The organism is Erythrobacter epiphyticus, assembly GCF_034653295.1.
In the GTDB taxonomy this organism is placed as follows: domain Bacteria; phylum Pseudomonadota; class Alphaproteobacteria; order Sphingomonadales; family Sphingomonadaceae; genus Erythrobacter.
In genome coordinates, this window is the sequence record NZ_JAYEEU010000006.1 from 57,672 (window position 1) to 115,342 (window position 57,671).

The following is a 57,671-nucleotide window of genomic DNA, read 5'->3' on the forward strand; positions in this document are numbered from 1 at the left end:
CTGCCCTCATGGTAGCGATGCCCGCCATGGCGCAGACCACCCAGGCAGAAGAGCCGGTTGACGTCACCACGCAGGCCGCTGAAGAAGCGCCCCAGAGCGGCGCGATCATGGTTACGGGTTCGCGTATCCGCAACCCCAACCTCACTGGGTTTGCGCCGACCACCACGATCGACCGCGAATTCATCGATCAGCGCAACTTCATCAACGTCGCCGACGCCATCAACACGCTGCCGCAGATCCGCGGTTCGGTGACCCCGAACGGCGATCAGGCTGCGTTCGGCCAGGGCGTGAACTTCATCAACAACTTCGGCCTCGGTTCGAACCGCACGCTGACCCTGATCAACGGGCGTCGCGTGGTTTCGTCGAACCCGCCGTCGCTGTTCGGCCCGGCAGCTGCCGGTACGCAGGTTGACGTGAACATCATCCCGGCTGCGCTGGTGAAGGCTGTTGACATCGCCGCAGCGGAAGGTGCGCCGGTTTACGGCTCGGACGCGATCGCGGGCACGGTGAACTTCATCCTTGACGACCGTTACGAAGGCCTTTCGCTCAATGCCACCTCGGGCATCTATGAAGAAGGCGATGGCTTTTCCTACCGCTTTGAAGGTGTCTACGGCACCAAGTTCGCAGGCGGCCGCGGGCACCTCCAGATGTCGGCGTTCTATACTTACACCGATGGCATTCGTCAGAACCAGCGCCAGCTGTTCCTCGATGAACTGACCGTTCAGCCGAACCTTATTGAAGCCGGCCGGCTTGCTCCGGGTGTTGGTTTCGACACCGGCCCGACTGATGGCAACCCCGCGACCGTGGTGTTTCGCGGCCTTGGCCTTTTCCCGCTGTCGAACACCGGCGTGATCTTCGGTGGCCCGCTGGGCGTCACCACCTCGACGGCCCGCCCGACCGGCGCCGTTGGCAACCAGGCGTTCCAGTTCGACGCGGCCGGGAACCTCGTGCCCTATAACGTCGGCACCCGCGTCCGTTCGCTGATTGGCGGCGTTGCGACCCCGAGCGGCAACAACGCGATTGATGGTGACGGCTTCAAGTTCTCTGACTTCGGCCAGCTGACTTCGGATCTGCGCCGTTTCGGGGCGAACCTGTTCGCCAACTATGATCTGACCGACAAGATCAACCTCTTCGTCGAAGCGCAGTATTTCGATTCGCGCGCTGACGAGTTGGTGCAGCAGCCCACCTTCAACACGCCGCTGTTCGGCGGGGCGAGCAGTGCGCTCACCTTCAACGTCAACAACCCGTTCCTGAGCGCGCAGGCGCGCGGGGTTTTGCAGGGCGCGGGCGTGACCAACTTCACCCTGTCGCGCGCGAACGTTGGCTTTGCTGACCTCACCGGCTTTGCGGAAACCGAATTCATGCGCGGTGTCATCGGCGCACGCGGTGATTTCAAGCTGTTCAACAATGACTGGAACTGGGAAACCTCGTTCAACTACGGCAAGTCGAACATCACTGACTTCCGTCAGGACATCAACGTCCAGAACTTCGTGAACGCCACCAACGTTGCCACCAACGCACAAGGCCAGATCGTCTGTGCGGCCAACCTTCCGGGCGGCTTCACCGGGACCCCGGCGCAGGCTGGTTTCAACCCTGTTCCTGACGCAGCGTGTGTGCCGTTCAACTTCTTCGGCAACCAGGCCAGCGCTGCCGCGCTTGACTACGTCACCTCGGATAACGTGACTGAAACCAACCTCGAGCAGGTCGTGTTCAACGCCAACGTCGGCGGCACGCTGTTCAAGTTCAACAACAACGATGTCAGCGTGAACGGCGGTTATGAATACCGCCGCGAGAAGGGCTCGTTCATTCCGTCCGAGTTCGAACAGCTCGGTCGTGGTCGCGGCGCTGCGGTGACCCCGATTGTCGGCGAATACACCCTGAACGAAGTCTTCGGCGAAGTGCTGTTGCCGCTGATCTCGCCGGAAAACGACATGCTGATTGAATCGGCGATCGTCTATGGCCGCGGCCGCTATGTTGACAACACCGTGAACGGCGGGTTCTTCTCGTGGGCAGCTGGCGGCAGCATCGCGCCGATCCAGGACATTGAGTTCCGCGGCAACTTCACGCGTTCGTTCCGCGCCCCGGCGCTGACCGAACTGTTCCTGCCGCAGGCCAATGCGTTCGGGTTCGTGCCTGATCTGTGTATGCCGGGTGCAATCACTGGCGGTGCCAACCCGACCGCCCGTCAGCGCAACTGTCAAGCCTTCCTCGCTGCCTTCCCGAATGTGCAGCGTCCGCAGCAGGCGTCGGTGGCGAGCGTGCCGATCATCGTCGGTGGTAACCCGAGCCTGCTTAACGAACAGGCTGACAGCTACAGCTTCGGCGGGATTTTCCGTCCGCGGTTCCTGCGCAACTTCTCGTTGACGGTAGATTACATCAACATCGCCATCAGCAACCCGATTGCCCAGCTGTCGGTGGCCCAGATCAACTCGGGCTGCTTCGACAACGACAACTTCAACACCGCCGATCCGGCCAACGGCAACTCGTTCTGCTCGTTGATCCGTCGTCAGGCCAATGGTGAAGTCGTCAACGATCCGGGCAACCCGGGCGTGCGCACCGGTTTCCAGAACGGCAATCGTATCGATTACGAAGGCATCCAGAGCGCCATGCTCTATGCCACGTCGCTCGAAGGAATCGGCATCAAGGGCACGCTGCAGGCTCGCGGCGATCTGACCGTGGTGCTGCGTCGCCAGATCGACATCACCGGTGTGGCTCCGGCGCGTTCGGATGCGGTCATCGGCGATCCGACCTGGGCCGGCCAGTTCACGCTGAACTACACCAACAAGCGTTGGGGCATCGGTTCTGTGTGGCGTTACGTTGGCGAACAGCTGTTCTCGCGGTTTGACCGTACGCCGGATGCGCGTCAGTTCGACAAGCTTGATGCCTTCGTCACCACCGACGTGAACGTGTTCTACCGCACGGAAGACAATTTCCGTCTGAACTTTGCGGTGCGCAACCTGTTCGACCGTCGCTGCCAGATCAACGCCGGGTTCTGTATCCCGGCGGGCGTCAACGACTCCTTCGGTCGCCAGTTCACGGTGAACGTCTCGAAGGAATTCTAAGTCCTTCGGAATACCCACAAGAAAAGGCCCCGGGGAACCGGGGCCTTTTTTGTTGGTCTGCGCGGCAGCGATGGCAGCGACGATAGGAGGGCGGCGCTTACGCCACTTGCATCGCCAACTGGCCATCGCCTTCGTCGATCCGCAAGGTGGCACCGTCGGGCAGCTTGCCTTCCAGCAGCATCTCGGCGAGCGGGTCTTGCAGATAGCGCTGCACCGCGCGCTTCAGCGGCCGTGCGCCATAGACCGGGTCATAGCCAACCCGCCCCAGCCAGCGCAGCGCAGCATCGCTAAGATCGAGCGTGATCTTGCGATCCGCGAGGAGCTTTTGCACCCGGCCCACCTGAATGGCGACGATCGGCGCCATGTGCTCCTGCCCCAGCCGGTGGAACAGGATGATCTCATCAAGCCGGTTGAGGAATTCGGGGCGGAAATGCCCGCGCACCACATCCATCACCTGCGGCTCGACACTGGCCACATCCTCGCCATCGGCAAGGCCAGCAAGATACTGGCTGCCGAGGTTTGATGTCAGAATGATCAGCGTGTTCGCGAAATCGACAACCCGGCCCTGCCCATCCGTCAGGCGGCCATCGTCGAGCACTTGCAGCAGCACGTTGAACACGTCGCCATGCGCCTTTTCGACCTCGTCGAACAGCACCACCTGATAGGGGCGGCGGCGCACGGCCTCGGTCAGCACCCCGCCCTCTTCATAGCCGACATAGCCCGGAGGCGCACCTATCAGACGCGCGACTGAATGCTTCTCCATGAATTCGCTCATGTCGATGCGCACCATCGCGCTGTCATCATCAAACAGGAACCCGGCCAAGGCCTTGGTGAGTTCGGTCTTGCCGACCCCCGTCGGGCCAAGGAACAGGAACGAACCAAGCGGCCGCCCCGGATCCTGCAAGCCTGCGCGGGCCCGCCGCACCGCCTTCGACACCGCCTCGATGGCCTGCGACTGGCCGATCACCCGCTTGCCGATGATCTCTTCCATCTGGAGGAGCTTTTCGCGCTCGCCTTCCATCATCTTGTCCATGGGGATGCCGGTCCAGCGGCTGACCACGGCGGCGATATCCTCTTCGGTCACTTCTTCGCGCAGCATGGCATTGGCGGACTGCCCCTGCGCTTCGGCAAGCTGCTTCTCCAGTTCGGGAATGCGCCCGTAGGACAGCTCGCCCGCGCGGGCGAGATCGCCTTCGCGCTGGGCCTGCTCGAGTTCGAGCCGTGCGGCGTCGAGCTGCTCCTTGATCTTGCCCTCGGCCTCGATCTTGTCGCGCTCGTTCTGCCAGCGGGTGGTGAGTTCGGCGGATTGTTGCTCGAGATTGCCGAGTTCCTCGCGCAGGGCCACCAGCCGGTCCTTGGAATTCTGGTCGGTCTCCTTGCTGAGAGCGCTTTCCTCGATCTTGAGCTGGATGATCCGCCGGTCGAGCGCTTCGATCTCCTCGGGCTTGCTCTCCACTTCCATGCGGATGCGGCTCGCCGCCTCGTCCATCAGGTCAATCGCCTTGTCGGGCAGGAAGCGGTTCGCGATATAGCGGTCAGACAGCTTCGCCGCCGCGACAATAGCGCCATCCGTGATCCGCACGCCGTGGTGCAGCTCGTACTTGTCCTTGATCCCGCGCAGAATCGAAATCGTGTCCTCGACCGTCGGCTCGGCGATGAAGACCGGCTGGAACCGCCGCTGGAGCGCAGGGTCCTTCTCGACATATTTCTGGTATTCGTCGAGCGTGGTCGCACCGATGCAATGCAGCTCGCCGCGCGACAGGGCCGGCTTGAGCAGGTTCGAGGCATCCATCGAGCCTTCCGAAGCGCCCGCCCCGATCAGGGTGTGCATCTCGTCGATAAACAGGATGATCTGGCCTTCCGCATGCTTGACCTCGTCGAGCACGGACTTGAGGCGTTCTTCGAACTCGCCGCGATACTTCGCGCCCGCGATCAGCGCGCCCATGTCGAGGCTCATCAGCGTACGGCCCTTGAGGCTGTCGGGCACATCGCCATTGGCGATGCGCAGCGCGAGGCCTTCAGCAATCGCGGTCTTGCCGGTGCCGGGTTCGCCAATCAGCGCCGGGTTGTTCTTGGTGCGGCGAGCGAGGATCTGGATCGTGCGGCGGATTTCCTCGTCGCGGCCGATCACCGGATCAAGCTTGCCGTCACGCGCGGCCTTGGTGAGATCGCGCGCGAATTTCTCCATCGCGTCATAGGTGCTTTCCGCCCCGGCGCTGTCGGCCCGCTTGCCGCCGCGCAAGGCTTCGATGGCGGCGTTGAGCGCTTGCGGCGTGATCCCGGCACCCTTCAGCGCCTCTCCCGCCGCGCCGGGCGCGAGCGCGAGGGCGGTTAGAATGCGCTCGACCGTAACATAGGAATCGCCAGCCTTGTCAGCGAGCTGTTCGGCGGAGTCGAGCACCCGCACCGCATCATTATCGAGCCCCGGCGTGGCCTGCGCGCCGCTTCCGGTGACGGCGGGAATCTTCGCCAGACCGGCATCGACCGCGCTCGCCGCCACAGGAGCCTGCCCGCCGGCGCGCTGGATCAACCCTGCCGCCATGCCTTCGCTGTCTTCGAGCAAGGCCTTGAGGATATGCAGCGGGGTGATCCGCTGGTGGTTCATGCGGATCGCTACAGTCTGGGCGCTTTGCAGGAAGCCCTTGGCGCGGTCGGTAAACTTTTCGAGATTCATGGATGAAACCCCTCCATCAGATTGCCCCGGCTAGATAATGTTGCAAATCAGCAACACAAGGCCTTGACGCAGGCGTGTTCGATCCCGTGCCTGTCGATCATGAAATGGGTCGCGTGCTCGCGCGTGACAAGAGGCTGCGGCGCAACCGCTTCGGCTTGACCTTGCCTGGCGGTCACGCGATGACAAAGCACCGGAATTCGGGGGAGAGACAGACAGATGACGTGGCTTAAAGGCAGCGCGATTGCCTTGGCAGGCGCAGTGGGCCTCGGCGTGGCCGGGCTCGCCGCTTGGGAACCCTTCTTCGCGCATGCGGCCGCCGCACCCGCCGCGCCGCGCACCTATGCGGCCGAGATTATCCGCGATGATTACGGGGTGCCGCATATCTATGGCGACACTGATCCCGATGTCGCCTTCGGCGTCGCAGTCGCCCATGCCGAGGATGATTTCTTCACCTTGCAGGATGTCATTGCGATGAGCCGCGGGCGCTATGGCGCGATTGCGGGCGAGGACGGGGCCAAGGTCGATTTCGTCTATCATCTGATTGATGCGCGCGGCACGGCAGCGCGCGAATTTCCCAAACTGCCGCGCGAAACCCGCGCGCTGCTTGAAGCCTATGCCGCGGGCCTCAACCACTATGCCAGCCAACATCCCGGCGAGATCAAGCTGGCGGATCTCTTCCCGGTGAATGGCGAGGATATCGCGGCGGGCTTTGCGCTGCGTCAGCCGTTCTTCTTCGGGCTTGATAGCGTAATCGGCCCGCTGGTGGCGGGTAAGCCACTGCGCCCCGAACATGGGCCCGATATTCCCGGCTTCCCGCGCGAGAAGATCGGCGATGGTTCAGCGGTTGCCGCAGCGGCCGCCCCGACGCGCGCTGGCCGCCGCTTGGTGCTGCCGCTGGGGGAGGAGGCCGAACATCTCGGCTCCAACGCCTTTGCCGTGCGGCCTGAAAAATCGGGCGGGCCGACGACGCTGATCTCGAATTCGCACCAACCCCTGCGCGGCGGCGTGGCATGGTACGAACTCGTCGTCGAGAGCGGTGAAGGCTGGCACTTTGCCGGTGCCAACTTCCCGGGCTCGCCCTTCCCCTTCCTCGGGCATAACGAGGATCTCGGCTGGACCAACACCGTCAACCGCCCCGACATGATCGATGTCTACCAGTTGGAACTGGATGCGAGCGGCACGCGCTACAAGCTGGATGGCGCATGGCGCGATCTCGAAACGCGCGAGGTGATCCTCCCCGTTAAAGTCGGCCCGCTGGTGCTGCCCGTGCCGCGCACGGTGCATCGCAGCGTGCACGGCCCGGTGATCGTGAACGACAAGGGCGCCTTTGCCATCCGCTATGGCGGGATGGGCAAGCTGGATCAGCTTGATGCCTATTACCGGCTCAACAAGGCGCGCGATCTGTCGGAATGGCAGGGGCAATTGGCGCGCATGGCGATCCCGTCGACCAATTTCATCTATGCCGACAAGGCGGGCAACATCGCCTATGTCTACAACGCCGCCCTGCCTGCGCGCCCCGAACTGGACGCCGTCACAGCCGATTGGCGCAGCGTGCTGCCGGGCAACCGTTCCGATCTGATCTGGCAAGGCGCGGTCGGCTATGATCGCCTGCCGAAGCTGATCAACCCGGCATCAGGCTGGATTTACAATGCCAACAACGAGCCCTGGACCGCCGCGGGCGCACGCGATGATCTGAAGCCAGCCGATTTCTCCCCGGTGCTTGGCATCGAAGAGAAACAGACCAACCGTTCGCGCCGCGCCTACAAGCTGCTTTCCGAAGCGGACAAGCTCGATCGCGCCACGCTCGCCCGGATCAAGTATGACACCGGCTATGAACGCGCGGGCTATGTCGCGACCCTGTGGGATGCGCTTGCCAAGCTCAAGGCCACGGGTCAGCTTGCCGAGGCGCGCGATCTGCTGCTGACCTGGGATTTCGCCGCCGATGGCAAGCACCCGGCTGATAGCCTCGCGCTGCTGGTGATCCGCGATTTCATGTCGGCGGAATATGGCAACAAGCCGATGCCCGATGTGGCGGAGAAATTGCAGGCGGCCAGCGATCACCTGACCGAACATTTTGGTCGGCTCGATCCGCCGATGGGCGAACTGCTGCGGCTGCGGCAAGGCAAGCGCGATCTGCCGCTTGATGGCGGCTCGGACACGCTGCGCGCCTCAACCACGTGGGATGTCGCGGAGGATGGCCGGCTCAGCCTCAAGCATGGCGACAGCTTCATCCAATGGGTCGAATGGCTGCCCGGTCAGCCGGTGCGCTCGCAATCGATCCAGCCCTTCGGTGCAGCCACCACCCGGCCCGCCAGCCCGCATTACACGGATCAGATGAAGCTGTTCGTCGATCATAAGCTGAAGCCTGTCCATTTCTGGCGCACTGATGTGGTTTCGCACGCGCGCGCGCGCTACCGCGTCACCAATCGTTCCTGACTGTTCTTTTTCCATCCACCCAACCGGAGATCTCGATGTCTCATCGCCTTGCTTCTGCCAGCCTTGCCGCGCTTGCGCTGGCGCTTGTTGCCACCCCGCTCAGCCCCGTGCTCGCGCAATCGCGCGCAGCCGCCACACCCGCGAGCAATGGGGCCGCCCCCAGCCTGACCGATCTCGTCGCGCAGGTTTCGATCCCCTATGAGCAGTTCAAGCTTGAAAACGGCCTCACCGTGATTGTCCACGAAGACCGCAAGGCGCCGATCGTCGGCGTCGCAGTGTGGTACAATGTCGGTTCGAAGGACGAGCCCAAGGGCAAGACCGGCTTTGCCCACCTGTTCGAACACCTGATGTTCAACGGTTCGGAAAACGCGCCGCAGGACTATTTCCAATATCTCGCCGAAATGGGCGCGACCGATTACAACGGCACCACCAATTTCGACCGCACCAATTATTTCCAAACCGTGCCGAGCCCGGCGCTCGAACGGGCCTTGTGGCTGGAAAGCGACCGCATGGGCTATCTGCTCGGTGCGGTGACGCAGGAGAAGCTCGATAACCAGCGCGGCGTGGTGCAGAACGAAAAGCGTCAAGGCGATAACCAGCCCGGCGGTCTCGTGTTCTACGAAATCCTCAAGACGCTGTTCCCCGAAGGCCACCCCTATCATCACTCGGTGATCGGCTCGATGGCGGATCTTGACGCCGCCTCGATGGAAGATGTGCGCGCGTGGTTCCGCGATAAGTATGGCCCGAACAATGCCACGCTGGTGCTGGCCGGCGATGTCTCGCCCGCCGAAGCCCGCGTGCTGGTGGAGAAGTATTTCGGCCCGATCGCCCGCGGCCCTGTCAACACCCCGGCGGCAGCGCCCGTCCCGGTGCTGGGCGAGCCGGTGCGCAAGGTGATGAAGGATCAGGTCGCGGCCACCCGCGTGACCCGCTATTGGCCCGCCCCCGGCCTGACCGATGATGAACTGGCCGCGCTCAGCGTCGGCGCCAGCATCCTCGGCGGCCTTGAATCGAGCCGTCTCGATCAGGTGCTGGTGCGTGACGAACAGCTTGCGGTTGCGGTTTCAGCCAGCAATTCGCCGTTCCAGCGGGTCGGCATCCTGTCGGTGACAGCGGTGCTGCGCCCCGGCGTGGAACTGGCCAAGCTCGAAGCGCGGCTCGATCAATTGGTGGCCGAATATGTCGCCACTGGCCCGACCGAGGATGAAGTGCGCCGCGCTGCCACCAGCGAGCTCGCAAGCACGATCCGCGGGCTTGAACAGGTAGGCGGGTTCGGCGGCAAGGCGGTGACGCTGGCGCAGGGCGAAGTGCTCGCGGGTGATCCGGCGTTCTATTCGCGCCAGCTCAACACGCTCGCCAAGCTGACCCCGGCCGATGTGAAGGCGGCGATGCAGCGCTGGTTCACCAAGCCGGCCTTCACGCTGGTGCTCGAACCGGGCGCGCGCGATGCGACCTATGAAGAAGCCGCCTCGGTTGGCGCGACGACCAACGCTTCGGAACGTGATCGGGCTTCGGAAACGCTCACTGTCACGGTCGAGCGGCCCAAGCCCGCGATCGACAAGACGGCCGAGCTCGATTTCCCGACGCTCGAACGCGCCACGCTGAAGAATGGCATGAAGGTGACTTATGCGCGCCGCACCGCTGTGCCGGCAACCTATGTCAGCCTGTCCTTCGACGCTGGCAGCGCGGCTGATCCGGCAGACAAGCGCGGCTTGGCGGATCTGACCACCGGCCTGTTCAATCAGGGCACCGCCAAGCTGACCTCGCAGCAGATCGCCGAGGCGAGCGAGCGGCTCGGCCTCAGCATCACCACCGGCGGCGGCGCGGACCGTTCGACTTTCACGCTGTCGGCGCTGACGGCAAACCTTGCCCCGTCGCTCGATCTGCTGCGGCAGGTGGTGCGCGAGCCGGCCTTCGCCCCTGCTGATCTCGAACGTGTGCGCGCGCAGACGATCACCGGCATCCAGCAGGCGATGAAGTCGCCGCAAGGTGTGGCCACCCGCGCGGTCGGCCCGGAAATCTTCGGTGCCAACAGCCCCTATGGCGGCAACCCGACGGTGGAAAGCGTGCGCGCGATCACCCGCGAGGATCTCGTCGGTTTCAAGGATAGCTGGATCCGGCCCGACAATGGCGAGGTCTTCGTGATCTCGGACAAGCCTCTGGCCGAGATCGTGACCGCACTGGATGCGTCCTTCGGCAATTGGCAGGCCCCCGCGACCAAGAAGGCCACCAAGACCTTCACCGCCGCCCCGGCACAGCCCAAGGGCAACCGGGTGATCCTGATCAACCGGCCCAATTCGCCGCAGAGCTTCATCCTCGGGGCGCAGCTGACCCCGCTTGATGGTGCCTCGCGCGCGCTGGTGGATTTCAACAGCGCCAACAATGCGCTGGGCGGCAACTTCCTCGCCCGTCTCAACATGAACCTGCGTGAGACCAAGGGCTGGAGCTATGGCGTGCGCGGCGCCGCGCAGCCGCGGGAAAAGGCGGTGATCTACAACATCTCGGGCGGGGTGCAAGCTGATCGCACCGGCGATTCGCTCGCCGAGATGATCCGCGAAACCCGCGAATTCCTCACCACCAGTGGGGTGAAGGAAGAAGAGCTCGTCCGCAGCAAGGCATCGGAAATCGGTGAATTGCCGGGCCGCTTCGAAACCTCGCCTGCCGTGCTCGGTGCGATGCAGAGCCTCGCGCTCTATCGCCGCCCCGATAATTACTACGAAACGCTGGTCGGCCAGTATCGCGCCCAGACCCGCGAAAGCCTCGATGCCGCTGCCCGCAGCGCGCTGAACCCCGATGGCTTTGTGTGGATCGTGGTGGGTGATGCCGCAAAGGTGCGCGCGCAGCTCGCCCCGCTGGGCCTGCCGGTGGAGGAACGCGAACTGCCCGCGACCGAGTAAGTCGCACGATTGCCACGCAAATCGGCCATAAGCGGTTGATGCGGGCTGACACTGGTGTAAACAAGCGACCGGATTGCACGGTCGGGAGGGCCCACCGCGCCAGCCTCAGCCCGCCGCCGCCGGATGGCCGGATCGGCAAGTAAGGAGATAGAGAATGTCTGTTGCAGGAACTTGGAACACTGTTGTCAAAAGCCCGATGGGCGATCAGACCGGCACGCTCACCGTGGTGGTCGATGGCGACAGCTTCAGCGGCCAGATGGCTGGCGGCATGGGTTCGATGGATGTGGTTGACGGCAAGGTTGCCGGCAACACGCTGACCTGGAAGATGAACATGGTCGTGCCAATGCCGATGACGCTGGATTGCGAAGCCACTGTCGATGGTGACACCATCACCGGCGCGGTGAACGCCGGTGCGTTCGGCGCCATGCCGCTTTCGGGCACCCGCGCCTGATCTGACGCGTCCTTCACGGGATAAAGAAACCGCCGGAGCGCCGCTGCGCTACCGGCGGTTTTCTTTTGGAGGGCAAGGAGGCGGGACACGCTCCTCGCAAGATCACGGCTATTTCACCGCGAAATCGAAAATGCGCGCGCCGGCAACCCCGCCCGACAGGCCAGGCCCGGAACCGCCGACCAGCGCAAAGAGGAAGCCATATTCGCCGGGCTCCAACGGCCTGTCCGGCGTGATCTTGTAAACATAGGTCGAGACCTGTTCGTAGGAGAAGGGGATCTGATCCTTGTCCATCACGCCGGTCTTGGCGCCGGCAAGGTTGAGGCTGCCGACCCGTGCTTCGCGCCGCCCCTTCTTCTCTTCGAGATCGATCAGCGAAAGTTCGTTCGGGCTCTGGATGGTGTTGCCAAACCCGGTTGAAAACACCGCCGATTGCGAAGGGCCCGGCGGATCAAAGAAGACGTAGAAGACCGGCCGCGCACTGGCAGCCTGCTGCTTTGCGGTGGTGCCCGGGATCACGGCCTTGACGCTGGCCGTGGCGATCCCGCCTGAGAGGGCATATCCAAGGATCCCGCCTGTCTTGGTCTGCGTCGAGGCGACAGGGTCAATCTTGAACATGCGCGGCGCACCGCCCGCCGCACCCATGATGTAGAAGCCGGGGGTGTGCGGAACCGCCGGATCAGGTGAGGCATCATCATATTCGATATTGGCGCTCTTGCTTTTGACCATCGCGGCAATCACCGAGCTGGGCACGCCCTGCGCGCGCAGGGCCAGCAGCGTCTTGGTATCGGTTTCAAAGCTGCCCTTGCTGGTCTCGATCTTGGCGATCACCGCCTGCTCGCCCAGCCCCGCTTCCAGCAAGGCGACGACGTCGGCATTGGTCAGCGTTTCCGCGTGGGCGAGCGACGAAAGGCTCATCGCCGCCGCGGCCACGCACAGGGCCAGTTTCCTCGTGGTATGCATTTCCCCTCCCCTTTCATGCCCATGGCCGATCCGCGCCCATAAGCCCCTTGCTTTTGCTGTATTTTTGGCGCGTCCACAAGCTGCGATTGGCGGGCCACCTGCCCTTGCCTGTTCACAGCTTCCCGCGCAGCGCCTGATAGGCCGCAGCGGCGACAGTGTTGGCGAGGTTCAAGGAGCGGATCACGTCCGAGCGCATCGGCAGCTTGAACAGCCGTTCGGGATGGCGCGCGATAATCGGCTGCGGAATGCCCTTGGTTTCCTGCCCGAAGACGAGGAAGGCATCCTCTGGGTATGCGGGCTCATAGAAGGAGCGCGCACCGAACTCCTCGAACAGGAAGAGTTGATCGGCGCGCGGGGTGCGGGCTTCGAGAAAGGCATCCCAGCTCGCGTATTCCGTCAGGCGGACATGCGGCCAGTAATCAAGGCCCGAACGCTTCACCCGCTTGTCGCTGATCTCGAAGCCCAAGGGGTGGATCAGGATCAACTCCATGTCGAGCGCGACACAAGTGCGCCCCACCGCCCCGGTGTTGCCGGGAATTTCGGGCTGGATAAGGACGATGGCGGTCATCGGGCGAAGCCCATCAGGCCGCGCCGGTCAGCCCAGCTTGCCCTTCAGCAGTTGATTCACCAGCTGCGGGTTCGCCTTGCCCTGCATCGCCTTCATCGTCTGGCCGACAAAGAAGCCGAACAGCGCTTCCTTGCCGGCGCGGTATTGTTCGACCTTGTCGGCGTTGGCGGCGATGATGGCGTCCACGGCGGCTTCGATCGCGCCGGTGTCGGAGACCTGCTTGAGCCCCTCGGCCTCCGCGATTTCAGCAGGATCGCGGCCGGTCTTGAGGACAATTTCGAAGATTTCCTTGGCCTGCCCACCGCTGATTTCGCCCTTGTCGGCCATGGCGAGGATGCTTGCCTGCGCGGCGGCGGTGGCGTTGGCGGGGTCGCCCTCGTCACCCAGCGCCTTGATCACCCCCGGCGCGACCGAGAGCGACCAGTTGGCGACCTGCGTGGCGACGGCGGCATCATCCTTTCGGCAAGCCTTGGCGGTTTCGGCCAGCAGCGTCTCGAAGCGCGCGAAGGTCTCGACCTCGGCGGTCAGCTCGCGGGCGTTGTAGGGGGTGAGCCCGAGCACCTCGACGTAACGCTTGCGCTTGGCATCGGGCAGTTCCGGGAGCGAGGCGCGGCATTCGGCGAGGAAGTCCTCCTCCAGCACCAGCGGCAGGAGATCGGGATCGGGGAAGTAGCGGTAATCGTGCGCGTCTTCCTTGCTGCGCATGGTGCGAGTGGTGCCGGTGCCGGGGTCGAACAGGCGGGTTTCCTGCACCACCGTGCCGCCAGCCTCCAGCACATCGACCTGCCGCATCGCCTCATGCTCGATCGCCTGCATGACGAAGCGCACGGAGTTGACGTTCTTCGTCTCGGTCCGCGTGCCGAAAGGCTCGCCCGGCTTGCGCACGCTGACGTTCACGTCCGCCCGCATCGAGCCTTCTTCCATGTTGCCATCGCACGAGCCGACATAGCGCAGGATCGCGCGCAGCTTGCGCAGGTAAGCCCCGGCCTCGGCGGGCGAACGCATATCGGGCTTGGAGACGATCTCCATCAGCGCCACGCCGGAGCGGTTGAGGTCGACATAGGACATGGTCGGGTGCTGATCGTGCATCAGCTTGCCCGCGTCCTGTTCGATATGGATGCGCTCGATCCCGATGACCTTGTCTTCAGGGATGCCCGCCTTCTCGTCCGCCTCGATCAGCAAGCTCCCTTCGCCCACGATCGGGTGGTAGAGCTGGCTGATCTGGTAGCCCTGCGGGAGATCGGCGTAGAAGTAGTTCTTGCGGTCAAACCGGCTCCACGCATTGATCTGCGCCTCGATCGCCATGCCGGTGCGCACCGCCTGACGGATGCACTCGCGGTTGGGCACGGGCAGCATCCCCGGCATCGCGGCATCGACGAGGGAGACCTGCGCGTTCGGCTCCGCACCAAACGCGGTCGCCGCGCCCGAGAACAGCTTCGACTGCGATGTCACCTGCGCATGGACTTCGAGGCCGATCACGACCTCCCATTCCCCCGTGGCACCCTGAATGCGGTAGTTGCTCATTTCACTTCCTCATCCTCGATCACCTTGCCGTCCGGCCCAAAGCGCATCTCGCCGTGATCGACGTTCTTCCTCACCCAATTCGCCGCCATGAAGGTCGCAGGGATCGCCACCGCAATCGCCACGCCGGCAAGCGTCAGCGACCAATCCGGGCTCACCACCACTTCTCCGGCTTGGCGGTGAAGCCCGCGCGCTGCTGGATCGCGAGGCCTGCGTTGAGCACGCCCTGCTCGTCAAACGGGCGGCCGACCAGCTGGAGGCCGAGCGGCAGGCCATCGGCGTTGATCGTGGCAGGCACGCTCATCGCCGGAAGACCAGCAAGCGAAGCGGGCACGGCGAAGACGTCGTTGAGATACATCGTCAGCGGGTCTTCGTTCATCGAGCCGAGCGGGAAGCTCGCCGTCGGCGTGGTGGGCGCAAGGATCACGTCACACTCCTGGAAGGCGCGCTCGAAATCGCGGGCGACCAGCGCGCGGACCTTCTGCGCCTGGGTGTAATAGGCATCGTAGAAGCCCGCCGAGAGCACATAGGTGCCGATCAGGATGCGGCGTTTGACCTCGTCCCCGAAGCCCGCGGCGCGGGTGGCGGCATACATGTCTTGCAGGCCGACCCCGTCGGGCAGATCGCGCAGGCCATAACGCACGCCGTCATAGCGCGCGAGGTTGGATGACGCTTCGGCCGGCGCGACGATGTAATAGGCGGGCAGCGCATATTTGGTGTGCGGCAGCGAGACGTCGACGATCTCGGCGCCCGCGTCCTTGAGCCACGCCTTGCCCTGCTCCCACGAATCGAGGATCGCCTGATCGGTGCCCTCCATCCGGTATTCGCGCGGGATGCCGACCTTCTTGCCGCGCAGGTCGGCGTTAAGGGCCGCTTCCCAATCGGGCACGTCCATCTGGAGGCTGGTCGAGTCCTTGGGATCGAACCCCGCCATCGCGCCGAGCATGATCGCGCAATCCTCGACCGAGCGCGCCATCGGCCCGGCCTGATCGAGGCTGGAGGCAAAGGCGACAATGCCCCAGCGTGAACACCGCCCATAGGTCGGCTTGATCCCACAGATGCCAGTGAAGGCGGCGGGCTGGCGGATCGAGCCGCCGGTGTCGGTGCCGGTCGCCGCCGGTGCGATGCGCGCGGCCACCGCAGCCGAAGAACCGCCCGAAGAGCCGCCGGGGCTCATCGCGGCATTGGAACCGGCCTTCTTCCAGGGCGAGGTGACATTGCCGAAAAAGGAGGTCTCGTTCGACGAGCCCATCGCGAACTGATCAAGGTTGAGCTTGCCGAGCATCCCCGCGCCCGCATCCCACAGCTTCTGGCTGACGGTGCTTTCATAGCGCGGCGTGAAGCCTTCGAGGATGTGGCTCGCGGCGGTGGTCTGCACGCCGTGGGTGGCGAACAGGTCCTTCATGCCGATCGGCACGCCCGCCATTGTGCCCAACTGCTCGCCTGCCGCGCGCGCGGCGTCGACTGCGTCGGCGGCGGCCAGCGCATGATCGGGGGTGGTGACGATAAAGGCGTTGAGCACCGCAGCCTCGGCCACGGCGGTGTTGAAGGCCTCGGCCACTTCACGCGCAGTGAAGTTGCCCTCGCGCACGCCATCGCGGATTTCTTTGACGCCAAGAGAAGTCAGGTCAGTCATTGTTTCCAACCATTCGCCCTGAGCCTGTCGAAGATCTGTCCTTCTTGTGGCGCAGGATAGAAGAAGAAAAAGTGCAATCCTTCGGCAAGCTCAGGATGATCGATTGAAGCCTTGAGGCTTTACTCGATCACCTTGGGTACGCCGAAAAAGCCATGCTCCGCAGCAGGCGCATTGGCGAGCACATCCTCGCGCTTGCCCCCGCCGGTCAGCGGATCGGCATCAACCACGTCTTCGCGCAGGCGCAGCGTGTTGGGGATCACCGCCGCCATCGGCGCAATGCCCGAAACGTCCACCTCGCCGAGCTGCTCGACCCATTGGAGAATGCCGTTCAGTTCCGGCACCATCCGTTCGAGTTGGGCATCATCCATGCGGATGCGCGCGAGGCTGGCGATCTTGGCAACGGTTGCCTTGTCCACCGACATGCCCGAGGCTCCCTTACTGGCCCTGCGGCGGCGCCGCGCCGTCTGCACCGCCCTGCGGCGGCATCATCTTCTGCATCGCCTGCTGGAGAATGCCGAGATTGCGATCAAAGGCTTCGCGGCTCATGATCTCGACGACTTCGATCTCGAACAAGAGATCGGCATTGGGCGGGATCGGAGCGCCTGCGGGCGGCTCGGCCCCGTAGGCCTGATCCGCAGGAATATAGAGCTTGTACTTGCCGCCCTTCTGCATCTGCTGAAGCCCGTTGAAGAAGCCCGGAATGGTCGCGCCTTCTTCGATCGGGAACGGGCTGCCTTCGGGGAAGATGCCTTCGACCGGCAGCGGGATTTCGCGCGATTCGTCAAACACCGTCCCATCGGCGGCGAGCGAGCCCTTGTACTTCACGAACACGACATCGCCGACCTTGGGCGTTTCGCCCGTGCCAGCCACCAGCGTGTCGAGATCAAGGCCCTTGGGCATCGCCGCCCAGGCAAGGCCGCCGCCAAGCAGAATGGCAACCAGCACGCCAAGCCACAGCTTGGTCAGCGAGCCCTTGGCAATCGGCTGGATCGGAACGCGGGTGACTTCGGTCATGATGATGTCCTGTTGGATGGCGCGCTTGCCGCCATCGGGTGACAGCAAAAGGGCGCGGAAAAATCCGCGCCCTAATGGCTTATCATATCACGGGGTTCAAGCACTTATCGCTGGCGCTTGGGCCCCGGCATGGCAAGAAAACGCGTTTTCGCAGCATTCCTGCGCGTTTGCGCGCAGTTGGGAGCCAAAACCTGCCGCAGCAGGCGACGGCACGCCTTACTTGCTGCCGTCACGCTCCATGCGCTTGCGCTCCATCTTGCGGGCGCGGCGCACGGCAGCGGCCTTTTCACGGGCGCGTTTCTCACTCGGCTTTTCGAAGTGGCGACGCAGCTTCATCTCGCGATAAACGCCTTCGCGCTGCAGCTTCTTCTTGAGCGCGCGCAGGGCCTGATCGACATTGTTATCGCGAACGATGATTTGCATAAACGACGACTACCTCATTTCAAAAAGCACCAGAGCCCGCCGGAAATATCGCGGGGATGGGCGATGAATTGCCACTGAAAACGGCGCGATTCTTTGGCAGAACCACGCGAAAGCTGGGGCCCGATAGTCCAACACGGGCAAAATGGCAAGCCAAAGCGCTTGTCTGCGCGATTCAGCCATGCCGCGATGCGGCGCTAGGCAGATCGGCTGCGCCTCGCTAAAGGCTGGGGCCATGTCTGTAAACACTCTGGCTGCGCCCCCTTCTGCGCTGTTCGCCTCGGCGCTGGTTGCTGCCGGCGGCGCGGCAGGATCGGTGCTGCGCTATCAACTGGGCCGCGCGGTGACACATCTCGCCGGCCCGGCCAACACCTTTCCGTGGGGCACGCTGGCGATCAATATTCTCGGCAGCCTGCTGATGGGAGCATTGCTTGGCTGGCTGGCGCGTGGCCCGTCGGGCGCTGCCAATCCCGAATCCTTGCGGCTGCTGATCGGGGTCGGTCTGCTCGGCGGCTTCACCACCTTCAGCGCGTTCAGTGCCGAGCTGATCACCATGCTCCACCGCGGGCAGACCGGCATGGCCTTGGGCTATGCCGCTGCCTCGCTGGTCGCGGGGATGGCCGCGGTGCTGATCGGCCTCGTCGCCGTACAGAGCGCCGCATGACGCCGCCCTCCGCTTCGGCCCCTGCCGACACCGTCCGCCAGTTCACCATCGCCGAGGATGACGATGGCGTGCGGCTTGATCGCTGGTTCAAGCGCAATCTTCCGCAAGTCGGGTTTGCGACGATCTCGCGCTGGGCGCGCACCGGCCAGATCCGGGTGGATGGCAAGCGCGCCAAGCCCGAAGATCGCCTCGCCGCCGGACAAGTGCTGCGGGTGCCGCCGGGCGGAGAGGATGCGCAGCGCAAGCCTTCGGCCCAGCCGCGCCGCACGCTCTCGCCCGAACAGATCGCCGAAGCCCGCGCCATGGTGATCCGCGAAACCCCCGCCGCAATCGTGCTCAACAAGCCCCCCGGCCTCGCCACACAGGGCGGCAGCAAGACCACCAAGCATGTTGACGGCCTGCTCGATGCCTTTGTGACTGATGAACGCACCCCGCGTCCGCGCCTTGTCCACCGGCTCGACAAGGATACCTCGGGCGTGCTGCTGATCGCGCGCACGCCGGGCGCAGCGGCGAGTTTCTCGAAACGCTTTGCCAGCAGGTCGGCGCGCAAGGTCTATTGGGCGCTGGTTGTCGGCGTGCCGGAACTGGCCGAAGGCATCATCGATGCCCCTCTCGCCAAGCAGCCGGGCACCGGCGGCGAGAAGATGCATATCGACGAGGAAAACGGCGCGGCCGCCAAGACGCGCTATCGTGTGGTTGACCGCGCAGGCCAGCGTGCTGCTTGGGTTGAGCTCGAACCGCTCACCGGGCGCACCCACCAATTGCGCGTCCACATGGCGGCGATCGGCCACCCGATCGTCGGCGATGGCAAGTATGGCGGGCAGGATGCCTTCCTGACCGGGGCGGTCAGCCGCAAGATGCACTTACATGCGCGCCGCCTGATCATCACCGAACCCAAGGCAGGCACCAAAGAAGATGGGGGCAGCGGCGGCAAGCTCGATGTCACCGCCGAACTGCCGCAGCATTTCGCGATGAGCATGGATGTGCTGGGCTTTGATCCGGGCCTTTCGGATGCCTCCCCCCTGCGTGAAGAAACCCCCGAAAAGACGCCCGAGGAAAAGAAGCAGGCCGCCCGCCGCCATTTCAAGCAGGCGCGCAAGGAAAGCCGTGCGCCGCGCCGGGCCCGTGGGGCTGCCCCTGCCAAGAAAGCCAAGCCCACCAGCAAGACCAAGGGCAAAGTCAAGCCCGGGGCGAAGCCCAAGACCGGACCCAAGAGCACCGGACCCAAGAAGGCGCGCTGATGCATCCCAACCCGCTTTACCGCAGCGATGATCGCGCGCTGATGGAATCGCTGATCGATGAAATCGGATTCGGCATGGTGTTTGCCGCCACGCCCGATGGCCCGCGCGTCGCGCACACCCCGCTGCTCTCGACCGGCGATGGCGCGGTGCAGTTCCACCTTGCTCGCGGCAATGCGCTGGCGCGCCATCTGGCAGGCGGCGATGCGCTGATCGTCGTCAACGGCCCCGATGCCTATGTCAGCCCGCGCTGGTATGCCAACCGCGACACCGTGCCGACTTGGGATTACATCGCGCTCGAACTGGAAGGCCGGGTGCGGCGCATGGCCGATGAAGGGCTCGAAGCCTTCCTCCACGCCGCCATTGCCAAGCATGAAGCGCGGCTCGCAGGCGAACCGTGGCGGGCCGAGGAATCCTCGGAGAAAGTCTGGGCCGGGCTGTTCCGCGGCATTATCGGCTTCGAGCTCGAAGTGCTGGCATGGCGCCCCACCCTCAAGCTCTCGCAGAACAAGTCTGCCGCAGAGCGCGATCGCATCGCCGAAGGGCTCGACACAGCCGGGCACAGCGCGCTCGCCCATCTCGTTAGGAACATCGCGGTATGAAACTGGCGGTGTTCGATTGCGACGGGACGCTGGTGGACGGGCAGGCCGATGTTTGCTGGGCGATGGAGCGCGCGTTTGAACGCGCCTGCCTGCCGGCCCCTGCCGCGAGCGCGGTGCGTCGCATCATCGGGCTCAGCCTGCCGGTGGCGATCCGCCAGCTGGCCCCGGATCTTTCCGAACAGGATGCGAGCCGCGTCACCGAATTCTACAAGTCGAGCTTCCGCGCCCGGCGTGAAGAAGGGCTGCTCGGCGAACCGCTTTATGATGGCATTGCCGAACTGCTGGCCAACCTGCACGTGCAAGGGTGGCAGCTTGCGGTTGCCACCGGGAAATCGGATCGCGGCCTTGCGGCATGCCTTGCCGCGCACGGGATAGATCATCTCTTCACCTCGCTCCAGACGGCGGATCGCCACCCGTCAAAGCCGCACCCCGCCATGCTGGAAGCCGCGCTTGCCGAAGCCGGCGCGGAACCCCATCAGGCGGTGATGATCGGGGACACCACCTTCGACATGCTGATGGCGCGTAGCATCGGCGTGCCAGCCATCGGGGTGGCATGGGGCTATCACAACGCCAGCGAGCTGCGTGGCGGCGGCGCGCGTGCGATTGCCGATACAGTCGCTGATCTCGCCGCGCTGCTGGCAGCCTTTCAGGAACCACAGCCATGACCAGCCCCACCTTTCGCGATCAGGACGAGACCCGCGCCCGGCGTCGCTACATGATCATGAATGTCGCGCGGCTCGGCGGTGTGGCGCTTCTGATGTTCGGCATTGCGATCACCCAGGGCGTGGTCGATCTGCCCTTCGCGCTTGGCGTGATGATTGGCGTGATCGGCTTTGCCGACTTCTTCGTGCTGCCGCTGGTGCTGGCGCGCGTCTGGAAAAGCCAGAACTCCGCGGCGGAGGACACGCCCAAGCCATGATCCGCCGCTTTTACCGCGACGTTAGCGTTGCCGAGGTCGGCAGCGGTTGGCAGGTGATGCTCGATACGCGCGGCATGAAAACCGTGGGCGGAGCAGCACAGATCGTGCCGAGCCGCGCCTTGGCCGAAGCCCTCGCCGCCGAATGGGCGCGGCAGGGCGAGAAAATCGATCCCAAAGATTTGCCGCTGCGCGATCTGGCCGATTACGCGCTTGATGTGGTTGCGGCCGATGCCAGCGCGCTCGCCCGGCAACTGACCGCCTATGCCGACACGGATACGCTGTGCTACCGCGCCGACCCGGATGAGCCGCTCCACGCGCGGCAGCTTGCCGAATGGGAGCCGCTGGTGGCCGCCTTCGAAGCCAGCACGAACCTCAGACTGGTGCGGGTCAGTGGCATTGTTCACCGCCCGCAGGATGCCGGCGTGCTGACCGCGCTCGCGCAGCGGCTTGCGGGCGAAAACCCGTTCGTGCTGGCGGGACTGGAGGTAAAGACCAAGCTGGCCGCCTCGCTCGTCACTGCGCTGCTTGCCCGCGATACGGCGGAGGAAGCGCGCGCGCTGGCGCTGTGGCAAGCCGCATGCCTCGAAGAAGAATGGCAGGCCGAATTATGGGGCCGCGATGACGAAGCCGAAGAACGCCGCCGCATCCGCGAGAGCGATTTCCTGCGCGCCTGGCGCTTTGTCCGCCTGTCCTGCGAGGCGTAACGCCTACTGCGCCAGCCACTCCGCCACATCGGCGGCGACCTGATTGGCTGCGCGGTTGAGCGCCGGGCCAACCGCCCTCGCCTCGGGCGCAACCCCGCTTTCGCGCGCTTCGAAGCGGCGCGACGTGGCCTTGTCGCCCGCCTCGGTGCGCACCGCATCGAACCGCACCACCACAGAGGCATCGCGGGCATCATAGCCCATGTCGAGCAGGGTGCCGCGCAAGGTCACATCGGCGAGCAGCGGGGTATCATCATTGTCGATAACGAGCGCGGCGCCCCGCGCGCGCACCGTTTCCCCGACAAGGCGGCGGAACAGGCGGGCGGGCTTTTCGACCCAATAGGTTTCTTCGAGATAAGCGATCTCGGTGTCGGTGACCGCCACCGGCAGGCGCAGCACATCCAGCTTGGCAGGGGTATCGGGCAATTGAACGAGGATCGCGCGCCCGGTGGTGTCGCGCCCGGCCTCCGCGCCCGAACCCGCCGCCGGCGCGGCAAGCGGGCTCAACGTCAGCAGGCTTTCAGGCGGCTTGCCGCCACCCAGACTGACGCAACCGGCAAGAGCCGCCAGCACCAGCGCGGCGGCTGCATGTTTCAGCGCGCGGCCCTGCTTGTGGGCCGTGATCGCAAGGCTTTGCCGCATGGCGGGATCATCCTTCATTGCTTGTAAGTCGGCAGGGACTTGCCCTGCACCAGCGAGCCGACGCCTTCGGCTTCGAGCTTTTCGGTGATGGAACGCAGCGCCCGGCTGGTCGCGCGCAGATCCTGCAAGGTCGCCTCGGCCGCAGGCAGGGTGCCTTCGCGCAGCTGGCGCGCGGCAGGCCGCGTGTCCTCGAGCGTCGCCGACAGCGAAGCCAGCGCGAGATTGGCCGATTTGAGCGTTTCCGCCAGTTCGCGGACCACCGGACGGCCTTCATTGTTGAGCACATCATCGGTCGTCAGCGTCAGCTTCTCGACCGCATCAAGCGCTTCGTTGAATTCCTTCAGCGTGGTCTGGAATTCGCGCAGATTGGTGGTGAGTTCGGGCGCGGCCACCGCCAATTCGCCGCTAAGCTTGTTGGTGTTGCGCAGGATTCCCGCCAATTCCTGCTGGTTTTCCGGGCCAAGCACCTGATTGAGCTGTTCGGTCAGCGTCGTCAGCCGTTCGAGCAGCAAGGGCGCGTTGGCGACGATTTCGCCAAAGCCGCCGCGCCCCGCCGGGATCACCGGACGCCCTTCGGGGCAAGCGGTGGTCTCGCACGAAATGCGCGGCGAATTCTTGCGCGCGCCATCAAGCAGGATCGACGATACCCCGGTAAAGGTCGCCTGGATGGTCGCCTGCGTGCCGACAAGGATCGGGACATCTTCCTTCACGCTGATACGCACCCGCACAAATTGCGGATCATCGCGCGACAGGCTGATCTGCGTCACCTGCCCCACGGGCACGCCCGCGAACGTGACCTGCGAGCCATTGGCAAGGCCCGACACCGACTGCGCATAAAAGATATCATATTCGTTCTGGGCGCGCTGATCGAGCCGCGCCAGCCACACGATGAACGCCGCCAGCGCCGCCAGCAAAGCCAGCGTCACCGCTCCGACCCAGAGATGATTGGCGCGTGTTTCCATGGTGTGTCCCTATGAACGCCTGAAGGCAGGTGTGTCCAATGTTTGAGTCCCTATCGCGGCCATTCAGCCGCCACTCGCCTGATTGGCTCGATAGGTCGCCTCGGCCGCACGTCCGCGTGGACCGCCGAAATATTCCTCGATCCACGGCTGGCGCGTGGCGATCAGCTCGGGAATGGTGCCGACAGCAATGATCCGCTTGTCCGCGATCACCGCCACCCGGTCGCAGATCTCGTACAGCGTATCGAGATCATGGGTGATTAGAAACACCGTCAGGCCCAGCGTTTCCTTCAATTCGCGGGTGAGCCGATCGAACTTGGCCGCGCCGATCGGATCGAGCCCGGCGGTCGGCTCGTCGAGGAACAGCAATTCGGGATCAAGCGCGAGCGCGCGGGCAAGCCCGGCGCGCTTCTTCATCCCGCCCGAAAGCTCGGACGGATATTTGTCCGCCGCCTCTTCGGGCAGGCCCGACAGCATCACCTTGTAGCGCGCGATTTCGCGCCGCAGCGCCGGGGTGATGTCGGGGTAGAACTGCTTGATCGGCACCTCGACATTTTCGCCCACCGTCAGGGTCGAAAACAGCGCCCCGCCCTGAAACAGCACGCCCCACCGGCTGCGCACGCCGAAATCGCTATCGGCATCTTCATCGGTGATCGCCTCGCCGAGCACTTCGACCCGGCCCGCACTGGGGCGCTGGAGCCCGATGATCGAGCGCATCAGCACCGATTTGCCGCTGCCCGATCCGCCGACCACGCCGAGAATCTCGCCGCGCTCGACAGTGAGATCGAGCCCGTCATGCACCGCGAAATCACCGAATTTGTTGACAAGCCCTTCGACGACAATCGGCGGATCGGGGCAAAAGCGTGCGTGTTCGCTCATCGCCTTACCCCCAGCCCACTTCGGTGAAGAACACCGCGAAAAAGGCATCCAGCACGATCACCGCGAAGATCGCCGAGACCACCGCCATCGTGGTGCGGCGGCCGACTTCTTCCGAATTGCCGCGCACTTGCAGCCCGTGATAGCAGCCCGCCAGCGCGACAATCAGGCCGAACACCGGGGCTTTGATCAGCCCGACCCACAGATCATAGGTCGGCACCACTTCCTGAATGCGGGTGAGGAAGGTGAGGAACGGGATGCCGAGCGCGAATTCACCCACTACCGCCCCGCCGATGATCGCCACGATCGAAGCATAGAAGCCAAGCAGGATCATCATGAACGTGGCCGCCATGATGCGCGGGATCACCAGCACCTCGATCGGGGAAATGCCGATGGTGCGCATCGCGTCGATCTCTTCGGTCAGCTTCATCGTCCCGAGCTGCGCGGCAAAGGCGCTGCCCGAACGGCCTGCCACCATGATCGCGGTCATCAGCACGCCAAGCTCGCGCAGGGTGATCCGCCCGACAAGGTTCACCGTCAGCGCTTCGGCCCCGAATTGTTCGAGCTGGACTGCGCCCTGCTGCGCAATCACGATGCCGATCAGAAAGCTCATCAGCCCGATGATCGGCAGCGCCGAAACGCCGACCAGCTCCATCTGATGCACCAGCGCGCGGATCGGGAAGCGCCCGGGATGGCGCACCAGCCGCGCCGCTCCGATCAGGATTTGCCCGAAAAAGCCGATCACGCCGAAAACCCCGGCGCGCGCCGCGAAAATCCGCTGGCCGACTGCGCCCGGTACCACTTCCCACAGGGGCAAGCGGTGGCGTTCGCGCTGGCTGTCGCTGCCGATCTCCTCGATCGCATCAAGCAGCCGCTGGGCCGACGGGGTGGCGCCGACAATCGCTGCACCATGGCGGCGGGCGAGCTGGCACACCACCCACGCCCCCACGGTGTCGAACTCGCTCACCTCTGCCAGATCGATGGTGGTAACGGGGCCGTGAATGCTGTGCAGCGCCCGCTCGATCGGCGCGATGGAGGCCAGCACCAGCGGGCCGGAAAGGGCAAGGCGCGTGCCACCAGCGCCTTCATCGGCGAGCGAGAAATGCGCATCGGTCTGCATTGCGCTGCAATCTATGGGGGGATTTTGGCCGAGCGACAAGGGGATGCGCAGCGCATCGGCCCGTGTGCGAGGATCATTGCATCACAATGCCCGCGCTGGCATGGGGCTTGTCGCCATGACCGAGACACTCTCCACCACTTTCGATCCCGCCGAAATCGAGGCGCGCTGGTATGCCCATTGGGAGGCGAACGGCCTGTTCCGGCCCGAACGGCCCGATGCCGAGGCCTTTACCATCGTTAACCCGCCGCCAAATGTGACCGGCTCGCTCCACATCGGCCACGCGCTCGACAACACCTTGCAGGATGTGGTGATCCGCTACGAACGCCTGCGGGGGAAGGACGCCTTGTGGGTGGTGGGCACCGACCATGCGGGGATCGCGACGCAGATGGTGGTCGAACGCCAGATGGAGGCGCGGCAGGACAAGCGCACCAATTACAGCCGCGAGGATTTCGTGGCAAAGGTGTGGGAGTGGAAGGCGACAAGCGGCGGCACCATCACCAACCAGCTCCGCCGCCTCGGCTGCTCGATGGACTGGAGCCGCGAGCAGTTCACGATGGACCCGCATTTCACCAAGGCGGTGATCAAGACCTTCGTCGACCTCTATAACGACGGCCTCATCTACCGCGACAAGCGGCTCGTGAACTGGGACCCGAAGCTGAAAACCGCAATTTCCGACCTTGAGGTCGAGACGCAGACGATTGCGGGGAGCTTCTGGCACCTCAAATATCCGCTGGCGGACGGCGTCACCCTGCCCGACGGGCGCGATTATCTCGAAGTCGCCACCACCCGGCCCGAGACGATGCTGGCCGACATGGCCGTGGCGGTGAACCCCGCGGACGAGCGCTATGCCAGCGTCGTCGGCAAGCACGTGATCCTGCCGCTGACGGGCCGCCGCATCCCGGTGATCGCTGACGAGCACGCCGATCCCGAACTGGGCTCGGGCTGCGTCAAGATCACGCCGGGCCACGATTTCAACGACTTCGAGGTCGGCAAGCGCGCGGGCTTTGCCCCGGCCGAGATGCTCAACATGCTCGATGCCGAGGCGAACGTCTGCCAGACGGCGGACGGGCTGGTGCCGGAGGAATTCCTCGGCCTCCACCGCTTCAAGCGCGACGGCGTCGACGGCGCGCGCGAGCTGGTCGTGGCGCGAATGAAGGCGCTCGGCCTGCTCATCCCGCACGTCACGAAGAACAAGGACGGCGAAGAGGTCGAGCACGACGCCGAACCGCGCCAGATCGCCACGCCCTTCGGCGACCGCGGCGGGGTGGTGATCGAGCCGTGGCTGACCGACCAATGGTACGTCAACGCGGCGGAACTCGCGAAAAAGCCGATCGCGGCGGTGCGCTCGGGTGATATCCAGATCGTGCCGAAGACCTGGGAGAAGACCTTCTTCAACTGGATGGAGAACATCCAGCCGTGGTGCGTCTCGCGCCAGCTATGGTGGGGGCACCGGATTCCGGCGTGGTTCGCCGAGGATGGCCGCTGCTTCGTCGCCGAAACCGCCGAGGCTGCGCAGGCGCTCGCCGGTGAAGGCGTGGCGCTGACGCAGGACGAGGACGTCCTCGACACGTGGTTCTCCTCCGCGCTTTGGCCCTTCGCCACGCTGGGGTGGCCGGATGAAACCACCTCCGTTCGCCCTGAGCCTGTCGAAGGGCCGCACTTCTCTTCGGAAGTGAAGGACGGGGCTTCGACAAGCTCAGCCCGAACGGGATTACTGCAAAAGCACTTCCCCAACAGCCTCCTCATCTCCGGCTTCGACATCCTGTTTTTCTGGGATGCCCGCATGATGATGATGGGCTTCTACAACATGGGCCAGAAGCCCTGGGACAGGCTCTACCTCCACGGCCTCGTGCGCGCGGCGGACGGCGCGAAGATGTCGAAGTCCAAGGGCAATGTCGTCGATCCGCTGGGCCTCATCGACCAGTACGGCGCGGATGCCCTCAGGTTCTTCATGGCGGCGATGGAAAGCCAGGGCCGCGATATCAAGATGGATGAAAAGCGGGTCGAGGGATACCGCAACTTCGCCACCAAGCTGTGGAACGCGGCGCGCTTCTGCCAGTCGAACGGGATCGGTGCCTCGGACACGATCAAGGCTCCGCCCGCACGCCTCGCCGCCAACCAGTGGATCATCGGCGAGGTAGGGTCTTGCGTTGCTGAGATCGAGAAGGCGATGGCCGATCTGCGCTTCGATGCGGCGGCGAACGCGATCTACCAGTTCACGTGGAGCAAATTCTGCGACTGGTATCTCGAACTGATCAAACCGGTCTTCGCCGGGGACGCCGACAGCCCGCCCGCCGTCGAGACCCGCGCGGTCGCCGGCTGGGCGCTCGACCAGATCCTCGTCATGCTTCACCCCTTCATGCCCTTCATCACCGAAGAACTGTGGCACAAGCTGGGCGCGCGTCCCTACGAGCTGATCCTCGCGCAGTGGCCCGCGCCGGAAGCCGAAGTCTCGAAAGAGGCGACCGATGTGATCGACTGGGTGATCGACCTCACCACCAACACCCGCAGCGCCAAGAACGAACTCGGCATCGCGCCGGGGGCCAAGCTGGCGGCATTCCTTGCCGCGCCGTCCAATGTGGCAACCCGCACCATCGAGCGCAGCAGCGCGGCCATCGAGCGCCTCGCGCGCCTCACGCCCGTCACCATAGGCGAGGCCCCCGCAGGCCCCGCCATGCAGGTCATCGCAGGCGAGGATGTGTTCGTGATCCCGCTCGAAGGGATCATCGACATCGCGGCAGAGAAGGCCCGGCTCGAAAAGGCGCTGGCGGCCTCGCAGAAGGAAGCCAAGAGCCTTGAAGGCCGCCTGTCCAACCCCGCCTTCGCCGAAAAGGCCAAGCCCGAAGCGGTCGAAAAGGCCCGCGCCGATCTCGCCCACCATGCGGGCGAGGTCGAGCGGCTAACCGCGGCGCTGGCGCGGTTGGGGTAGCTTCCCCGACCAACCGGCGCTGCGCCCTCTGGCAGGGAGCCGCTGATCGTCGCAACGACGACTGATGTGAAGCAACCCGCAACGGCGGCTATTGCCCATGTTCGAACAGTATGGCCGCCTGCATTCTGCCACTCGACCAGACCGGGCGCGCGCCTCCACAGGCTAATGGCTTTCATCGCGGCCAAAGCGGTCAGCCAGAATGCCGACGAGCGCGTTCATCACGGTCTCGTAATAGACGCCGCGGAAATGCCGGTCGTAACGCTCGACGGCCGCATCGATCTGGGCGCGCTGATACATCCGTCCGCCAACCATCAGGAACCGCCAATCCCGCACCATCGCCAGATCGGAACGCGAGTCCCGGGGCAGGATCAGCAGATCGGCAAAGTTGCCCACCGCGATGCGGCCAATCTTGCCGCGATCAACATGGCGGCCATTGATCGCCGTCGCAGCAGCTAGTGCAGCCTCGTCATTGCCGAAGGCCTCCGACAGCATCGCCAGCTGGAGATGAAGGGATTCGCCCGGAATGACATAGGGCATGACAACATCCGTCCCTGCCAGCACATCGATCCCTGCCAGACGGGCCTTGCCGACAAAGGCGATCTCTGCCGCAATGCCGTCAAGGTCGGCTGCGACGGCTTCGGCACCTTCGGGGTGCGCAACGATCATCGGCCAGGCCTGCTCCCAGAATGCCGGGAGATGGCGGAGGCCTTCGGTTGGCGGGAAACGCTGCCGGTTCGATGCTGTCAGCCGGGCTTTCTGGTTCGCCTGCGTCGGCAGGATTGCAAGGCGATTGGCCTTCATCAGCGCGAGCAGTTCGGCGATGTCGGCTTCGGTCATCGCCGACACATCCTGACTGCGATAATCGAAATCCGCAGGCGGCGGTTTGCGGAGATAGGGCAGGCCCGTAAAATGCTGGACCTCGAAATCGGACACATCCCGCAGGTTCACCGCGTGCGGCGTATGGCCAACGAGCGGCAGGCCTTGCCGCTTCGCTTCGGCCGCGGCTGCCATGAAGGCATCGCGGGGCAGGCCCGTATAGCTCTTTACGCAGCTGGCACCGGTCGCCTTGAGGCGCTTTACGGCACTGATCGCCTGCGACCCGTCAACGATCCGCATAGCACTGGGCCAACTTGACTGCGCGCCATCGAGCACCGGGCCGCAGCGATACATCCTCGGGCCAGCAATCCGCCCTGCCGCGATGTCGGATTGCAGATCGGCGATGCTGTCATCGGTCTGGCCAAGATCGCGAACGCTCGTCACCCCGTATTTCAGGTAGAGCAGGGAAAACAGGCGCTGGTTGCCGATTGCGAGTTGGGGCGGCGTGTGGATGTGAGCGTCGATCAGGCCGGGCATGACGATGCAGTCCGGGCAGATCGGCGGATCGTCATCCGGGCGACTGGGCCGGATTTCGGCGATGCGCCCATCTTTGACGATGATGGTCTGATCGGGCCGCAAGGGCTTGCCCGGGTTCCAGATGGTAACCTGCGCAATCATCCGGTCTGAGCGAGGCGGCACCGGAACATTGGGAGGCAACAACATCCAAGCGCCCAGCAGTAAGGCAAGGATCAGCGCCCCAAGGATGCCCAGTGACCAGAAGCCAATTCGTCGAGCCATGTAACTCCGCTGCGGACGATGGCGAATAATCGGCTGCCGCCGACGGTGTATCGCAGCAACAGCGGCTTGAGTGCAAGAGCCGTGGCGAGGGCGGCCTCGCTATAGCCGGTAACAGGACGGCGGCCATGGCGCTTGCTATTATGGCTGATCGGGCGCCGCTTCCCGAATGTCCGGCTTTGCCGGAGATAGCGCGCAAGTGGTTCCTCTTCCTTTCCCGGCGCGCATGAAATTTCCTACCGGCGCAATTCGTGGCATAGGCGGGGGATGATCGCCGCCCTCGCCCTTGCTTTTGCGCCCGTCCCCCGTGTCCGTCCGCTTGTGCGTTCGTCCGATTTTTCCGCTAATCCCAATGATTGCGACAAATCGCCCGAAGCGGACAGGGTGTCCGCTTTGTCCGCTGCTGCGGCGCTGTGGCCATGAACCTCACGCTCGCCACCGACGATACCGGCGGGCCGGAAATCTTCGCCTCGTTGCAGGGTGAGGGGCCGAGCATGGGCTTGCCGGTGGCCTTCGTGCGCCTCAGCCGCTGCAACCTTGCCTGCACCTGGTGCGACACCGCCTATACCTGGCGGTTCGAGGGCGATAAGCGGCCGCACCGTGACGGGATCGCCTTTGCGCGCAAGGCCAATCAGGTGACGCTCTCGCCTGCCGAAACCGCCGCGCGGATCGCGGCGCTTGGCCAGAGGCGCCTCGTCATCACCGGGGGTGAGCCGCTGTTGCAGGCGGGCGCGCTGGCGGAGATGCTGGCGCACCTGCCGGATATCAGTGTCGAGATCGAAACCAACGGCACAGTTGCGCCGCCCGCGCGGCTCGATATCCGGGTTGATCAGTATAATGTCAGCCCCAAGCTCGCCCATAGCGGCAATCCGGCCGATCTGGCGTTGATCCCCGAACGGCTCGATGCCTGGGCAAGCGAGCCGCGCGCGTTCCTCAAATTCGTGATCGCAGCGCCCGCGGACGTGGATGAGGTGCTGGCGCTCCAGCAGCGCTACCGCTTCCGGCCCGAACGCGTGTTCCTGATGGCCGAAGGGACCGACAGCGCCACCCAGCGCGCGCGGCAGGCGTGGCTTTCGGCGCTATGCCTCAAGCACGGCTTCCGCATGAGCGACCGGCTGCATATTCATCTCTACGGGGATACCAGAGGAACCTGAACTGCCGTCATTGCGAGCGTAGCGGAAGCGAAGCTGGCCAAAGGCCAACCAATCCAGAGCGGACCGGCAAGAACTCTGGATTGCCGCGTCGCCTGCGGCTCCTCGCAATGACGCGTGAGGGGCATATTTCGGTCGCGCAGCGACCGCAAGGGCGACCGCCCGCCCGCAGGCGCTCAAGCCCGAAGGGCTTGAAACAGCGCCGAGGATGTGCCCGCGGAGGCGGGCACGCAAAGCAAGGCATCAACCCTGGCTTCTCCAGCGCATCACCACGCGGTCAACCAAATCTTCCTCGCCGCCGCCCTTGCTCCAGAGTTCGACAAAGCTCGGGTCTGCCGAAGCCGGGCGCTTGTGCTCTTCAAGATTGTCGAAGGTCACGCGCATCGGGATCGAAACCCCCTCGCCGCAGATGATGCATTCGCGGTTGCGCAGCGCGGGGATGGTGTCGAGAAAGCCGCGCGCGCCTTCGGGCATGGCGGCCTTCACGAAGGCCTGGTCGCGATCATTGTTGAGACGCATCGCGATGATGGTACCGCATTGCGACAGCACGCCTTCCGCCAGATCCGACGGGCGCTGGGTGATCAGGCCGAGCGAAATGCCGTATTTGCGGCCTTCCTTCGCGATACGCCCGAGGATCTTGGCCACGGAGGAGCCATCGGCATTCTTTTCGCTGGGAACATAGCGGTGGGCTTCCTCGCACACCAGCAGGACCGGCCGCGTCTTGTCATCGCGGCCCCAGATCGCGAAGTCGAACACCAACCGGCTGAGCACCGCCACCACCGTCGAAGTGATGTCCGAGGGCACGCCCGACACGTCGATGATCGAGATCGGCTTGCCCTGCCCCGGCATGCGGAACACCTTACTGATGAACGAGGCCATCGTATCGCCCACCAGCATGCCCGAGAACATGAACTGGTAACGCGGATCGGTCTTCAGCTCTTCGAGCTTGCCCTTGATCCGCATGTAGGGCGCGCTCGAGGTGGCCTTGTCGAGCTTGCCCATCTCGTCCTGCAAGATGTTGCCGAGATCGGACAGCAGATAGGGGATCGGCGAATCCACGGTGATCTTGCCCATGGATTGGGCCAGACGGTTGCGGCTGCGCGCCGCCAGCAGGCACTTGGCGAGAATGTCGACATCGACCTGGCGTTCATCGCCGCTCGAATTGAGCAGCACTTCGCAATGCTCTTCGAAGTTCATCAGCCAATAGGGCATTTGCAGGTTCGACACGTCGAGGATCTGGCCGGTCTGACGGAACGCCGCCGAATATTCGCCGTGCGGGTCGATCATCACGATATGGCCATTAGGAGCAGCCTCGCAGATCCGGTGGAGGATCAGCGCAGCGCTGGTCGATTTCCCGGTCCCGGTCGAACCGAGCAGCGCGAAGTGCTTGCCCAGCATGGCATCGATGTAAAGCCCGGCGCGGATGTCCTTGGTCGGGAACACCTTGCCCACCGTGACGCTGGCGCGCCCGTCGCTCGAATAGACCTGTTCGAGATCGCGGGTACCCGCCGCATAGACGAGCGATCCGGGGATCGGGTAGCGGGTGACCCCGCGGCGGAAACCCCGGATCCGGCCAGTGAGCTTTTCCTCCGACCCTTCGCCGAGGAAGTCGATATGGGCGATGATCCCGGCCTCGTTGCGGCGATCCTTGCGCTGATCGCGCACGCTCGCCAGCAGCCAGCTGTCGCCGACGCGAATCTTGACCTGGCTGCCGACCTGCCCGGCGAGCGCGATCGAGGGATCGGCATCGTCCATGCATTCGTTGATGCGCTGGAGATCAAAGGCGACTTGCGAGCTCGAACCGGAAATCTCCAGCACCACGCCAATCGGCACCCGGGTGTTTTCCTGCGCGGATCCCTGCGGCGCGGACGCCTCGTCAGCGGCAAAGCCGGCCGCCATCGCACCGTTGAAACCTTGCAAGTCAGGATTGCCGTGATCGGCCATGATGTCTCTTCCCTAAGCGGCCCAAACCGGGCTTTGCGATAGGGCAGGCAGGGTTAAAATGCGGTCAACAGCAGATGGCGCAGTGGCACTGGCATGGTGCGCGCTGCCTAGCGGGCAAACACCCGTCCGGCAAACCAGCCCATGCCCAACGACAGGGCGATCGCGCCGAGCCCATACCAGAACGCCCAGCGCTGCGAGGCCATCACCACCTGGCCTTCGAGCCCGACTTTCTCGACTTCGATCCGCGCGGTCGCGCTCGCCAGCACCCGGCCGCGCGCAATGGCAAAGGTTTCGGCCGTGTAACTGCCGGTCACCACATTCGAAGGCAGGGCAATGCGCGCCTGATAGAGCACATTCTCGCTGATCCGCACGCCATCAGGGTTTTCCTGATAGAGCCCCTGCCGCCGCCGCAGTTCGACAAAGCCGCGGGCAAAGCGGGCCTGTTCCTCCGGCTCGATCTGGCCCGAGGGGCTGAGCTGGATGAAATCCGTGCTGAGTTCGAAGATCGCCGCGGTGCGCTCGTCCACGATTTCGGTGACCGGGCGCGAGGAGGCGACCGCGAAAAATGACGGGGCGGAACGGAAATCGGTCGCACCCGCATTCATCCAGACGCCAGCGATGCGCTCTTTCTCGCGCACCCGGATCGGTTCGACCGGGCCTTTGAGCACGACGACGATATCATAATTTTGCATCGCACCGCGGGTGCCCGCCGGATCAATCACCGCGCCATACAGCAGCAGATCAGCTCCGGTGAAGCCTTGGCGCACCTCGATGCGCGACTGGCTGACCTCGGGCACAAGGATCGGCTCGCGCTGCCCCATCAGCGTGACGGCCGCCAGCATGGCAAGGGCGAGGCGCGGCGCGGCTTTCACAAGGCGTTCACCGTGTAGATTTCGTCCGGGCGCACGCCGAGGCCGTATAGCATCCTGAGCGCGATCAGCAGCACCAGCACCGCCAGCACCACCCGCAGCAGATCAGGCCGTGCCTTCTGCGCGATCTGGCTGCCGAATTGCGCGCCGAGAACCGACCCGGTCAGCAACAGGCCGGCGAGCACAATATCCACTGCTCGCGTGGTCAACGCGTGGGTCATGGTGGTCGCCATGGTGACGAACAAGATCTGGAACAGCGAGGTGCCAACCACGACATTGCCGCTCATCCCGAGGATGTAGAGCATCGCAGGAACCAGCAGGAACCCCCCGCCCACGCCCATCAGCATGGTCAACACCCCGACCAGCGCGCCGAGGATCACCGGGGCGAGCGGCGAGATATAGAGGCCCGAGGCATAGAACCGCCAGCGATAGGGCAGGCTCGCCACCAACGGATGGTGCCGCCGCTTGCGCACCGTGGTGCCTGCATTCTTGGCGAAGACATCGGGACGCAAAGACGCCAATCCTTCGCGCAGCATCAGCGAGCCGATCGAACCCAGCATCACCACATAGAGGATGTTGATGACGACATCGATCTGGCCAAGGGATTGCAACACCCGGAACAGCAGCGCGCCGATCAGCGCCCCGATGATGCCGCCGGCGACCATCAGCGCGCCCATGCGGTAATCCACCCCGCCCCGCCGCGCATGGGCGAGCACGCCCGAAACGCTCGCCCCCGTCACCTGCGTGGCGGCCGAGGCGGCGGCAACCGTCGGCGGGATGCCGTAAAAGATCAGCAGCGGGGTGGTCAGAAATCCGCCGCCTACCCCGAACAGACCTGAAAGAATACCCGTCAGCCCGCCAAGCAGCACGATGAACAGGCCGTTCACCGAGAGATTCGCGATGGGCAGATAGACATCCATAGCATGCGACTAGCCGAGCAGGGCTGCGGATTAAAGGCATCAGCCGCCCGCGATCCACCGTGCCTTTGGTTTTGCCCACCACACCGCACGCGCGATGAAGCACGGCTGAATCAGAAGCTGGTGGAAAGCGTGGCGGCAAGGCCATCCTGCGGCGCGGCATCGCCACCCGCCCGCAGGCGCCAATCCATCGCCAGCCGGGCAGGGATCCGTCCCATGTTCCATTCGACCCGCAGGGTGGGCCCGACATCGAGCCTTGCTGCCCCTTCCTGCGCGCCGCCCCAGACGCCTGCCCCGGCGCTCAGGCGGAGCGGCGCATGGCCAGAAGCGGGGACGCGCGCAATCTCCCGGACGAGGCTGATCTGCCCATCGGCAAAGGGCGTGGCGGCGCGCCCGCCAACCCAGCCCGCTTGCCCATAGGCTTCGAGGGTGAGATCGGCGGGCAAGGCCTGCGGCGGCCATTCGGTGACGAGAAAGACCGAGGGACGCCATGCCTCACCCATCGGCGCATCGCTGTAGCGCAGCTCGGCAAAGGCGCGCAGCGGTACCGTGCGCAGCGGACGAACCGAGCCGCCCAACGCAGCCTCACTCTCGCCGCCCGCGATCATGGCGCGGTATGCCCGCAGATAGAGGCGGGGATCATGGCCCGATGACGTTCGCAGGCGTAATTGCGCAATTCCGCCGATCTGGCTTGCTCCGTAAATCGGCACGCGTCCCTGCGAGACGGGCGCCGCATCCGAACCAGCGCGATAAAAGCCCCAGGCATCGATGGACCAGCGCCGGGATGCGGCGGGCATGGTGGGCCTGTGTGCCTGATCCGGCTGTCCGGGGCTGGCTTCGGACGGCGGCGCGGATGGCGGCTGCACGCTGCCCGGTGCTTGCCCCGGCGCAAGCCTATTGCCCGCAATCCCGGCGGTGTGTGGTGCAGCAAGCTGTGCAGGGGCGCGTGGCAGAGGGAACCCGCGTGGGGCCTCTCTCTTGCGAACACCCCACCGGGCCTGAGCGAGGGGCTGTTTCAGGGTCTCCGGCACGGCAAGCACCGGCATCGCTGGCAGGGCTGCCCCTTGCAGCCCACGCGCGATGTGTGGTGATCGCGGCGGCGGCGCGGTGTCCTCTCGCAGCACGACGCGGCCGCTTACCCAACCCACCAGCACCAACGCAAATAGTGCCAGCGGTGCGCCCCTGAAGCCGGATCGCGCGGGCGGCTTCAATCGGGCACCGACGAAAAATCGGGCACCGACGAAAGTTTTGTCTGCCCACCTTGCTGGGGCGCGGGCGTCGGGGCAACCGGATGGCGCGGATGCGGGGTCTTGTCCCAGATCACCGCCCCGCCTCTCAGCGCGGCGATATAGGCCATGATGGCCCGGCGGCCCGCCATGATCGCCACCACATTGGCAAGCGGCAGACGCAGCACCGCGCGCGCGCCTTCACGCCAGCCATAAATCCGCGCGGTGAACCCGAACCGCATCCCCATCCGCCACAGGAAGGCGGCCAGATTGGCGATAAGCAGCGCCTTGAGCAGTGGCGGGAGCGGGGCTTGCTCCTGCGCGGTGACCAGCATGGCGATCCCCGCCAAGGCCGACACCACGATCAGGACATAACCCGTCAGCAAGACGAGGCTGGCGAAGGGCCCGCGCCGATCGCGGGCGCGCATCCAGCGCTCTGCCAGATTGCCGCCCCAGCCTGTGCGATCCCAGCCTTGCAGCGCGATGCCGTGCACCCAGCGGGCCTTCTGCCTGACAACATGATCGAGACGCGCGGGGAAAGCAGCGCGGGTGGCAATCAAGGTGCCATCATCGCCCCAAGCGCGCACGAAGCGGCATGTCCCGCCCATCTCGCCGATCAGCAGGCCAAGCTCGTAATCCTCGGTCAGCGATGCCGCCGCAAACGGGCGGCCATCGGGCTGATGGGCGGCCAGCCGATGCAGCATGGCGCGCGCGGCCGCACAGCCGACACCCGCCCCCGGCACCGCCGCCCCAAGCGCTGCCCGCACCACCAGCGCCTGCCCGTGCGCCTCGGCAAATTCCTCGCAGTTATGGCTGCCCAATTGGTTGCCGAACCACGACCTTGTGCGCTGGACGACAGGCTCAACCGGCAATTGCACGAAATCAGCGCCCGCCGCGATGGTTTCGTCGAGGAGAGCCAGCGCTGCGGGATCGACCATGTCCTCGGCATCATGGAACACGACCATCGCGAAGGCACCGCCAAGGCGCTGTTCATCGGCACACAGCGCCGCATAAAGCCGGTTGAGGCAGTCCGCCTTGGTGGTCGGGCCGGCGCTGGCATTGATCACCAGCCGCACACGCTCGTCATGCCGCGCGGCCCCCATCACCGCCGCGATGGTCGCCGGATCATTGGGATAGCAGCCGACATAGACGCGCAGATCGCGCTGCGGCCATGCGGCCAAGAGGCGCGCCAGCGTATCGCCGATCACTTCGGCTTCGCTCCATGCGGGGATGAACACCGCCGCCGCCCCGGCAAGCGGCTGCTGCATCAGCGCAGCACGTTCCCGTCGCGGTGTTGTGATGCGCCCGCGCGCCTTCAATCCGAGAAATAAGGCATCGACGCACAGATCATCGAGCGCGCCAATCAGGAAGAACACCCCTGCGAACAGCAGCAGTTCATGCTGGCACAGTGCAAGCCAGTGCCACGGATCAATCGGCGCCATGGACTCGCCCTCCCCCACCGAAGAGAGCGCAGCCTATCGCGACCCCGCTAGGCTTTCAACCTCTTAATTTATTTGGATATTATGGCCTGAGAGGGAAGTATTCTTCTGAGATCACCAGGTGCCCGTATTGGCCATGCTCGCCCACGGCTCCTGCGGCGGCAGATAGCCTTCCTGCAGCAGTTCCACCGATATGCCATCGGGCGATTTGACAAAGGCCATGTGCCCATCGCGCGGTGGGCGGTGGATGATGTGCCCCGCATCGGCGAGGCGCTGGCAGGTTTCGTAGATATTCTCGACCCGATAGGCGAGATGGCCGAAATTGCGCCCGCCGGTGTAATCTTCGGCGGGGCTGCCATCTTCCGGCGGCCAGTTATAGGTCAGTTCGACCTCGGCGAGGCCTTCCTGCCCCGGCGCGGCAAGGAAGATCAGCGTGAAGCGGCCTGCTTCGACATCGAAGCGGCGGACCTCCTCCAGGCCGATCAGCTTGAAAAACGCCACTGTCGCATCGGGATCCGTCACGCGGATCATGGAGTGCAGATATTTCACCATCACAAAACCTTCACCTCAAACATGTTCTATAACAAAGGGTAAGGCGCGAAGCATTCCGCTGCTCACCCGGAAAACCGGCGCGGCAGCGTCCGCGCGGCTCAGAAATTCACACTGATCTTGCCCACCACATTGGCACTGTTCGGATTGGTCGGCGCGAACAACACATCGGCTTCATTATCGACATATTCGAGGCTCGCGGTGATCGGCCCGAAGACTGTGTAGCTGGCGCCGATTGACCAATCGAAGGCGCCATTATTGGTCGCGAACCGGCGGGTGCCATCAGTGTAGCCGAGATGCCCCTTGAGCGTCAGAGCAGTGCGCGGAATGCCCACACTGACATCGCCCTGCACATAGAGATTGTCGCGCACGAAACCGCCAAAGGCAAAGCCATTGGTGCCGGGATCCCACGCCACGCCAAGCTTGGCACTGGCTGGCCCGAGCGTCGCGGTGAGCGAGGAATAGAGCTCGACAAAGTTGAGATTACCAACCGGCGCATCGGGGAACGTGTAGGCGATGATCCCGACATCTGCCGTCACGCCTTCGATCAGCGGGAAGGTGTAACCGGCATAGATATCGAGTTCGACATTGCCATAGCCGGTGGTACTGTTGTTGATCTGCGAGCCCCATAGCCCCGCATAAAAGCCGCTGCTGTGATCGAGATCGAGCCCGGCTTGCACCGCGATCCTTTCGCCCGAAAGGTTTGTGCCGCGGTAGCGGTATTGCGTTGCCAGCGCCGCATTGGCCGACAGTTCAAACCCGCCGAAGGAAGCAAGGTGGCTTGCCTGCGCCGGATCAACCGGGGCAATCGCAGGCGCGCTGGCAGCGATGGCGGGATCGGCCGGGCAGCTATCCGCGCAGGGCGCGTCCTGATGGGGCGCGGCCACCGTGGCAGCCCGGGGCGCAGACGGAACAGGGGCTGGCTGTGGTGCGGTCGCGATCACGGCAGAAGCAAGGAGAAGCACGCTCGACATGTCATTATCCTGTCCGAGGCCACGGCAATTGTCACCCCCCTCGGCGTGGCCTTTGCGCCGCAGAGCCTACTTTTCAAGCGGGTCAGCGATGCCCATATGCGCGCTTCGGCGCTGATGGCCAACCCTAACCGGCTTGGATTGGGCACTGGCACTTTTTGTCGAGATGTGCTTTCGGCGCCGGAGATGGAAAGCAACCAACACCGGGTCATCCGGGCCGGGGCCCATCCGTCTCGAACGGGTGGGATTTTCCGCGGGGATCAGGCCAAGTGATCCGCACAGACATGATCAGGCAGCAATCTTTGCCAAGGGAATAAGGCCGTATGAAGATCGCAATGGTAGGTTCGGGCTATGTCGGGCTCGTATCGGGCGCATGCTTTGCCGATTTCGGACATGACGTGGTCTGCATCGACAAGGATCAGAGCAAGATCGATCGGCTGCACGCCGGGATCATGCCGATTTACGAGCCGGGCCTTGATGCGCTGGTCGAAAGCAATGTGAAGGCCGAACGCCTCAGCTTCACCACCGATCTGGCACAAGGCATTGCCGGTGCGGCTGCGATCTTCATCGCGGTCGGCACGCCGAGCCGCCGGGGCGATGGCCATGCCGATCTCACCTTCGTGTACGAGGTCGCCCGTGAGCTGGGCGAAAATCTGGCGAATGATGCCGTGGTGGTCACCAAGTCGACCGTGCCCGTCGGGACCGGCGATGAAGTCGAACGGATCATCCGCGCAACCGGCACGCCGCATCGCTTTGCCGTGGTCTCGAACCCCGAATTCCTGCGCGAAGGCGCGGCGATCGGCGATTTCAAGCGCCCCGACCGCATCGTGATCGGCGCCGAGGATGAATTCGGTCGCGAAGTGATGCGCGAGGTCTATCGTCCGCTGTTCCTCAATGAATCGCCGATCCTGTTCACCTCGCGGCGCACCAGCGAGTTGATCAAATACGCAGCGAACGCCTTCCTCGCGACCAAGATCACCTTCATCAACGAGATGGCCGATCTGTGCGAGAAGGTCGGCGCGAATGTGCAGGATGTCAGCCGCGGCATCGGGATGGACGGGCGGATCGGTTCCAAGTTCCTCCACGCCGGCCCCGGCTATGGCGGATCGTGCTTCCCCAAGGATACGCTCGCGCTGCTCAAGACCGCCGAGGATTACGACAGCCCGACCCGGATCGTCGAGGCCGTGGTCAAGGTCAATGACAGCCGCAAGCGGGCGATGGGCCGCAAGGTGATCGACGCGCTGGGCGGGCCGGATGCCGCACGCGGCAAGAAGGTCGCGCTGCTCGGCCTGACGTTCAAGCCCAACACTGATGACATGCGCGATTCCCCCTCGATCGCGATTGCGCTCGCGCTCAAGGATGGCGGTGTGGCGGTGACGGCCTATGACCCCGAGGGGATGGAGCAGGCCCGCCCGCTGATGCCCGATGTCGTCATGTGCGATGATCCCTATGCGGCGATCACCGGCGCGGATGCGGTGGTGATCGTCACCGAATGGGATGCCTTCCGCGCGCTTGATCTCAAGCGCGTCAAGGAACTGGCCAACGCGCCGGTGATGGTCGACCTCAGGAACGTCTACAAGCCCGAGGACATGCGCGCCGCTGGCTTCACCTATGTCAGCGTAGGGCGTTCCTGATTGGCGGGCGCGCGGCGGCGCATGCAGCCCGTCGTTTCACGGGCCGGTTTCAGCCTCGCCCCGCCACCATCACTCGGCCGCCTTGTCGGCATATTGATCATAGGCTTCGAGCGCCTGTGCGGCATACATCGCGCTCGGCCCCGCGCCCATGTAAACCGCCATGCCAATGGTTTCGGCGATTTCCTCGCGCGTGGCCCCATGCTTGCGGGCGCCTTCGACATGAAAGGTGATGCAAGGATCGCACCGCACCGCGACTGATATCGCCACCGCAAGCAATTCCTTGGTCTTGGGATCAAGCGCGTCGCCTTCGTGCGCGGCGCTGCCCATCTCGCGGAAGGCTTTCATCACCCCCGGCGCAGCCTTGTGCAATTCGCGCTCAGCGGGAACCAGATGAGCGGCCATTGCGGGCCAATCCTTGAATGTGGTGTGTGACATGATGATCCTCGTGTTGCGGTGGCGACAGCCGCGACAGCCATAGCACGCCCAGGCGGCAGGGATTGGCATCAAATTGCGCAGTGAGGATGCAACATCAGGGGGCCTGTAAGCCGGGTTCTGTCTCCGCGCGCGATCTGCCCGAAGGCATCAGCCGCGCGGCGGCAGCCATTCATCTAGGCAGGGCATTGCTGCACTGCTCAAGCAGCCAACCCGGGCCTCTCGGAGCGAAACACTCCTGTCCCGGAACAAGTCCGGGACGCGAGGCCCCTATTCGGCCTTGCTCCGGGTGGGGTTTGCCGTGCGAGCGCTGTTGCCAGCGCCCCGGTGCGCTTTTGCCGCACCCTTTCACCCTTGCCTGTGCGCCCGCAAGCGGGCGCCATCGGCGGTTTGCTTTCTGTGGCACTTTCCCTTGATGCCCGGCCCGAAAGCCCTGCACCCGGCGGGCGTTACCCGCCACCCTTGTTTCGTGGAGCCCGGACTTTCCTCGCGCCTTGCGGCCCGCGGCTGCCCGGCCCCCTGATGTCGCCTTGCATATAGGGACTGCGCGGCAATCCGCAACGCACCACGAAAGGCGCCGAGTCGCAGCGCGCCAATGGCAAGGAAACCGCCAGCCAGCCCGCCGAGGGTGCGCTTTCCCATGCCCAATCAGAAGCTTGCCGGATCGCAGCGAGGCGGGGTGATGATAAGTCAAACACCCCATATCCCAGTATTACCAATTCGCACATTCTTGTTACAGAGAAGCGACAGGCTTCCGAACAGTGCTCGGCGATGGGGCAAATTCGCAGGGCACGCGTCAGTCTCGGGGAGGATCGTAAACCTGCTTTTCACGGGGGCGGTGATGATCCAGTTTGATAACCAGTCGTTCAAGCGTAACCTTCTTTCGGCCACCCTGCTCTCCAGCGCGGGGATGGTGCTTGTTCCGGGCACGGCCCTGGCACAGGACGCGGCGCTCGAGGCACCGATTTCGCTCGTCGCGGAGGAGGCCGCGCCCACCGAAGGGGACGCGCCCCAGGCCATTACCGTAACCGGCTCGCGTCTGCGGCGCGACTCCAATCTCGATTCCCCCTCACCGGTCGAATCCATCGATGCCGCCGCCTTGCGCGGCGCGCCGGATGTCACCGATGTGCTGCGGACCTTGCCGGCGCTCTCAGCCTCGGTCACTTCGGCGCAATCAGTGGCACCGGGCGAGATCGGCTCGGGCGGCGCCATCGGTGCAGCGACGCTCAACCTGCGCGGCATGGGCGCTGAACGCACGCTGGTGCTGGTCAATGGCCGCCGCCACGTTGCCGGTGTCGCCGAAACCTCGGTGGTCGATATCAACTCGATCCCGCGCGCGCTGATCAAGAATGTCGAAGTGCTGACGGGTGGTGCCTCGGCCATCTACGGCGCCGATGCGGTGACAGGCGTGGTGAACTTCATCCTTGATCGCACTTTCGATGGTCTCGAGATGAGCGTGCAAGGCAGCACCTCGGATCGCGGCGATGGCCAGACGCTCGATGGCTATGTGAAATGGGGCAAGAACTTCAAGGATGGGCGGGGCAATATAACCCTCGTCGGCGAGTATAATCACGATTACGGCCTGCGCTTTGGTGATCGTGCCCAGTTCCGCGATGGCAATATTGCATCGAACGGGCCCAACCCGGCGCTTCGCTTCCAGAAGGGCGACCTTGGCGCCAACACCCCCAATTTCAGCAATTTCTTCAGCCTTGATCGCGGGTTCTATCCCTTCGGCTTCGTGATCCCGCAGCCGGGCAGTGCGCGCTACAACGCGATCTTCCCGACCGGCACCGCGCCGACGGCGGCCGAACAGGCGCTGATTGACCGGGCGCGCAACGCGCCAACGCGCCTGATTGCGCCGCAATACCAGTTCAACATCACTTCGGCGGGCGGCATCATTATCCCGGCGGACTTTGCCGATCCGGGTTCGGACATTGACGGGAACGGCCGCAGCGATTGCACCGAAAGCTTCACCGGGTTCAACGGGGTGTTCGATTACAATGGCTTTGGTGCGCTCGGCGGGTGCTGGATCGTCAATGAACGCGGGGTCAAGCCGATCACCGATGATGGCCTGATCGCCAGCAACTTCAATTCCTTCGGCGGCGAAGCGGTAATCTTCGACAATCAGGCCTATCTGATCCCCAAGACCGAGCGTTTCGGGTTCAATCTGATCAGCGATTATGATCTCGGCGGCGGCATCAAAGCCGTGTTCGAAGGCAAGTACTACTTCCAGCAGACCACCTTCGGCAGCCGCGAAAACTCGTTCTACGATCTGCTGACCATCGCGCCGGATAACCCCTTCATCCCCGATGTGCTGCGCCCGATTTCGGATGCGGCGGGCGGATTGTTCATCACCCGCGATCCGACTGACCTTGGCCCGAATATTGATAGCAACGTGTCGGAGACTTTCCGCTTTGTCGGCGGGCTCGAAGGGCAGATCACCGAGGATATCCGCTTTGAATTGTCGGCCAACTGGGGCCGCTACAATCTGAAATCGATCAATCGCAACAATGTGCTTTATGATCGCTTTCTGGCCGCGATCGATGTCACCACCGATGCGAGCGGCAACCCGGTGTGCCGCAGCGAAATCGATCCGACCACCCGCTCACCTGCCACGGTGTTCGGCATCCCGACCGGCGAATTCGGCTATCTCACCTTCGTGCCGGGGCAAGGCCAGTGCAAGCCCGCCAACCTGTTCGGGCCGGGCGCGATCAGCCAGGATGCGGTGGATTTCATCACCACCACTACGACCAACAGGTTCCGCACCGATCTGTTCGAGATCCACGGTTTGATCGCGGGGGATACCTCGGACTTCTTCAACCTGCCTTATGATAACATCCAGTTCGCCATCGGGGCCGAGTATCGCAAGGAAACCGCGCGCTCGACCTTCGATCCGCTGGTACGCGGCATTCTGCCGGTGACGACCGTGGACGGCACGGCGGGCCAGTTTGTCGGTGATGCGCCGGGCTTCAACGGGCAGGGCTTCTCGCAGACCTCGCTCGGCACGCCGCCCGACGGGTTCTTCCAGAATTCCGGCGGTAGCTATGATGTCTATGATATCTTCGCCGAGATCGGCACCAGCCTGCTGCGCGATGTGCCGCTGTTCCAGGAATTGCGAGTCGAGCTGGCGGGCCGGATGTCGCATTACAGCACGGCGGGCACTGTCTTCACCTATGCGGCAAACGGGATCTGGTCACCTATTGAGGATCTCAAGCTGCGCGGCACCTATGCCCGCGCGGTGCGCGCGCCGAACATCTCGGAACTGTTCGCCCCGGCACAGGCGGCGTTCTTCCGCCCGTTTGACCCCTGCGACCAGACCGAGATTGATCGCTTGACTGCGGCGGGCAATCCCAATGTGCAGAACCGCATCGCCAATTGCCGGGCCGATGGCATTCCGGCGGGCTTTTCCGATCCGCTCAGCGCCCGCTTTGCCGGGACCATTTCGGGCAATCCCAACCTGCGCGAGGAAACAGCCGACACCTACACCTTCGGCGGGGTGGTGCAGCCGCGCTTCATCCCCGGCCTTGCGCTGACGATGGATTACTACAAGATCCGCATCGATGATGCGATCAGCACCGTGGCAGCACAGGATGTCGTGAACAATTGCTATGACAGCACGACTTTCCCCAATGAATTCTGCACGTCCTTTACCCGCAACCGCGATCCGGCTTCGGCGCAGTTCCTCGGTTTCACCTCGCTCAATCTGACGACGATCAATTTCGTGCGGATCGAGACCGCAGGTGTCGATGCCTCGCTGTCGTACCGCACCATGATCGGGAAGCACCGGCTCGGCCTTAACGCGACTGCTTCGTGGGTGGACCGGCTCAACTTCTTCTTCGATCCGACGGACCTAACCCGGATCGATCCCGAGCTGGGCGAAATCAACCGTCCCGAATGGGCGGGCCGGGGCACGGTCAGCTACGGGTTCGAGAACTTCAATCTCAATTACACGCTCAACTATTTCGGTTCGATGGCGCTGCGCGGGGTCGAGATCGAAACCTTCGAAGCGCAATTCGGCCCGGCCGGGATCGCCAAGGAGACCTTCATCCACAATCTGGCGGCGTCCTACACCTTCAATCAGGGGCTCGAGATTTTCGGCGGGGTCAACAACTTTACCGACACCAAGCCCTTCATCACCGAGCGCGCCTACCCGGCCAATCCGGTGGGACGTTCGTTCTACCTCGGGGTGCGCTGGACGATGTAATCGGGCGTCGCAGGGGGGTACAAAGCAATCCGCCCCGTCTGAGGTGTCAGGCGGGGCGGATTGTTTTTGCGGATGGGCAAGCAAGGCGCGGGCTATTTGGCTCCGGCGGGAGCCGTCCACCACGAAATCGTCTCGTTATCATGGGCCGACGTCCATACGCCTTCGGGCGTGTAGCGCACCGCCCCGCTCCCCGCAGGCTTGCCCAGCCGTGCCCTGATCGCGAGGGTTGCCGGATCGATCACCACCATCGTCTGATCATCCGTGGTGCGCAGCCACACAGCACCGCCGCCGGTATCAATATCGCCATATTTAAGATTGGCACCAACCTTGACCCGGTCGAGGACAGCAAGCCCCGCCGGATCGACCTTGGCCACGGTGCCATCACCCTGTTCCTGCACCCAAACCGCGCCCTCGCCCGCGGCAAGGAACCCCGGCTGCTGGCCCAGCGGCACCGTGCCGACGACAGCGTTGCTGGCGGGATCGATCTTCTGGAGCACTTGCCCGGCGCTGCTCACCGCCCACACCGCATCAAAGCCGAAGGCGAGAAAAGCGGTGCCTGGGGCAACGGCGATTTCAGCCACCACGGTGTTGCTGGCGGGATCGATCCGCGCCACCTTGCCCGCCGGATCGCTCGCCACCCAGACAGACCCGGCGCCGGCAACCACATTGGTCTCACCACGCGGATCGGCAAGGCCGGTGGGAATGGTGGTCTCAACCGCGCCGCTCGCAAGCGCGATGCGATAGACCTGCTTGCCGGTGCATTCCGCCACCCACAGCGCGCTCGCGGCAATCGCCATCGTGCCGCACGGGCGCGGCATCGCCACTTCGGCAAGCTTGCCGCTGACCGCCCATTTCTCGACCAGCCCGCGATTGGTGACCCAGACGGCGTCGCCATCCACGACGAGGAAATCGGCAAAGCCGGGTGCGGGAATTTCCTGCTCGGTCATCATGGCGGATTCCTGCACTGCGGGCGTGGCGGGCGGCTCGGCCGCACAGCCTGCTCCCACGGCCAATACGTGCGCGGTTGTTGCGGTAAGAAGTGCGATCCTGCGTGCCATACCCGTCCTTTCGCATGGAGGATGGGCCGCCCTGCACCCTGCGCACAGGCCACCCATCATGGCACAGACGATACCTATATTACGAAAGTGATCAATCGTAATAATTCCTCATGGACAAACCGCGAATTTGCGCGGATGCTGCACCTGCGAAAGGGGACGAATCATGCTGAACGCCTTCCGCGGGCTGGCCCGCACCTTGGCTCTGGCTCTTGGGTTGATGCTCGCAGCCTGTTCGGGCGGAGAGGAAGACCCCGCGGCACCCCGCACCGAATTCAACATCGGCTGGTCAATCTATGCCGGATGGATGCCCTGGCCCTATGCGCAGCAGGCCGGGATCGTGAAGAAATGGGCCGACAAGTACGGCATCACCATCACCTTCGTGCAGGTCAATGACTACGTCGAATCCGTCAACCAGTTCACCGCCGGCAAGCTTGATGGGGTGACGGTCGCCAACATGGACGCGCTGACCATTCCGGCAGCCGGCGGCAAGGATACCTCCGCGATCATCCTCGGCGATTATTCCAACGGCAATGATGCCGTGCTGCTGAAGGACGCGGATAATGTGGCAGCGATCAAGGGGCGGGACGTTCATCTGGTTGAGCTGTCGGTCTCGCACTACTTGCTCGCCCGTGCGCTGGAAAAGAACGGCTTGGCGCTGTCCGAGGTCAAGACGATCAACACCTCGGATGCGGATATCGCGGGCGCTTTTGCGGCGCCCGACATTACGGCTGCGGTCGCATGGAACCCGCAGGTCGCGACGATGAAGGGCGTGCCGGGGACCACGGCGGTGTTCACCTCGGCGGATATTCCGGGCGAAATCCTCGATCTCATGGTGGTCGACACCAAGGTGCTCAAGGCTAATCCGAACCTCGGCAAAGCGCTGGCGGGCATCTGGTATGAAACCATGGCGCTGATGATGAAGGATGATGCCGAGGGCAAGGCCGCGCGCGCGGCGATGGCCAAGCTGGCAGGCGCAACACCCGAACAGTTCGAAGCCCAGCTCGCTGCTACCTTCCTCTATGCCGATCCCAAGGCGGCGGTTGCCGCGATGTCTTCGCCCGATCTCGTCACCACGATGACACGGGTGCGCGATTTCAGCTTTGCCCAAGGCCTGTTCGGACAGGGCGCGCGCTCGGCCGACGCGGTGGGCATGGCCTTCCCCGGCGGCACAACGCTGGGCGACAAGGATCGCATTACCTTGCGGTTCGATCCGACTTTCATGCAGCTTGCGGCGGACGGCGCGCTGTGATCGCGGGCTGAGGCGGAGCAAGAGCCCCGTGCGCTGGGTCAATCTCACCATCAGCCGGAGCACGGGGCTGCTGCTCGGCGCGCTGCCACTGGCGGCGCTGGGGCTCGCCTATCTGCTGGCCGCCGCCAGTCGCCACGCCGCCAACCCCGCCGACAAGATCCTGCCACTGCCCGGCGCCATGGCCGAGGCGATGGGCGCGCTGCTGTTCGATGTCGATCCGCTGTCCGGCCAGATCCTGTTCTGGGCCGATCTGCTCGCCAGCCTGCAACGGCTTGGCCTTGGCCTCGGCATCGCGACCTTTTCGACGCTGCTGGTTGGCCTCGTGCTGGGCGCGCTCCCCCCGGTGCGGGCAACGTTCGGTCCGCTGGTGACCGCGATCGCAGTGATCCCGCCCATCGCGCTCCTCCCGATCCTCTTCATCGTGTTCGGATTGGGGGAGACGGCCAAGGTTGCGCTGATCGTGATCGGGATTGCCCCCTATATGATCCGCGATGTCGCGGGACACATAACCGCGTTGCCGCGTGAACAGATCGCCAAGGCGCTGACCCTGGGGGCCAGCAGTTGGCAGATCGTGCTGCGGATCGCCTTGCCACAAGCCCTGCCGCGCCTGTTCGAAGCCCTCCGCCTCTCGCTCGGCCCGGCATGGGTGTTCCTGATCGCCGCCGAAGCCATCGCCGCCGATGTCGGGCTTGGCTACCGGATCTTCCTCGTCCGCCGCTACCTCGCGATGGATGTGATCCTGCCTTATGTCGCCGTGATCGCGCTCCTTGCGATGCTGATGGATCTCCTGCTCACCCGTGCCTCGCGCCGCCTGTTCGGCTGGGCGCATCTGGCAAGCCGGTAGCGGCCCATGCTGAGCCTCAGGAATGTCTGGATCGAATATGGCGAGAAGGTGGTGCTCGAACGCATCAGCCTCGATATCGCCGAAGGCGCCTTCGTCTCGATCATCGGGCCATCAGGCGCGGGCAAAAGCAGCCTGTTGCGGCTGATCCTCGGGCAGGAAGCCCCCAGCCGGGGCGAAATCCTGCTTGATGGCCAGCCGCTGGCGCCCGAATGCGGGCCGGATCGCGGGGTGGTGTTCCAGCGCTATTCGGTATTCCCGCATATGACGGTGCTGGACAACACCATGTTCGGGCTCGAATGCGCCGAAGCGCCCTTCACCGCCCGCCTGTTCGGCGCCCGCCGCCGCGCGGCGCGCGCGCGGGCAGAGGCGATGCTGGAGGCCGTCGGGCTGGGCGACAGTCTCAATCTTTACCCCGCGCAGATGTCGGGCGGGATGCAACAGCGCCTCGCCATCGCGCAGGCGCTGATCAAGCAGCCACGGCTGCTGCTGCTGGACGAGCCGTTCGGCGCGCTCGATCCCGGCATTCGCGCCGACATGCATACCCTGATCACCGGACTGTGGCGCGAGTTCGGCCTCACCATCATCATGGTCACCCACGATATCAAGGAAGCCTTCAGCCTCGGCACGCGGGTGCTGACCTTGGACAAGCGCCGCCACGATCCCCACGCGCCGCACCGTTATGGCGCGGGGGTGATCTATGATCTCGCGCTCAAGAAAGGCGCGCCGATCGAGCAGGCCGAAGAACGCGAAGTGGTCCCGCTTGCCGGCGGTATTACGATTGACACGAAAGATAATACTTGAGATGCCAACCCCCATGAGAATCAGGTCATGAGCCCCGAGCCCCCCCGCCTTGCCCGGCTCAGCATGAGCCTTCCGGCCGATCTGTTCCGCCAGCTCGACATGATGGTCGAGGAACGCGCCCTGCCCTCGCGCTCGCAGCTGATTGCCGAACTGATCCGCCATGCGCTAGCCGAACACGAAGCGCTGACCCGTCCGCACGCCATGCTCGCAGGCACCATCACGCTGGTTTATGCAGGCGGCGGCGGGCGCGTGCGCCAGCAATTGGCCGAAACCCAGTCCGATTACCTGAAGGAAGTGATTTCCTCGCAGCACGTGTTCCTCGAACAGGACCAGTCGCTCGAAGTGCTGCTGGTGCAGGGCCCGGCGGTGCGGCTCAAGCAATTATGCGATGCGCTGCGCGCCATCCGGGGCGTGCAGCAATTGCAGCTTGTCACCACCACCGCGCTGCTGCCGCCGCTTTACGAAGGAGATGCGCCGCCTGCTGCCCCATCGCAGGAGGCCGCCGAATGAGCCAGACGCTCGCCGATCCGAAGGCCGCGCGTGATCATGCCCGCGCGCAGGGCGGAACGCGGGTCGAAGCCATGCCGATCCTGCCGCCGGTGGCCGATGATCTGCCCGCAGGGGTCGCCGCCGATGATCTGGTGTGGGAAGAAACCGTCCCCGACGGTGGCTATGCCTCACGCCGGCTGGCGCGCGGCACCCGGCTACGGCTGATCGACACCAAGGGCGATGCCTGCGCCGCGCTCAACATCTTCAACGCCGAGATGCCGACCGAACGGCTCAATGTGGCTGATACCGTCAAGGTGCAGTGGAACGGCTACCTCGGCGCGGGCAAGCTGCTGCTCTCCGACATGGGCCGGGTGCTGATGAGCATTCTTCATGATGATGCAGGCACGCATGATGCCTTTTGCGGCACCTCGAATGCCGCCAGCAACACCCGCAAATATGGCGAGGGCCGCAATTCGGGCGATTATCCCAACGGGCGCGATCGGCTGATCCTCGGCGCAGCCAAGCACGGGCTGACCCGCCGCGACGTCCACCCCTGCATCAATCTCTTCAAAGGCGCGCGCATTGAAGCCGATGGCGCCATCACCCCGCAGGTTGGCCCTTTTGCACCGGGCCGCACGGTGATCCTGCGCGCCGAAATGGATGTGATCGTGGTGATCGCCAATTGCCCCCATGTGCTGGATCCGCGCGCGGGATGGCATGTCACGCCGCTGCGGGCCACCGCATGGCGCGGGCCGATCACGCCCGCCGATGATCCGGTGCGGCTCGCCGCACCCGAGGCAACCCGCGCTTTCCTCAATGTCGAAGACTATTTCCGCCGGTGATGGGAGCCCCAACGATGCGCAGCGATCCAGCCCTTGCCCATCTCGCCGGTGTCATCGTCCATGACGAGGTCGTGCCCGCCCGCGCGCCGTGGCTGTGCCCGGTCGCCAAGGGGCAAACGCTGCGAATCGTCGACCTCGAAGGCAATCAGGCGGTTGATTTCCTGATCTACGCCGCCGCCGATGATGCCGAGCGCTATTCGGCGCAGGATACGGTCTCGGCGCAAGGCAATCTGTTCCTGCGCGAAGGCACGGTGCTGCTTTCGAACGAAGGCAACCCGATGATGACGATCACCGGCAGCGCGGTCGATTATCACGACACCATCGGCGGGGCCTGTTCGTGCGAAAGCAACACCTTGCGCTATGGCCACCACACCAAGGCGCAACATGCCTGTGTCGACAATTTCCTTGAGGCCAATCTGCGCCAAGGGCGCGGCAAGCGCGACATTGTCTCCAACATCAACTTCTTCATGAACGTGCCGGTCGAGGAAGATGGCACGCTTGGCATTGTCGATGGCATTTCCGCACCAGGCCTCACGGTCGATCTGCGCGCGGAGATGGATGTGATCGTGGTCGTGTCGAACTGCCCGCAGATCAACAACCCCTGCAACGGCTTCAACCCGACGCCCGTGCGCATGATCATCACCGCATGACCTTCGACACCGTCCTCGTTGCCAATCGCGGTGCGATTGCCACGCGGATCATCCGCACGCTGCGCCGCATGGGCCTGCGTTCGGTGGCAGTCTATTCCGAAGCGGACGCCGGATCGCTTCATGTCGCCGCTGCCGATGAAGCGATCTGCATCGGCCCGGCGTCGGCGAGCGAGAGCTATCTCAACGTGGCGGCGATCCTTGCGGCTGCCAAGGCAAGCGGGGCGGGCGCAATCCATCCCGGCTATGGCTTCCTTGCCGAAAATGCCGAATTTGCCGAAGCCTGCACGGCGGCAGGGATTGCCTTTATCGGGCCGACCCCTGCCAATATCCGCGCCTTCGGGCTCAAGCATTCGGCGCGCGAGCTTGCCCTCGCCCACGGCTTGCCGCTGGCGCCCGGCACCGATCTTTTGACCGACGAAAGCGAGGCTGTCTCCGCAGCGGCGCGCATCGGCTTTCCCGTCATGCTCAAAGCCACGGCGGGCGGCGGCGGCATCGGGATGCGCATTTGCCATGATGAAGCCGCGGTGCGCGAAGGTTTCGCGGCAGTGGCCCGGCTTGGCCAAGGCAATTTCGGCGATGCAGGGGTGTTCCTAGAACGCTACATCGCCCGCGCGCGCCATATCGAGGTGCAGATCTTCGGCGATGGCTCGGGCCGCGTCATGGCGCTGGGTGAACGCGACTGTTCGCTCCAGCGACGCAACCAGAAAGTCGTCGAGGAAGCGCCCGCACCCTGCCTGTCCGATGCCAAGAGGGCCGAACTGATCGCCGCTGCCGTTCGGCTGGGCGAAGCAGCGGCCTATCTTTCGGCGGGCACAGTCGAATTCCTTTTCGATGCCGAGCGGCAGGAATTCTACTTCCTCGAAATGAACACCCGGCTTCAGGTCGAACACGGCGTCACCGAAGAGGTGATGGGGATCGATCTCGTGGAATGGATGGTGCGCGGCGCGGCAGGCGATTTCGCTTTCCTCGATGCCCCCGCCCCGACGCCCAAAGGCCACGCGGTGCAGGTGCGGCTCTATGCCGAAGACCCGGCGCAGGATTATCGCCCGACTTCGGGCACGCTGACGCATGTCGCCTTACCGATGGATATCCGGGCCGAAACATGGGTGATGGCGGGCAGCGAGGTGAGCGCGTGGTATGATCCCATGCTCGCCAAGCTGATTACCCATGGCGCCACCCGCGAACAGGCGATCGGTGCGATGCAGGCCGCGCTCGCGGCCAGCCGGGTGGACGGGATCGAAAGCAACCTGCGCTGGCTGCGCGACGTGCTGCGCGATCCCGGCTTTACCAGCGGCGCGGTATCGACACGGCTTCTCGAAGGGGTCATCTACACGCCCCGTTCGGTGCGGGTGACGAGCGGCGGGGCTTCCACCACCGTGCAGGATTGGCCGGGGCGGCTTGGCTTGTGGAATGTCGGTGTGCCGCCATCAGGCCCGTTCGATGATCGCTCATTCCGGATCGGCAATCTGTTGCTCGGCAATCGCGAAGGCACGGCCGGGCTTGAGATTACCGCGAGCGGGCCGAGCCTCACCTTTGATGCGCCCGCGCGCCTTTGCCTGACCGGCGCGGATTTCGGCGCAAAGCTCGATGGCGAGCCGGTGCCGCGCGGCGAAGTGATCCATGTCGCTGCCGGGCAGAGCCTCACCATGCGGCGGGCTTCGGGCGGCGGCCTGCGCGGCTACATCCTGTTTGCAGGCGGGCTGGATATTGCGCCCTATCTCGGCAGCACCGCAACCTTCACCCTCGGCCAGTTCGGCGGCGCCCATGCCCGCGCGCTGGTGGCAGGCGATGTGCTGCATCTGGGTGACGCAGCCTGCGCGCCCGAACAGCCGGCGCTTGCCTTGCCCGCGCTGGGGGACGTGTGGGAGCTGCGCGTGCTTTATGGCCCGCACGGCGCGCCGGATTTCTTCACGCCCGATGATATCGAACAGTTCCTCGCCGCCGAATGGCAGGTGCACTACAATTCCAACCGCACCGGCGTGCGGCTTGTCGGGCCCAAGCCGGAATGGGCGCGGCGCGATGGCGGCGAAGCCGGGCTGCACCCTTCGAACATCCACGACAATGCCTATGCCATTGGCGCGGTCGATTTCACCGGCGACATGCCGATCATTCTGGGGCCGGACGGGCCCTCGCTTGGCGGATTCGTGTGCCCCTTCACCGTGATTTCCGCTGACCGGTGGAAAATCGGCCAACTTTCCCCGCAAGACCGCGTGCGCTTCGTGCCGGTGACGATCGCCGATGCCGTGGCGGCAGAGCGCGCCGCACCCGGCACGCCGCAACCCGCGACCCCGCCCCGCGATATTGCCACGCTTTCGCCGATCCTGGCGCAAACCGCCGCCCACGGTGCCCGCCCGCAGACGACGTATCGCCAGCAGGGAGATCGCAACATCCTCGTCGAATATGGACCGATCGTGCTCGATATCGAGCTGCGTATCCGGGTCCATGCGCTGATGCGCGCGCTGGAGGACATCGCGCTGCCCGGGGTGATCGACATCACCCCCGGCATCCGTTCGCTGCAAGTGCATTTCGATCCGGCCGTGCTGACGCAGCAAGCGGCGCTGGCCGCGCTGGTGGCGGCCGAAGACCGCATGGGCGATCTGGAGGATTTCACCGCGCCCTCGCGGATCGTCCACCTGCCCCTGAGCTGGCGTGATCCGGCGATCACCGAAACCATCGCCAAATACATGGGCGCGGTGCGCGATGATGCCCCGTGGTGCCCCGACAACATCGAATTCATCCGCCGCATCAATGGCCTTGCCGATGCCGACGCGGTGGAACGCGTGATCTTTGATGCGAGCTACCTCGTGCTGGGGCTGGGCGATGTCTATCTCGGCGCGCCGGTCGCCACCCCGGTCGATCCGCGCCACCGCCTCGTCACCACCAAGTACAATCCGGCGCGCACCTGGACTCCGCCCAATGTCGTCGGCATCGGCGGCGCCTACATGTGCATCTATGGGATGGAAGGCCCCGGCGGCTACCAGCTGTTCGGGCGCACCCTGCAAGTGTGGAACACCTATCGCCCGGCTGGCAGCTTTACCGAAGGCAAGCCATGGCTGCTGCGCTTCTTCGATCAGATCCGCTTCTATCCCGTCTCGGCGGAAGAGCTGGCCGAATGGCGGCGCGATTTCCCGACCGGGCGCAAGCAGGTGCGCATCGAGGAGAGCGAATTCCGGCTGGCGGACTATCGCGCCTTCCTCGAGGAAAACGCCGAAAGCATCGCCGCCTTTGCCGCCACGCGCGAGGCGGCCTTCAACGCCGAGCGCGCCGCGTGGGAAGCCAGCGGCGAGTTCGACCGGGTCAGCACCTTGCTCGCCGCCGATGCGGGCAGCAGCGATGCGGCGGATATCGACATCCCCGAAGGCGCTGATCTGATCGAGGCGCCCTTTGGCGGGAGCGTGTGGAAGCTGCTTGTCGCGCCCGGCGATACCGTGGCAGCGGGCGATGTGATCGCGGTGATCGAAGCGATGAAGATGGAATGCCCTTTTGAAAGCCCGGCGGATGGCACCATCGCCGCGCTCTACATTGCGGAACGCCATGCGCTGCAACCCGGCACCCCGATGCTGGCTTTGAGGAGGCATTGATGGCCCGGTTTGACCGTCTCAGCGCTGCCGCCATTGCCGCCGCCGTTGCCTGCGGCGCGACCAGCGCGGAAAGCGTGATGGCTGAAACTCTCGCGCGGATCGAAGCCTATGACGCGGTGCAACCGCAAGTCTGGATCAGCCGGGCCGAGCCGCAAGCCTTGCTCGCCGAAGCCCGCGCCATCGATGACCGGATCGCGGCGGGCGAGCAGCTCCCGCTCGCCGGGGTGCCCTATGCCGCCAAAGACAATATCGATGTGCCGGGCATGGCCACCACCGCCGCCTGCCCCGCCTTTGCCTATGAGCCCGCAGCCGATGCCGGGGTGATCGCACGGCTGCGCGCGGCGGGCGCAATCTGCGTGGGCAAGACCAATCTCGATCAGTTCGCGACCGGCCTTGTCGGCACACGCAGCCCCTATGGCATCCCGCGCAACGCCTATAACCGCGCCTATGTCAGCGGCGGTTCGAGCAGCGGCTCGGCGGTGGCGGTCGCAGCGGGGCTGGTCGCCTTTGCGCTGGGCACCGACACCGCCGGATCAGGCCGCGTGCCCGCTGCTTTCCAGCACCTTGTCGGCCTCAAACCCTCCAAAGGCCGCTGGAGCACGCGCGGGCTGGTGCCCGCCTGCCGCTCGATCGATTGCATTACGGTGTTCACCGACAAGGTATCCGATGCCCGATTGGTCGATGGCGTAGCGGCAGGCTTTGATGCGGGCGATCCCTATTCCAAGCCGCTGGCCGACACGCCCTTGGCGCCGCGCCGTATCGGTGTGCCACTGCCGCACCAACGCGTGTTCTTTGGCGATACGCAAGCCGAATATTTCTACGACCGCGTGCTCCACACGCTCAGCCAAAGCGCCGAGCTGGTCGCCATCGACATTGCTCCGCTGCTCGAAGCCGCGCAGCTGCTTTACGGCGGGCCGTGGGTGGCCGAACGGACGGCGGCGGCAGAACGCCTGTTGCTGGGCAATCCCGAGGCGATTGATCCCACAGTGCGCAGCATCATCGCCCCCGGACTGGACATGCGCGCGGTGGATCTGTGGAACGGCATCTATCGCCTCGCCGCACTCCAGCGCCACGCCGACACCATGTGGCAGGATATCGACGCGCTCGCCTTCCCCACCACCGGCACGACCTATCGCGTGGCCGAACTGCTGGCGGAACCTGTCGCGCTCAACAGCAATCTGGGACGCTACACCAATTTCGTAAACCTGCTCGACATGGCGGCCATCGCCGTGCCGGCGGGCACGCGCGAGAACGGCACCGGCTTCGGCATCACGCTGATCGGCCCTGCCGCGACCGATATCGCTCTGATGGACTTGGCCGAAACCTTCCTTGCCGCAGCGGATAACCCGCCGCCCCCGCCGCTTGATCTGGGAGACCGTATGGATACCGTCAAACTCGCCGTGGTTGGCGCGCATCTCGAAGGCATGCCGCTGCATTGGCAGCTCACCAGCCGCGACGCGAGGTTCGTCGGCGCGTTTGAAACCGCACCGACCTACCGTCTTTATGCCATGGCCGATAGCGTGCCGCCCAAGCCGGCGCTTATCCACAGCACTGATGGCGCGGCGATCAAGGTCGAGGTCTACGAGCTTGGCCTTGCGGAGTTCGGCAGCTTCGTGGCCGAAGTGCCGCCGCCGCTGGCGATCGGCACGGTGACGCTCGCCGATGGCAGCAGTGTCAAAGGCTTTGTCGCCGAGCCGCGCGCGCTGACGGGGGCTGAGGACATCACCCATCTGGGCGGGTGGCGCGCCTTCATGGCCGGGCGCTGACAGGAGAGGAGCAAGCCGAGTGAGCGGGGAAAGCTGGCGGGACGTGATTGCCGGTCTCGGGCTTGGGGAAGCCCGCGATGCCGCGCACGCCCGCGCGCTCCTCGGGGAACGGCTCGCCGCACTGGAACGCGCACGTGACGCGGCCGAAGCGGCAAACGAAGCGAAAACGCGCTTTCTCTCCAGCATCAGTCACGAGATCCGCTCCCCGCTCAATGCGATCTATGGCTATGCGCAATTGCTCGAACGCAATGATGGTGCAGGCAGCCTGAAGGCCGCCAAGGTGATCCGCCGTTCGTCGGAGCACTTGTCGAACCTCATCGAAGGCCTGCTTGATATTGCGCAGGTCGAAAGCGGCTCGCTCAAGCTGAGCCGGGAGGCGGTCAGATTCCGCGCCTTTCTCGACCAGATTATCGACATGCTCGAATTGCAAGCGAGCGCCAAGGGGCTCAGCCTGGCGCTGGATATGCCCCCCGGCCTGCCCGAATTCGTGCGGACTGATCCCAAGCGGCTGCGCCAGATCCTCATCAATCTCATCACCAATGCGATCAAGTTCACCGATCAAGGCGCTGTCACGCTCAAGGTGCATTACCGCAACGAGCTGGCGACGTTCGAGGTGATCGACACCGGGATCGGCATCGCACCCGCTGATATGGAGCGGATCTTTGCCCCCTTCGAACGCGGCGAAGGCGCGGCGCAGGAACGCTCCGGGGTCGGGCTTGGCCTCGCGATCACGCAGGCGCTGGTGCAGATCATGGGCGGCGACATCCGGGTTGAAAGCACGCCCGGCAAGGGCACGCGCTTCACGGTACGGCTGATGCTGTCGAAGCCGCTGGCCCCGCCTGTCGAAGCGCCTGCCTCGCGCTCGCTCGCCCATTATCTTGGCCACCGCCGCACGGTGCTGGTGATTGATGATGATGCCGCCCACCGCGACATGCTGAAAGGCTTGCTCGAACCGCAGGGGTTGCGGGTGCTGGTGGCCGAGAATGGTCCGCGCGGGCTGGCACTGGCAGCCGAAGCGCAGCCCGATCTCGTGCTGCTTGATGTGATGCTGGGCCGCGAGAATGGCTGGCGGATTGCCGAAGCCTTGCGCGAGCGGATCGGGCCGGAGCTGAAGATCGTGATGCTGTCAGGCGAAATGCCCGAACCCGATGCCAT

The 57,671-nt window shown here is 64.5% G+C and carries 46 protein-coding genes and 1 other RNA gene (1 of these 47 only partly in view); 23 read left to right on the plus strand and 24 right to left on the minus strand.

All coding sequences use genetic code 11. From position 1 onward, the window contains the following. The first annotated feature begins 8 nt into the window (after positions 1-8). Positions 9-3,062: a TonB-dependent receptor domain-containing protein gene (locus tag SOQ14_RS04710; protein WP_322896907.1), complete on the plus strand. Its 3,054-nt coding sequence runs from the start codon at positions 9-11 to the stop codon at positions 3,060-3,062. A 97-nt stretch (positions 3,063-3,159) separates the two neighbouring features. On the opposite strand, the gene clpB is transcribed toward SOQ14_RS04710, so the two are convergent. Then, positions 3,160-5,736 (minus strand): ATP-dependent chaperone ClpB, encoded by a 2,577-nt coding sequence (gene clpB / locus SOQ14_RS04715; protein WP_322896908.1) that lies wholly within the window; start codon positions 5,734-5,736, stop codon positions 3,160-3,162. Between the two features lie 216 nt (positions 5,737-5,952). Here clpB and SOQ14_RS04720 point away from each other — a divergent pair, with 216 nt between their 5' ends. From SOQ14_RS04720 to SOQ14_RS04730, 3 genes are all read left to right on the plus strand, one after another. Continuing rightward, positions 5,953-8,172, plus strand: coding sequence for an acylase (locus SOQ14_RS04720; protein ID WP_322896909.1), 2,220 nt, complete (start codon positions 5,953-5,955; stop codon positions 8,170-8,172). Positions 8,173-8,207: 35 nt separating this feature from the next. Then, the gene (locus SOQ14_RS04725) at positions 8,208-11,069 is read left to right on the plus strand and encodes a M16 family metallopeptidase (protein ID WP_322896910.1); all 2,862 of its coding nucleotides are present in this window, start codon (positions 8,208-8,210) and stop codon (positions 11,067-11,069) included. A gap of 154 nt (positions 11,070-11,223) precedes the next feature. After that, positions 11,224-11,520, plus strand: coding sequence for a hypothetical protein (locus tag SOQ14_RS04730; RefSeq protein WP_322896911.1), 297 nt, complete (start codon positions 11,224-11,226; stop codon positions 11,518-11,520). 108 nt (positions 11,521-11,628) lie between these two features. On the opposite strand, the gene SOQ14_RS04735 is transcribed toward SOQ14_RS04730, so the two are convergent. From SOQ14_RS04735 to rpsU, 8 genes are all read right to left on the minus strand, one after another. Beyond that, positions 11,629-12,480 (minus strand): hypothetical protein, encoded by an 852-nt coding sequence (locus SOQ14_RS04735; protein WP_322896912.1) that lies wholly within the window; start codon positions 12,478-12,480, stop codon positions 11,629-11,631. A 112-nt stretch (positions 12,481-12,592) separates the two neighbouring features. Further along, on the minus strand, positions 12,593-13,048 hold the full coding sequence (locus SOQ14_RS04740; protein ID WP_322896913.1) for a tRNA (cytidine(34)-2'-O)-methyltransferase: 456 nt from the start codon (positions 13,046-13,048) through the stop codon (positions 12,593-12,595). Between the two features lie 27 nt (positions 13,049-13,075). After that, entirely contained in the window at positions 13,076-14,572 is a 1,497-nt protein-coding gene (gene gatB, locus SOQ14_RS04745) for an Asp-tRNA(Asn)/Glu-tRNA(Gln) amidotransferase subunit GatB (protein WP_322896914.1), read from the minus strand. Beyond that, on the minus strand, positions 14,569-14,727 hold the full coding sequence (locus SOQ14_RS04750) for a glutamyl-tRNA amidotransferase (RefSeq protein WP_322896915.1): 159 nt from the start codon (positions 14,725-14,727) through the stop codon (positions 14,569-14,571). Before SOQ14_RS04750 ends, gatB begins: the two co-directional genes overlap by 4 nt. Next, positions 14,724-16,205 (minus strand): Asp-tRNA(Asn)/Glu-tRNA(Gln) amidotransferase subunit GatA, encoded by a 1,482-nt coding sequence (gene gatA, locus SOQ14_RS04755; RefSeq protein WP_322896916.1) that lies wholly within the window; start codon positions 16,203-16,205, stop codon positions 14,724-14,726. Before gatA ends, SOQ14_RS04750 begins: the two co-directional genes overlap by 4 nt. Positions 16,206-16,324: 119 nt before the next feature. After that, positions 16,325-16,627 (minus strand): Asp-tRNA(Asn)/Glu-tRNA(Gln) amidotransferase subunit GatC, encoded by a 303-nt coding sequence (gatC, locus tag SOQ14_RS04760; RefSeq protein ID WP_322896917.1) that lies wholly within the window; start codon positions 16,625-16,627, stop codon positions 16,325-16,327. Between the two features lie 13 nt (positions 16,628-16,640). Next, the gene (locus SOQ14_RS04765) at positions 16,641-17,267 is read right to left on the minus strand and encodes an FKBP-type peptidyl-prolyl cis-trans isomerase (protein WP_322896918.1); all 627 of its coding nucleotides are present in this window, start codon (positions 17,265-17,267) and stop codon (positions 16,641-16,643) included. 168 nt (positions 17,268-17,435) lie between these two features. Then, positions 17,436-17,642 carry a 30S ribosomal protein S21 gene (gene rpsU / locus SOQ14_RS04770; protein WP_322896919.1) on the minus strand — a complete coding sequence of 69 codons (207 nt, stop codon included), beginning with the start codon at positions 17,640-17,642 and terminating at the stop codon, positions 17,436-17,438. A gap of 232 nt (positions 17,643-17,874) precedes the next feature. Here rpsU and crcB point away from each other — a divergent pair, with 232 nt between their 5' ends. Genes crcB through SOQ14_RS04800 form a run of 6 tightly spaced genes read left to right on the plus strand, consistent with a single transcriptional unit; the run spans position 17,875 to position 21,766 of the window. Continuing rightward, positions 17,875-18,303 carry a fluoride efflux transporter CrcB gene (gene crcB, locus SOQ14_RS04775; RefSeq protein WP_322896920.1) on the plus strand — a complete coding sequence of 143 codons (429 nt, stop codon included), beginning with the start codon at positions 17,875-17,877 and terminating at the stop codon, positions 18,301-18,303. After that, a complete protein-coding gene (locus SOQ14_RS04780) occupies positions 18,300-19,544 on the plus strand; it encodes an RluA family pseudouridine synthase (protein ID WP_322896921.1) in 1,245 nt (414 codons plus the stop codon). Before crcB ends, SOQ14_RS04780 begins: the two co-directional genes overlap by 4 nt. Then, on the plus strand, positions 19,544-20,143 hold the full coding sequence (locus tag SOQ14_RS04785; protein ID WP_322896922.1) for an FMN-binding negative transcriptional regulator: 600 nt from the start codon (positions 19,544-19,546) through the stop codon (positions 20,141-20,143). The genes SOQ14_RS04780 and SOQ14_RS04785 overlap by 1 nt, the downstream gene beginning before the upstream one ends. Then, a complete protein-coding gene (locus SOQ14_RS04790) occupies positions 20,140-20,808 on the plus strand; it encodes an HAD-IA family hydrolase (RefSeq protein WP_322896923.1) in 669 nt (222 codons plus the stop codon). The genes SOQ14_RS04785 and SOQ14_RS04790 overlap by 4 nt, the downstream gene beginning before the upstream one ends. Beyond that, complete coding sequence (locus SOQ14_RS04795; RefSeq protein ID WP_322896924.1) at positions 20,805-21,062, plus strand: hypothetical protein; 258 nt, start codon at positions 20,805-20,807, stop codon at positions 21,060-21,062. Before SOQ14_RS04790 ends, SOQ14_RS04795 begins: the two co-directional genes overlap by 4 nt. Then, a complete protein-coding gene (locus tag SOQ14_RS04800; protein WP_322896925.1) occupies positions 21,059-21,766 on the plus strand; it encodes an ATP12 family protein in 708 nt (235 codons plus the stop codon). Before SOQ14_RS04795 ends, SOQ14_RS04800 begins: the two co-directional genes overlap by 4 nt. Before the next feature lie 3 nt (positions 21,767-21,769). Here SOQ14_RS04800 and SOQ14_RS04805 read toward each other — a convergent pair whose 3' ends face one another. The 4 genes from SOQ14_RS04805 to SOQ14_RS04820 form a co-directional block, all read right to left on the minus strand. Further along, the gene (locus SOQ14_RS04805) at positions 21,770-22,423 is read right to left on the minus strand and encodes an ABC-type transport auxiliary lipoprotein family protein (RefSeq protein ID WP_322896926.1); all 654 of its coding nucleotides are present in this window, start codon (positions 22,421-22,423) and stop codon (positions 21,770-21,772) included. Beyond that, positions 22,420-23,367 carry an MlaD family protein gene (locus SOQ14_RS04810; protein ID WP_322896927.1) on the minus strand — a complete coding sequence of 316 codons (948 nt, stop codon included), beginning with the start codon at positions 23,365-23,367 and terminating at the stop codon, positions 22,420-22,422. The genes SOQ14_RS04805 and SOQ14_RS04810 overlap by 4 nt, the downstream gene beginning before the upstream one ends. Before the next feature lie 63 nt (positions 23,368-23,430). Next, positions 23,431-24,243 carry an ABC transporter ATP-binding protein gene (locus SOQ14_RS04815; RefSeq protein WP_322896928.1) on the minus strand — a complete coding sequence of 271 codons (813 nt, stop codon included), beginning with the start codon at positions 24,241-24,243 and terminating at the stop codon, positions 23,431-23,433. 4 nt (positions 24,244-24,247) lie between these two features. Beyond that, positions 24,248-25,360: an MlaE family ABC transporter permease gene (locus SOQ14_RS04820; RefSeq protein WP_322896929.1), complete on the minus strand. Its 1,113-nt coding sequence runs from the start codon at positions 25,358-25,360 to the stop codon at positions 24,248-24,250. Positions 25,361-25,475: 115 nt separating this feature from the next. Here SOQ14_RS04820 and SOQ14_RS04825 point away from each other — a divergent pair, with 115 nt between their 5' ends. Beyond that, positions 25,476-28,289, plus strand: a complete 2,814-nt coding sequence (locus SOQ14_RS04825) for a valine--tRNA ligase (RefSeq protein ID WP_322896930.1) — start codon at positions 25,476-25,478, stop codon at positions 28,287-28,289. A 162-nt stretch (positions 28,290-28,451) separates the two neighbouring features. On the opposite strand, the gene SOQ14_RS04830 is transcribed toward SOQ14_RS04825, so the two are convergent. Continuing rightward, the gene (locus SOQ14_RS04830) at positions 28,452-29,783 is read right to left on the minus strand and encodes an amidohydrolase family protein (RefSeq protein ID WP_322896931.1); all 1,332 of its coding nucleotides are present in this window, start codon (positions 29,781-29,783) and stop codon (positions 28,452-28,454) included. A gap of 536 nt (positions 29,784-30,319) precedes the next feature. On the opposite strand from SOQ14_RS04830, the gene SOQ14_RS04835 reads away from it, so the two are divergent. Beyond that, positions 30,320-31,054 (plus strand): 7-carboxy-7-deazaguanine synthase QueE, encoded by a 735-nt coding sequence (locus SOQ14_RS04835; protein ID WP_322896932.1) that lies wholly within the window; start codon positions 30,320-30,322, stop codon positions 31,052-31,054. A gap of 240 nt (positions 31,055-31,294) precedes the next feature. Here the strand turns inward: SOQ14_RS04835 and SOQ14_RS04840 are convergent, their stop codons facing one another. From SOQ14_RS04840 to SOQ14_RS04870, 7 genes are all read right to left on the minus strand, one after another. Beyond that, positions 31,295-32,995 (minus strand): ATP-binding protein, encoded by a 1,701-nt coding sequence (locus tag SOQ14_RS04840; protein WP_416232730.1) that lies wholly within the window; start codon positions 32,993-32,995, stop codon positions 31,295-31,297. A gap of 107 nt (positions 32,996-33,102) precedes the next feature. Next, a complete protein-coding gene (locus SOQ14_RS04845; RefSeq protein WP_416232731.1) occupies positions 33,103-33,867 on the minus strand; it encodes a TIGR02186 family protein in 765 nt (254 codons plus the stop codon). Next, on the minus strand, positions 33,864-34,784 hold the full coding sequence (locus SOQ14_RS04850; RefSeq protein ID WP_322896933.1) for a sulfite exporter TauE/SafE family protein: 921 nt from the start codon (positions 34,782-34,784) through the stop codon (positions 33,864-33,866). The genes SOQ14_RS04845 and SOQ14_RS04850 overlap by 4 nt, the downstream gene beginning before the upstream one ends. 110 nt (positions 34,785-34,894) lie before the next feature. Beyond that, positions 34,895-35,578, minus strand: a complete 684-nt coding sequence (locus tag SOQ14_RS04855) for a hypothetical protein (protein WP_322896934.1) — start codon at positions 35,576-35,578, stop codon at positions 34,895-34,897. A 410-nt stretch (positions 35,579-35,988) separates the two neighbouring features. Next, positions 35,989-37,449, minus strand: a complete 1,461-nt coding sequence (locus SOQ14_RS04860; protein ID WP_322896935.1) for a glycosyl transferase family protein — start codon at positions 37,447-37,449, stop codon at positions 35,989-35,991. Positions 37,450-37,560: 111 nt separating this feature from the next. Further along, positions 37,561-37,998, minus strand: coding sequence for a VOC family protein (locus SOQ14_RS04865; RefSeq protein ID WP_322896936.1), 438 nt, complete (start codon positions 37,996-37,998; stop codon positions 37,561-37,563). Between the two features lie 98 nt (positions 37,999-38,096). Continuing rightward, the gene (locus SOQ14_RS04870; protein WP_322896937.1) at positions 38,097-38,969 is read right to left on the minus strand and encodes a TorF family putative porin; all 873 of its coding nucleotides are present in this window, start codon (positions 38,967-38,969) and stop codon (positions 38,097-38,099) included. A 320-nt stretch (positions 38,970-39,289) separates the two neighbouring features. Between SOQ14_RS04870 and SOQ14_RS04875 the strand changes: the two genes are divergently transcribed. After that, positions 39,290-40,600, plus strand: coding sequence for a UDP-glucose dehydrogenase family protein (locus SOQ14_RS04875; protein WP_322896938.1), 1,311 nt, complete (start codon positions 39,290-39,292; stop codon positions 40,598-40,600). 69 nt (positions 40,601-40,669) lie between these two features. Here the strand turns inward: SOQ14_RS04875 and SOQ14_RS04880 are convergent, their stop codons facing one another. Next, on the minus strand, positions 40,670-41,035 hold the full coding sequence (locus SOQ14_RS04880) for a carboxymuconolactone decarboxylase family protein (RefSeq protein WP_322896939.1): 366 nt from the start codon (positions 41,033-41,035) through the stop codon (positions 40,670-40,672). Between the two features lie 90 nt (positions 41,036-41,125). Next, positions 41,126-41,555, minus strand: an RNA gene (rnpB, locus tag SOQ14_RS04885) — RNase P RNA component class A. A 318-nt stretch (positions 41,556-41,873) separates the two neighbouring features. On the opposite strand from rnpB, the gene SOQ14_RS04890 reads away from it, so the two are divergent. Then, positions 41,874-45,236: a TonB-dependent receptor domain-containing protein gene (locus tag SOQ14_RS04890; RefSeq protein WP_322896940.1), complete on the plus strand. Its 3,363-nt coding sequence runs from the start codon at positions 41,874-41,876 to the stop codon at positions 45,234-45,236. Between the two features lie 92 nt (positions 45,237-45,328). Here the strand turns inward: SOQ14_RS04890 and SOQ14_RS04895 are convergent, their stop codons facing one another. Further along, complete coding sequence (locus SOQ14_RS04895; RefSeq protein ID WP_416232732.1) at positions 45,329-46,294, minus strand: Vgb family protein; 966 nt, start codon at positions 46,292-46,294, stop codon at positions 45,329-45,331. 163 nt (positions 46,295-46,457) lie between these two features. On the opposite strand from SOQ14_RS04895, the gene SOQ14_RS04900 reads away from it, so the two are divergent. The 9 genes in view from SOQ14_RS04900 to SOQ14_RS04940 are tightly spaced (at most 28 nt apart) and all read left to right on the plus strand, a layout consistent with a single transcriptional unit that may run on beyond the window. Further along, complete coding sequence (locus SOQ14_RS04900; RefSeq protein ID WP_322896941.1) at positions 46,458-47,543, plus strand: putative urea ABC transporter substrate-binding protein; 1,086 nt, start codon at positions 46,458-46,460, stop codon at positions 47,541-47,543. Between the two features lie 28 nt (positions 47,544-47,571). After that, positions 47,572-48,387, plus strand: coding sequence for an ABC transporter permease (locus SOQ14_RS04905; protein WP_322896942.1), 816 nt, complete (start codon positions 47,572-47,574; stop codon positions 48,385-48,387). A gap of 6 nt (positions 48,388-48,393) precedes the next feature. Beyond that, the gene (locus SOQ14_RS04910; protein ID WP_322896943.1) at positions 48,394-49,188 is read left to right on the plus strand and encodes an ABC transporter ATP-binding protein; all 795 of its coding nucleotides are present in this window, start codon (positions 48,394-48,396) and stop codon (positions 49,186-49,188) included. Between the two features lie 27 nt (positions 49,189-49,215). Further along, entirely contained in the window at positions 49,216-49,698 is a 483-nt protein-coding gene (locus tag SOQ14_RS04915) for a CopG family ribbon-helix-helix protein (protein WP_322896944.1), read from the plus strand. Continuing rightward, a complete protein-coding gene (locus tag SOQ14_RS04920) occupies positions 49,695-50,519 on the plus strand; it encodes an urea amidolyase associated protein UAAP1 (protein WP_322896945.1) in 825 nt (274 codons plus the stop codon). The genes SOQ14_RS04915 and SOQ14_RS04920 overlap by 4 nt, the downstream gene beginning before the upstream one ends. Before the next feature lie 14 nt (positions 50,520-50,533). Then, the gene (locus SOQ14_RS04925; protein ID WP_322896946.1) at positions 50,534-51,169 is read left to right on the plus strand and encodes an urea amidolyase associated protein UAAP2; all 636 of its coding nucleotides are present in this window, start codon (positions 50,534-50,536) and stop codon (positions 51,167-51,169) included. Next, entirely contained in the window at positions 51,166-54,750 is a 3,585-nt protein-coding gene (gene uca / locus SOQ14_RS04930) for an urea carboxylase (protein ID WP_322896947.1), read from the plus strand. Before SOQ14_RS04925 ends, uca begins: the two co-directional genes overlap by 4 nt. Further along, positions 54,750-56,516 (plus strand): allophanate hydrolase, encoded by a 1,767-nt coding sequence (atzF, locus tag SOQ14_RS04935; RefSeq protein ID WP_322896948.1) that lies wholly within the window; start codon positions 54,750-54,752, stop codon positions 56,514-56,516. Before uca ends, atzF begins: the two co-directional genes overlap by 1 nt. A 19-nt stretch (positions 56,517-56,535) precedes the next feature. Further along, positions 56,536-57,671, plus strand: the 5' portion of a protein-coding gene (locus SOQ14_RS04940) for an ATP-binding response regulator (RefSeq protein WP_322896949.1). 358 nt of this gene lie beyond the right edge of the window; the window shows 1,136 of its 1,494 coding nt (coding positions 1-1,136); its start codon is at positions 56,536-56,538; its stop codon lies off the right edge, out of view.

Coding starts and splice junctions, on each gene's coding strand:
- SOQ14_RS04805 (WP_322896926.1), bottom strand. CDS start 22,423: ATGAAGGATGATCCCGCCATGCGGCAAAGCCTTGCGATCACGGCCCAC.
- SOQ14_RS04835 (WP_322896932.1), top strand. CDS start 30,320: ATGAACCTCACGCTCGCCACCGACGATACCGGCGGGCCGGAAATCTTC.
- SOQ14_RS04730 (WP_322896911.1), top strand. CDS start 11,224: ATGTCTGTTGCAGGAACTTGGAACACTGTTGTCAAAAGCCCGATGGGC.
- SOQ14_RS04815 (WP_322896928.1), bottom strand. CDS start 24,243: ATGAGCGAACACGCACGCTTTTGCCCCGATCCGCCGATTGTCGTCGAA.
- SOQ14_RS04910 (WP_322896943.1), top strand. CDS start 48,394: ATGCTGAGCCTCAGGAATGTCTGGATCGAATATGGCGAGAAGGTGGTG.
- SOQ14_RS04735 (WP_322896912.1), bottom strand. CDS start 12,480: ATGCATACCACGAGGAAACTGGCCCTGTGCGTGGCCGCGGCGGCGATG.
- SOQ14_RS04850 (WP_322896933.1), bottom strand. CDS start 34,784: ATGGATGTCTATCTGCCCATCGCGAATCTCTCGGTGAACGGCCTGTTC.
- SOQ14_RS04830 (WP_322896931.1), bottom strand. CDS start 29,783: ATGATTGCGCAGGTTACCATCTGGAACCCGGGCAAGCCCTTGCGGCCC.
- SOQ14_RS04925 (WP_322896946.1), top strand. CDS start 50,534: ATGCGCAGCGATCCAGCCCTTGCCCATCTCGCCGGTGTCATCGTCCAT.
- SOQ14_RS04875 (WP_322896938.1), top strand. CDS start 39,290: ATGAAGATCGCAATGGTAGGTTCGGGCTATGTCGGGCTCGTATCGGGC.
- SOQ14_RS04780 (WP_322896921.1), top strand. CDS start 18,300: ATGACGCCGCCCTCCGCTTCGGCCCCTGCCGACACCGTCCGCCAGTTC.
- rpsU (WP_322896919.1), bottom strand. CDS start 17,642: ATGCAAATCATCGTTCGCGATAACAATGTCGATCAGGCCCTGCGCGCG.
- clpB (WP_322896908.1), bottom strand. CDS start 5,736: ATGAATCTCGAAAAGTTTACCGACCGCGCCAAGGGCTTCCTGCAAAGC.
- SOQ14_RS04720 (WP_322896909.1), top strand. CDS start 5,953: ATGACGTGGCTTAAAGGCAGCGCGATTGCCTTGGCAGGCGCAGTGGGC.
- SOQ14_RS04840 (WP_416232730.1), bottom strand. CDS start 32,995: ATGGCCGATCACGGCAATCCTGACTTGCAAGGTTTCAACGGTGCGATG.
- SOQ14_RS04920 (WP_322896945.1), top strand. CDS start 49,695: ATGAGCCAGACGCTCGCCGATCCGAAGGCCGCGCGTGATCATGCCCGC.
- SOQ14_RS04870 (WP_322896937.1), bottom strand. CDS start 38,969: ATGTCGAGCGTGCTTCTCCTTGCTTCTGCCGTGATCGCGACCGCACCA.
- SOQ14_RS04880 (WP_322896939.1), bottom strand. CDS start 41,035: ATGTCACACACCACATTCAAGGATTGGCCCGCAATGGCCGCTCATCTG.
- SOQ14_RS04855 (WP_322896934.1), bottom strand. CDS start 35,578: ATGCCCGCCGCATCCCGGCGCTGGTCCATCGATGCCTGGGGCTTTTAT.
- SOQ14_RS04865 (WP_322896936.1), bottom strand. CDS start 37,998: ATGGTGAAATATCTGCACTCCATGATCCGCGTGACGGATCCCGATGCG.
- SOQ14_RS04795 (WP_322896924.1), top strand. CDS start 20,805: ATGACCAGCCCCACCTTTCGCGATCAGGACGAGACCCGCGCCCGGCGT.
- SOQ14_RS04820 (WP_322896929.1), bottom strand. CDS start 25,360: ATGCAGACCGATGCGCATTTCTCGCTCGCCGATGAAGGCGCTGGTGGC.
- crcB (WP_322896920.1), top strand. CDS start 17,875: ATGTCTGTAAACACTCTGGCTGCGCCCCCTTCTGCGCTGTTCGCCTCG.
- SOQ14_RS04860 (WP_322896935.1), bottom strand. CDS start 37,449: ATGGCGCCGATTGATCCGTGGCACTGGCTTGCACTGTGCCAGCATGAA.
- SOQ14_RS04915 (WP_322896944.1), top strand. CDS start 49,216: ATGAGCCCCGAGCCCCCCCGCCTTGCCCGGCTCAGCATGAGCCTTCCG.
- SOQ14_RS04825 (WP_322896930.1), top strand. CDS start 25,476: ATGACCGAGACACTCTCCACCACTTTCGATCCCGCCGAAATCGAGGCG.
- SOQ14_RS04900 (WP_322896941.1), top strand. CDS start 46,458: ATGCTGAACGCCTTCCGCGGGCTGGCCCGCACCTTGGCTCTGGCTCTT.
- gatB (WP_322896914.1), bottom strand. CDS start 14,572: ATGAGCAACTACCGCATTCAGGGTGCCACGGGGGAATGGGAGGTCGTG.
- SOQ14_RS04800 (WP_322896925.1), top strand. CDS start 21,059: ATGATCCGCCGCTTTTACCGCGACGTTAGCGTTGCCGAGGTCGGCAGC.
- SOQ14_RS04890 (WP_322896940.1), top strand. CDS start 41,874: ATGATCCAGTTTGATAACCAGTCGTTCAAGCGTAACCTTCTTTCGGCC.
- SOQ14_RS04810 (WP_322896927.1), bottom strand. CDS start 23,367: ATGGAAACACGCGCCAATCATCTCTGGGTCGGAGCGGTGACGCTGGCT.
- atzF (WP_322896948.1), top strand. CDS start 54,750: ATGGCCCGGTTTGACCGTCTCAGCGCTGCCGCCATTGCCGCCGCCGTT.
- SOQ14_RS04740 (WP_322896913.1), bottom strand. CDS start 13,048: ATGACCGCCATCGTCCTTATCCAGCCCGAAATTCCCGGCAACACCGGG.
- SOQ14_RS04710 (WP_322896907.1), top strand. CDS start 9: ATGGTAGCGATGCCCGCCATGGCGCAGACCACCCAGGCAGAAGAGCCG.
- SOQ14_RS04895 (WP_416232732.1), bottom strand. CDS start 46,294: ATGGCACGCAGGATCGCACTTCTTACCGCAACAACCGCGCACGTATTG.
- SOQ14_RS04790 (WP_322896923.1), top strand. CDS start 20,140: ATGAAACTGGCGGTGTTCGATTGCGACGGGACGCTGGTGGACGGGCAG.
- SOQ14_RS04725 (WP_322896910.1), top strand. CDS start 8,208: ATGTCTCATCGCCTTGCTTCTGCCAGCCTTGCCGCGCTTGCGCTGGCG.
- gatA (WP_322896916.1), bottom strand. CDS start 16,205: ATGACTGACCTGACTTCTCTTGGCGTCAAAGAAATCCGCGATGGCGTG.
- gatC (WP_322896917.1), bottom strand. CDS start 16,627: ATGTCGGTGGACAAGGCAACCGTTGCCAAGATCGCCAGCCTCGCGCGC.
- SOQ14_RS04785 (WP_322896922.1), top strand. CDS start 19,544: ATGCATCCCAACCCGCTTTACCGCAGCGATGATCGCGCGCTGATGGAA.
- uca (WP_322896947.1), top strand. CDS start 51,166: ATGACCTTCGACACCGTCCTCGTTGCCAATCGCGGTGCGATTGCCACG.